Origin of the sequence: Sorangium sp. So ce448 (assembly GCF_051520915.1) — a bacterium.
GTDB lineage: Bacteria > Myxococcota_A > Polyangia > Polyangiales > Polyangiaceae > Sorangium > Sorangium cellulosum_B.
In genome coordinates, this window is sequence record NZ_CP150343.1 from 10,653,407 (window position 1) to 10,709,807 (window position 56,401).

Below are 56,401 nucleotides of genomic sequence, written 5' to 3' on the forward strand. Positions count from 1 at the left end.
GCGGGCTGACGATCGCGGCGGCTGGCGCCTGGGATGACATCAAGGGGATGCGAGCGCAGCACAAGCTGCTTGTGCAGATCCTCGCCGCTTCGGCCGCGTGGGGCTTCGGGCTCCGCGTCGAGAGCGTGACGCTACCGTACTTCGGGCATGTGTCCTTCCATCCTTATTCATTCCTGGTGACGATTCCGTGGTTTGTCGGGATCATCAACGCGGTCAACCTGATCGACGGGCTCGACGGGCTCGCGGCAGGCGTGGGCTTCTTCGCTTGCGTCGCCAACTTCATCATCGCATACCTCGGCGGGTACCCGGGGAACCTGGTCATCTGCCTGCTCGCCGCGACGCTCGCGGGCGCGATCGTCGGGTTCCTGTTCCACAACTTCCACCCCGCGACCATCTTCATGGGCGACACCGGGAGCATGTTCCTCGGCTTCATGCTCGCGGCGATCCCGCTCGTCGGCGTGGGCACGACCAAGGGCGGGACCGCGCTCGCGATCCTGGTGCCCCTGCTCGCCCTGGGCCTGCCGATCTTCGACATGATCTCGGCGATGGTGCGGCGATTTCTAGCCCGGCGGTCGATCTTCTCGGCGGACCGCTCGCACATCCATCACAAGCTGCTCGACAAGGGCCACTCGCACCGCGGCGCGGTGCTCATCCTGTATGGGTTGAGCCTCCTGTTCACCGTGGTCTCGCTCGTGGCCTACGTCGGCCGCTCGCACGAGATCGGCCTCGCGCTCGTGGGGAGCAGCGCGGTGCTCTTCATCGTGGTGCGCGCGGCGGGCTCCATGCCCATATTCGGCGCACGAGCGCGCGACGCGCAGTACCAGCGCGACGCCACCGTGGAGGCGCTGCGCCACGCCGTGCCGAGGGTGCTGGTCGAGCTGGAGACGACGAGCGGAACGGAGAAGCTCCGCGGGGTGCTCGAGCGCCTGGCGGTGGAGGCGCAGCTCATGTCGGTCGAGGCAAGCTCCACCGGCGCCAACGGGAGCGCGCGCGTGAAACCGTGGCGCTGGACGCAGGACACGGCCACCCCGCAGCAACTCCGCGAGGCAGTCGTCGCGACGTTCCTGATCGACCTGACCGGTGAGCTCGTCGAGCTTCGCTTCCGCTGGGACAGTGAGGATGGCACGGTCCACCCGCAGGCGGACATGCTGCTGCAGCTCGTCGCAGACGCCGCCGAGCGCCTGCTGCGCGGGCCGCATGCGCGCCCGCTGAAGCCGCGCGCGCAAGAGCACCTGTCGGTTGTGTGAGGGCCTTCGCCGCGCAGCAGACTTGCTGGCGCTGCGCAACGTGACCGAGGAGACATCGTGGAGATTGCCCGCAGGATCGTCGAATTCAACCTCAAGACGAACGAACTATTTTACCGCTTCACAGATCGCGAGCATTACTGGAAAGTCTACCAGGGCATGGTGGATGAGGCGGTAACGCCAGCGAAGGATATCATTCATCTTGGCTGCGGGCCGCTCTGGTTCGGCAAGGTGGCGACGGTGCCGCTGGACGGCAAGACGATCTATGCCGTCGATCCGGACGAGCGAGCGCTCGCCCGCAACCCATCTCCGCACCGCATCTGCGCGTTCGGCGAGTCCATTCCGTTGCCAGACGGCTGCGTGGAGGTGATCGCCGCGGATCATCTGCTCGAGCATCTGGCGAATCCGGAGGCCGTGCTGCACGAGGCGCACCGCCTGCTACGTCCGGGCGGCCGGTTCTTGTTTACCGCGCCGAACCTGCTCTCCTACACGGGGCTGGCGACCCATCTGACGCCGTACTGGTTCCACACGTATTACCTGGGGCTGCTGCGCGCGACGAAGGGCCGCAGCGATATCCTGGCGTACCCGACCTATTTCCGCATGAACACGCTGTGGGCCGTGGAGCGCATCGCGAGGGCGACGGGCTTTCGTGTGGAGAAGCTCCACACCGGGGTGGATCACCCGACGTACACCGTGCTGTTCCCCGTGCTGCACCAGGCGGTGATCGCGCTTCACGTCTTGCTCGAGAAGGTCGAGTCGCTCGCCCCGTTCCGCATCACGCTCACTGGCTGCCTCGTCCGCGAGTAGGCGCGGCCTGGCGCGCGCCGCGCGCGGCCCGGCCAGCGAGCGCGGGCAGGGCACGGCGGCGGCTCGCGCGATGGTCCGGGCCGCGCGCGGCGGCCATCAGCTCGCGCCTGGCGCCACATACCCGTCGCCGCCCGTGGGGACCGGAGCTGCGAGGCGCCAGGACCGCGCGTTCAGATCCCCGCGCGCCGCCCGGCTCATAGCTCGTCGTACTTCAGCGTCCAGACGCGATGATCCTGAACGGGTTGCCCGCAACCACCGTGTTCGATGGAACATCCTTGTTCACGACGCTGTTGGCTCCGATGATCACGTTGTCGCCAACCGTGATGTCACCGATGACGACGCTCCCGGCCCGGATGTACACGTCATTTTGGCTTCGACGAACTTGCCCTGGCGTTGCTCGTAGAATCCTTCGGCGGTCGATTCGACGGACCCGCGCAGCCTGCCGACGCGAGAGCTCCCCCGAGGGACCTCGGCATCAGGTCCTCTCGGCAGCGCAGAAGATATAGGGGGATGTGACAGGGTTCGGGCGGAACGCCAAGCCGTGCGCGTCGAGCGCCCAGACCATGCCAGCCGCCGCAGAGGCCGCTCCCAACGCCGGCAGACGGAGCCAGCGCGACCCGATGCCGCCCACCCCGAAGAGGCTGACGTCGAGCGGAAGGATGTACTCGCTCCACAGGACATTGAGCCCTGCGTCGCGGTGGGCCTGGGTCAACGCCTCACGGTTGAGCGGGACATGCACGTCGTAGTTCGGCCTGTTGGTCACCTTGGCCACCCACCCGACGAGCCCGCACATGTTGGGAATCTCCGTGACCATGCGTCCGCCTGGGCGCAGGTAGCGCGCGCATGCGCGAAGGCATGCCGCTGTGTCCTCGAAGTGCTCGACCACGCCGAGCGATACGACCACGTCGAAGGCGCCCAGCAAGCGCTCCGGCGGGTCGAACAGGTCGGCGCACACGATCTCTCCCGGGATGCCGGCGCGCGCGAGGATGTCCCGCTCCTGCTTGCAGCCAATCTCGGTGTAATCGATCCCCGTGATATGAAACCCAAACTCGCGGGCGAAGTAAGGGAGCCAGGCGGAGCGACCGCAACCGACCTCCAGCAGGTGTTTTCCCCTCGTAGCCATGCCCTCGAACGCGCGAACGAACTCACGATGAAAAGCCTGGAGCACGTATTGCCTGAGCCCAGGCGCGCGCGGATTCACCGGCTCCGGAAGCGACCGGTTCGACCATATTTGATTCCAATGCGCTCGTCCTGCCTTGTCTCCGGCCGACATCGCCACGTCGTTCATCGCGTCCTCGCTAGGCAGGCCGCCGGCATCGACGGGTGCCTGGCGGAAGGAAACCACGATTTCCCACATCGATCCAGGGCAAAAACGCGCGGCGTTTCGGGCCCGCGCCGGCCGCGCGCCACGTCCGGCTCGGCGAGATCGAGCCTCGACAGCCGCGCAAGGCCATGCTGACGAGCAAGGTCGTGCGCTGCGGACGCTGCGGCAGCGACCTACATTACCCCCTGGAGGGCGGGATCGACTCCGCGAGATCCTGGCCCCCGTCGTGATGAGGCACGACTTCGCCGGCTGGGTCGTCCAGGCGTCACGCCGAGGCGGGTCGCTTTGCCAGGGCGCGACATTTCCGACTTTTTATTCGCTTCTCGTCTCGGGCTTCATAGCACTGCCGAATCACATTCTCCCGCAACCGCTTGGAATCGCTAAAGTTCTTATCGTATCACGGACTCTAAAACCCCAGTCATTTCGATCGCTTACGGAGCTGCGCGGCGCAGTGGTGCTAGCTTTCTCTCGTGCTAGCACCAAGCGCCCCCGAGCCCATCGGAGCGTTCACCGACGACTTTCCTCCTGCATGCGGAGATGGGCCTGACCGCGGCGCAAGTGGGCGCGGCGGTAGGCCGCACCGACCGGGCCATGCGCACCGTGCGCACGCTCACGGCGCAGCAGATGCTCGAGTCGATCTGGGCGGAGCTCGGGCGACAAGTTCTCTGAGACGGGGGGCGCGGGCGGGCGCGGGCGCAGCCGCAGGTGCGTCGCGCAGGGCGCGGCGGGCGCGCTTCATGCGCTCCTCCTGCTCGTCTGGGCAGCGGTGGTCTTCGCGCTCTGCCTCCGCTTCTACCGGCGCCGCGAGCGCTGGACGGCGGCGCGGCTCGCGATGACCCACGACCTCATCGAGCGGCTGGTTGGCCACCGCACCCGCCTCGCCCAGGAGGTCCCCGGGCGCGTTCATCGCGGAGAGGACGAGGCGCTCTCGCAATACCAGCTCCGGTCGCGCGAGCTCGACCACAGCCAGGTCGAGCTCGCCGCGATCGTGCCGCGCGGATGGCTCATGGCGGGCATCGTGGGCCTCTTGCCGCCGTTCCTGTCCGGCGGCGGATCCCCGGCCACGTACGCCGTCGCGCTCGGGGGCGTCCTGCTCGCGAGCCGCGCCCTGCAGGGGCTCGCGGCCGGCCGGGCGAGGCCCACGGTGAGCGACCTCTCGCTCCGGATCACGGCGGGCGAGCGCATCCTGCTCGAGGGGCGTCGAGCGGCAGGAAGTCGATGCTGAGCGCTGTCCTCTCGGGGCTGCGCGTGCCCGCGTGGCGCCGCCTCGTCGCGGCGGCGCCGCAGTTTCACGAGAATCACGTCCTCGCCGGGACGTTCGCCTACAATCTCCTGATGGGCCGGCGCTGGCCGCCGCGGCCCGGCGATCTCGAGGAGGCCGAGGCGCTCTGCCACGAGCTCGGTCTCGGCGATCTGCTCGCGAGGATGCCGTCGGGGCTCGATCAGGTGGTGGGCGAGACGGGCTGGCAGCTCTCGCACGGCGAGCGGAGCCGGCTCTACATCGCCCGCGCGCTCCTGCAGGGCGCCGAGATCGTGCTGCTCGACGAGAGCTTCGCGGCGCTCGACCCAGAGACGCTAGAACGAGCGCTCCGGTCTGTGCGCGGGCGGGCGCGGCCCCTCGTCGTCATCGCCCACCCGTGACATCCCGCGCGCCATGGTGAATGCTGCGGTCCGGTGCAGCAACGAAGCCTTTGGGAAAATGGAGGAACCATGCGTACCCACCGCACGCTTCTTGGGTTGGCGATCGGCGCTCTAATGGCCATGTCGGCCGTGACCGCACAGGCCGCGATATCCATCTCCGTCGTCGAAGCGACGGACGGACAGTTCGTCCAGGGAAACCTCTTGACCGTACACGTCATCCCAGAGGGGGACGCCACTCCCTCTCTCGTGACGGCAGAGTACGGAGGCATGGCGATCGAGCTCGCTCCGGCGGCCTCGGGCTCCTATGAAGGGACGTTCGACATCAGCGAGGTCGCCTACGGGCCTCACCCGCTGACGGTCAGCGTATTCGACCCGTCGGGGGGCGAGGAGACCGCGCAGACGATCGTGCACAAGTACGCGCCGCCGACGCCCTGGCTGTCGACGCCGAGGCCGAGCAGCGTCCTCGGACCCGCGCCGATCTTCGATGCGAGGTGCACGCCGACTCCGCCTTACGACTGCACCGACGTTTGCGTGACCCTCTCCGTGATGGGTGAAACCAAGGGGCAGCGCTGCTCCCACCGCGAGCCGGGCGAGTCGCCGGCGCCGCTGGCGCTCTATTGGTATTTCCCTTGGCGTCAGGATCCCACCACGCCGCTCCTCTCTGAGGGGGACGTGGTGACCGTCACCGTCTCCGCGCGCGCCGGGCTTCAAGGGAGCGCCAGCCCTGGCCCCGAGGTGAAAGAGGAGGTCGGGCCCATGTACGTCGAGACGAGCAGCAAGCTCACCGCTGCCCAGAGCGTTCCCGGCGCCATCCTCGATTTCGACGCCACACGCATCCTGTTCTTCCATCACCTCGGGCCGCTCGGCGTCATGAGCCGCGCCACGCAAGAGGTGACGTGGCTCTCGACGCTCCTGCGGGATCCGGCGGGGACCGTCACGACGTACGGCGCGCTCACGCCGTCCGGGGCCGTGATCCAGTCGTCGAGCGGCCGCATCTTCACGTGGGTCGACGGCCAGGGGACCAGGATAGTCCAGTCCGGGCGGCTCGACGCCGTGAACGGGGACAAGCTCGTCTGGACCTGGGAAGACGACGACAGGGGGTACGTGCACGTGCTGTCCACCGGCGTCAACACGCCGATCTGGAACCGGCCGGGCAGCACGTCGCCGCTCCAGACCGACATCACGCCGTCGGGGGAAGTCTATTACAGCTCCTACGAGGAGCCCTGGATTCGTCACCTCATGACCGCCCGCATCGGGAACCATCCCGGCCAATTGCAGCGGCCGATCTCCGACGGCGTGAACGTCGCCGGCGAGTGGTGGGACGGGACGACGAGCTCGAGTTATCTCTTCACGGCGACCGGAGAGGAGGTGTTCCTCGGCGACTCGATCTCCGGAGGCTCCGGCGGGCTCCTGCTGCACGCGGGCTACACCGGGTTCCTGATGAGCGACGGCGCCGTCAATCAGGTCTGGTTGCGGACCCCGGACGGCGAGCCGCACCAGATCAGCGACTTCGCGAGCTCGAGCTCCTTCGATCAGCAGAAGCTGCATGTCGGCCACGACGGCATCAGCGACAGCGGTGAAGTCGTGTTCCTCAACGGCAGGAAGCGTTATATCGGCGGCCCGGGCCTCGCGCCCGAGGCGGTCAGCTCGGACCTCGGGCACGCGCGCTGGATCGACGGGACCTTGCAGCTTTCCATCGGGAACACGCTGTTCCAGGTCGAGCGCGCGTCGGCCGCCAACGCCGGCGAGCCGCCGATCGCCGCGCTGCGCGCCGCTCCGGAAGGGCTCGATGCGCACGACCGGAGCGCCGGCGGGCCCCTCGACGCGGAGGCGCTGGGGGCGCTCGATCTCACGACGCGGCAGCTCGCCCTCCACGAGCCCATCGTGCCGAGCGAGCAGGACGGGGCGGACGACGCGGCCTTCGGCGCGCGGGGCGAACGCATCCCGGCGGGCCTGGGTTGCAGCACCGGCACGGCGGGATCGAGCGGGGGCGCCACGGCGCTGGTGATGGCGCTCGCGGGCCTCGCGCTCGGCCGGCGCGGCCGCCGGTGCTCGTAGCACGCCGCGCGGGAGCCGCGCGGGCTCGTCGAGAGCGCCGCGCGGTCCCGCCTCACGCATCCCTCAGCGCGCCGCGGCCCCCTCGCGGCGAGCAGGCCCGCAGAGCGCGCACCTGTGCCGCGAACCACCTCGGCTCGGCTCAAGGGACATCGGTCCAGCTCACGGGCGATAACCGGAATACGGATAGATCCCCAGCGAGTGGGGTCGCGCCAACCATCGCGACCACAGCCGCGCGTACCGGGCGCGGCGTCGCGAGGCCGATCGTGCCGCCGTGAGCGATGGCGGCGGCGCGGCTTCGCCACCGGCGTCGCCGTCGTGCAGCACGCGCCCTGCGGCTGCCAGGTGACTTCCGTGACCTGAGGCAGCTGACGTGGGAGTGGTCGCGATGACGATCGATCGACAGACCGAGGCCAAGATCCGCCGTCTCTTCTTCTGCGAGCACTGGAAGAAGGGGACGAGCGCGGAGCAGCTTTATTCCATAACGTGGAAGCGTCGTACATTCGCCTCCTTCGAACCTGTCATCAACCTCCGGGTCCGTTACGCAGACCTCCGTACAACCCGGTTGACAGCCTTGCGCGCAGACGAAGAGCGTCCGGACACGGCGCGATCGCGCGGAGCGCGCGCGGATTCGGAGGGCCAACGTCCTCATCGGAGGGCCGGCGTCATCGACGCCCGGACGCCGTCATCGACGCCGGCACCATCGAGGCGTCGAGCGAGCGGTCCAGGAAAAGCAGAGCTAGCTTGCCAGCCGGGCGATGCGAGCGCTGCGATGGCTGCGCGGCCCTGCGGCCCGGCTGCTGAGGCCGGCCCGACGCGGAACAATCGGCAGCCAGTGTAGGCCACCAGCCCGGATCAACGCGGCGCAGCAGGCGCTGCCGGACGCGCCCTCGCGTCCCCGAGCAGCCGCTGCGCGCACGCACTTCGCAGCGTGCAGCGTCCAAAGCGTGCTCCTCCAGCATATCAAGGACCGCCTGATTCCGCGTCCTTCCGCTGTGTCACGCGATCCCCCGTACGACCCGGTTGACAGTCTTGACGCGCCGGCCTACAAGGTCCCCAACCCTCACGCGTACGTAAGGGTCATGGTTTCAACCGAGCACGGCTCCGAGCGCGACGGGCCGTGACCACCCGATGACCACCCGCCACCACCTTCCGCTGGCCCACGAGCAAAGCATCGCGGGGCCCGTCACGTCCAGCACGTCCAGAACGGACGACCTGATGGGGGCTCTCGGGGACGCCGAGGACGAGGAGCGCCTCTTTCAGGTGGGGGACATCGCCAAGGCAACCGGGAAAACCGTGCGGGCGATCCACCACTACGAGGAGGTGGGGCTGCTCACGCCGCACGCCCGCTCCAAGGGGCGCTACCGGCTCTACGATCAGGCGGCCCTGACCCGCGTCCGGTGGATCGGCAAGCTGCACGACCTCGGCCTGTCGCTGAGCCAGATCCAGCAGATCGTCTCGACCTGGGAGTCGTCCCCCTCGGCCCCCGGCGCGATGGCGCAGATCCGCCACGTCTACCAGCAGAAGCTCGAAGAGGTGCGGGAGCAGGTCGCGCACCTCAAGACCCTCGAGCACGAGCTCGTGGCGAGCCTCGCCTACCTCGACACCTGCGAGGCGTGCGACCCGGCAGAGCTCGTCGCCGCCTGCACGAACTGTAACCTCCACGACAAGAGCACGGCTGAGCCCGAGCTCGTCGCCGGGATCCGCGGCAATGGGCATTGCCGCCACGGCTCGAATCACCGCTGAGCGAGAAACATCATGGCTATCCAGCTTCCGATCTACATGGACTACCACGCGACGACGCCCGTCGATCAGCGTGTCCTCGACGCGATGCTGCCGTATTTCAACGGCAAATTCGGCAACGCCGCGAGCCGGAGCCACGTCTTCGGCTGGACGGCCGAGGAGGCGGTCGGCCACGCTCGCGAGACGCTCGCCAGGTTCATCGGCGCCTCGAATCCGAAGGAGATCGTCTTCACCTCCGGCGCGACCGAGAGCGACAACATCGCCATCAAGGGGGTCGCCGAGTTCTACAAGGACAAGGGCAACCACATCATCACGAGCGTCATCGAGCACAAGGCGGTGCTCGACACCTGCAAGCGGCTCGAGAAGCAGGGCTACGAGGTCACCTACCTCAAGGTCGACAAGTACGGGATGGTCGACCCGGACGACGTCGCCCGGGCGATCACCGACAAGACGATCCTTGTCTCGATCATGCTGGCCAACAACGAGGTCGGCACGGTCCAGCCCATCGCCGAGATCGGAAAGATCACGAAATCGAAGGGGATCCTCCTCCACTCCGACGCGGTGCAGGGGGTCGGGAAGGTCCCGTTCAACGTCGAGCAGATGGGGGTCGACCTCGCGTCGGTGACGGCCCACAAGATCTACGGCCCGAAGGGCATCGGCTTCCTGTACGTGCGCAGGTCGAAGCCGCGCGTCCGCATCACCGCGCAGATGGACGGCGGCGGCCACGAGTTCGGCATGCGGTCCGGCACGCTCAACGTGCCCGGCATCGTCGGGTTCGCCCGGGCAGCCGAGATCCTCATGGAGGAGGGCGAGGCGGAGTCGGCGCGCATCCTGTCGCTGCGCGAGCGGCTGAGGAACCGGCTCTGGAAGGAGCTCGACGCCATCCAGCTGAACGGCTCGCCCGATCGGCGGCTGCCGGGCAACCTCAACGTGTCGTTCAGCTTCGTCGAGGGCGAGGCCATGATGATGGCGATCAAGGACGTGGCGGTCTCGAGCGGCTCGGCGTGCACGAGCGCCAGCCTGGAGCCCTCCTACGTCCTCCACGCGATGGGCATCGGCGACGACCTCGCCCACTCGTCCATCCGGTTCGGGCTCGGGCGCTTCACCACCGAGGAGGAGGTCGACTACGTGGCTGACCTCGTGATCCGGAAGGTGAACAAGCTGCGTGACATGTCGCCCCTCTACGAGATGCACAAAGAGGGGATCGACCTGAACACCGTGCAGTGGGCGGCGCACTGACGAGCGAGCACGAGCGGCGCGGGCGCCGCCGGCCCCACAGAGCAAGGTTTCGAGACGAAAGGAAACGGTCGAGGAGAGAGCCATGGCATACAGCGATAAGGTCATCGAGCACTACGAGAACCCCCACAACGTCGGCACGCTCGACAAGAATGACGAGCACGTCGGCACCGGGCTCGTCGGCGCTCCGGCCTGCGGCGACGTCATGCGCTTGCAGATCAAGGTCGGCGAGGGCGGCGTCATCGAGGACGCGAAGTTCAAGACGTTCGGCTGCGGGTCGGCCATCGCGTCGTCGTCGCTCGCCACCGAGTGGCTGAAGGGCAAGACGATCGACGAGGCCGAGACGATCAAGAACAGCATGATCGCCGAGGAGCTCCACCTGCCTCCGGTGAAGATCCATTGCTCGGTCCTCGCCGAGGACGCCATCAAGAGCGCCATCGCCGATTTCCGCGCCAAGCAGCAGGCGAAGAAGGAGCTCGCGGGCACGGCGTCTTCGGTCCCCGCCGCGACGGCGAGCGCGGAGTAACAGCGCCGGGGCTTCGGGGCGGAGGCGGCCCACAGCACCGGGACCGGAACCGGAACCGGAGAAGGAACGACGCATGCAGAGCAGTGAGCAGACCACGACCAAGCCGACGGACACCGGGCCGCACGCCGCGCCCACCACGACCGCGGACGGCGCGCCTGCGCGCAGCGACGGGGCCTCGGGCGAGGCGGAGGCAAAGCCGAAGCGGACGCTCTCGGTGAGCGACGCCGCGGTGCAGGCGGTCCGGGCGCAGCTCGCCAAGCGCGGCACGCCCGAAGGCGCCATCCGGGTCGGGATCCGCGGCGGCGGCTGCTCCGGGTTCTCCTACGTCATCGAGTTCGATGACAAGCCGCCCCGGTCCGGCGACCTCGTCCTCGAGTTCGCCGAGCCGGACAAGGCGACCGTGCGCGTCTTCTGCGACAAGAAGAGCATCCTCTACCTGGGCGGCTCGGTGCTCGACTGGGAGAAGACGCTCATGTACCAGGGCTTCAAGTTCAAGAACCCGCACGAGGCGACGCGCTGCGGCTGCGGGCACTCGTTCACGGTGGCCTGAGCCGCCGCAGGGAGCGCCCGCCCCGTCCCCAAGGCGCCTCCCCCAGAGCACGCCATGACCGATCCCTTCGATACCCTGGGCGTCGAGCCGCGGTTCGACCTCGACCTGCGCGCGCTGGAGCAGCGCCACCGCGATCTCTCCCGCGCGCTCCACCCCGATCGCTACGCGGGCGCCCCCGCGGCAGAGCGCCGGCTCGCGCTCGGCCGCGCGATCGAGGCGAACGACGCCCTGCGCGTCCTCAGGGATCCGATCCGCCGGGCCGAGGCGCTGCTCCAGCGCGCCGGGGTCGCGCGGGGCGAGGAGGGCGAGCAGAAGGCCTCCCCCGCCCTGCTCATGGAGATGATGGAGTCGCGCGAAGAGCTCGCCGAGGCGGCGAAGGGGCGCGATCCCGCGCGGATCGCGCGGCTCGGCGAGGCGATGCTCGCGCGCGAGCAGGCGACCCTCACGGCGATCCAGGGCGCCTTCGCCGCCGCAGGGAATGATCCGGAGAAGCTGCAGGGCGTGCTCGCCTTGCTCAGCGAGCTCCGCTACATCCGGCGGTTCCTCGAAGAAGTGAGCGCCATCGAAGAAGAGCTCGCAGATTTGAAATGACCCTCCTCGAAATTTTCGACCCCAAGGCAAGGCCCAGCCCGATCGGCATCGATCTCGGGACGACGAACTCGCTCGTCGCCCGCGTGCGCGACGGCCGCCCGGTGGTCATCGACGACTGCAATGGAGAGCGGCTTGTGCCGTCGGTCGTGCACTACGACGAGCGCGGCCGCGCGGTCGTGGGCGACAGCGCGCGGCGGCTCGCGCAGAGCCACCCCCGCGAGACCATCGTCAGCGTGAAGCGCTTCATGGGCCGCGGCGCGGACGATCCGGAGACGCGGCGGCTCGGGCCGTACGAGTTCGCGGAGCCGAAGGGCCCCGAGGACGCGAAGAGCGTGCGCTTCAAGGTGCGTGACGCGGTCGTGACGCCCGTCGAGGTGTCGGCGGAGATCTTGAGGGAGCTCCGCACCTCGGCGGAGCGCGAGCTCCGCTCCGTGGGCGGCGCGGTGATCACGGTGCCGGCGTACTTCGACGACGCCCAGCGGCAGGCGACCAAGGACGCCGGCCGGCTGGCCGGGCTGGAGGTGCTGCGCCTGCTCAACGAGCCGACCGCCGCGGCGCTCGCGTACGGGCTCGACAAGCAGCAGAACGGCCTGTTCGCCGTGTACGACCTCGGCGGCGGGACGTTCGACGTCACCGTCCTGCTGCTCGACAACGGGGTCTTCCAGGTGAAGTCCACGGGGGGCGACAGCTCGCTCGGCGGCGACGACATGGACAGGGCGCTCGCGGAGCGGCTGCTCGAGGAGATGGGCGCGACGCGGCGCACGCCCGAGGTGGTGCGGCTCGCGCTCGACACCGCCCGCAGCATCAAGCACGCGCTGACGGACGCGACGCAGATCGAGATCGAGCTGCCCGTGCAGGCGGCCGAGGCGACCGGCGGCCCGGCGTCGAAGCTGGTCACCGTGACCCGCGACGAGCTGAACGCGCTCATCACGCCGCTCCTGGAGCGCACGGGCGTCGCGTGCCGCCGCGCGCTCCGCGACGCGGGCGTCCAGGCCGCGGACCTCGACGGCGTGATCCTCGTGGGCGGCGCGACGCGCGTGCCCCACGTGCGCGACTACGTGGCGCGCCTCTTCGGCAAGGAGCCGCTCAAGGACATCGATCCGGAGGAGGTCGTCGCGCTGGGCGCGGCCATCCAGGCCGACATCCTGGCCGGCTCGATGGATCGCGCGGACGAGGTGCTCCTGCTCGACGTGCTGCCGCTGTCGCTCGGCATCGAGACGATGGGCGGCGTCGCCGAGAAGATCCTGCCGAGGAACACGACGATCCCGGCGGGGGCGCGGCAGACCTTCACGACGTACGCGGACAACCAGACGGGGTTCGATCTGCACATCGTGCAGGGCGAGCGGGAGCTCGCCGCCGACTGCCGTTCGCTCGCGCGCTTCGTGCTGAAGGGGATCCCGCCGATGCCGGCGGGCATGGCGCGGCTCGAGGTGACGTTCCGCGTGGACGCCGACGGCCTGCTCGGCGTGACCGCGCGCGAGCAGACGACGGGGGTCGAGCAGAAGGTCGAGGTCAAGCCGAGCTACGGGCTGACCGACGAGGAGGTCGAGGACATGCTCCTCGCGGCGCTGGACCACGGCGAGGAGGACCTGCTCAAGCGCCGGCTCGTCGAGGCGCGGGTCGAGGGCGAGCGCGTGGCGATGGCGACGCGCAAGGCGCTCTCCGCGGACGCCGATCTTCTCGAGCCCGGCGAGCGCGAGGCGATCGAGGGCGCGCTGAAGGGCCTCGACGCGGCGATCCGCGGCGACAAGCCGGGGCTGATCCTCGCGCGCACGGAGGCGCTCGACGAGGCGACGCACGGGTGGGCGGGGCGGCGGATGGACCGCGCCGTGGCCAGGGCGATCGCGGGCAAGCAGGTCGAGGACGTCGAGGCGAAGGTCGCCGCGGCGAAGGGCGTGGACGCGCACCTGGCCGAGCACGGCGGGGACGACGCGAGCCACGCGCAGGTCGAGGCGGGCGGCGCCAGCGCGGCGAAGGCCGGCGTCGAGGCGAGGAGGAGCTGATGGCCAAGGTCCGATTTCTTGCGCACGGACGCGCGTGGGAGGTCGAGGCCCCGGTGGGCTCGTCCGTCCTCCAGGCGTCGAAGTCCGTGGGCGCGCCCGAGGGCGACGCGTGCGGCGGCGTCTGCGCGTGCTCCACCTGCCACGTCTACGTCACGAAGGGGCGCGAGCTCCTCAGCGAGGCCGAGGAGGACGAGGAGGACATCCTCGACAAGGCCTTCGACGTCCGGTCGACGAGCCGCCTCGGCTGTCAGGCGAAGATCTTGAAAGACGGCGATATCGAGGCGGAGATCTCCCGCGAGAGCCTCGACGCTTTCTACAACGAGCACCCGAACGTGAAGGATCCGCGCAAGGGCTGAGCCCCCGGCGCGGGCCGATCAGCGCGAGCAGCGCGCGCCGCCCCGCGCGGGCCGACCAGCGCGAGCAGCACGCAACGACGGCAGGGACGGCTAGGGCGGCGGCCTGACCTTCGCGGTCGCCGGCTTCGGCTCGCGCTGCGCAGGCGGCGGGCGGCGGAGCTTGTCCAGCTCGGTGCTCGCCTCGGTGGCGATGCGCCGAGCGATGTGGGCGAAGGCCGAGGCGGCCTCCCTGGCCGGCGGCGTCGAGACGATCGCGACGAGGTGCTGCGCGGCCGTCTTCCTGCCGATGGGGACGAGGAAGAAGGTCAGGGCGGCGAGGAGGAAGACGACGCCGTTCGTGAGGCGCTTGAAGAACTCGCCGACCACAGGCGCCAACCGTAGATGGAGCGATCGGCCGGGGCCCAGTTCTCGGGAGCCTTTCGCCCTTCCAGCCGAAGGCGATCCCCTGCTCGCCCCTGCTCGCGACCACGAGGACGACGTCGAGGAGCTCGAGGAAGCCGCGGAGGAGGCGAAGGACGCCGACGTGAAGCGCTTCGCCGCCACGGGGCCGCCGCTGCTCCGGGAGCACCTCGCGACGGCGAGGCAGGTCTATGACAAGGTGAAGTAGACAGGGCGGCGCGAGCGCGCCCGCCCTGGGCGGCGTGGCCGGCGCACGGCGGCCGGCGCGCTCAGGCGACCACGCGCGCCGCGCGCTCGGGCCTCTCCGCTGGCGGCGGGGTCGTCCTCGACCTCGCCGCGCCGCGGACGGGCGCGAGCTTGCCCCGGAGCTTCTGATACGCGGCCGTGTCGACGGGCTCGCCCCGGACCCAGGTGCGGATGAACGGCGCCACCCCGGACTCCCAGGCGGCGCCGAGGCGGAGCGCGAGGAACTCGCTGTAGAGCGCGGTGAAGAGCGTCTCGAGCTCCTCGATGAGGTACATGCGCTCGTAGAACTGCTCGTCCGCGGCGTCCTTGACGACGCTCGGGATCTTCACGCCCGAGAGCGAGAACGCGTCGGCGTTGAACAGGAAGGCATACTCGAGCTCTCCGCGCGTGACGCGGACGCGCGCGTGCGACGGGAGCTTGCCCTGGCGCAGCGCCTCGTGGGCCTCGGGGGCGCTGCTCGGCGCGGCGCCCTTGAGCCGGCTCTGCTCCTTCTCCTGGACGAGCGTGATCTGCCCCTCGAGCCAGAGCTCGCAGACGCCGAGGGCGTCCAGGGAGAAGCGGCCCTCGAAGAGCTCGCTCTCGAACCAGAGCCAGACAAGGAATTCGCGGCCGACGAACCGGCGCTGCTCGATCAGCTCAGCGAGGCTCACAGGGCACCTCCAAGGGTCGATTCAGCGTGGAAGACCGTGGGCTTGAGCCGCTCGAAGGCGGCCTGCTGCTCTGCCGTCAAGCCGAGCTCACGGGCGGCCGTGTACGGGCTCTCCGGCACGAGATCGAGCTCGAAGGTCTCTTCGAAGAGCTCCGAGAGCCCCTCGTGCGCGCGCGGCGACTGGTTCCAGAACCGGACGACGCCGGCCTCCAGGTTCCAGGACAGATCCACGACCTTCATCACCGGCATGAGCTGCGCGCGGAGCTTCCTCGACACGACGGCCCGGAGCTCCTCCTTCTCGCGCCGCCCGAGCTTCTCGCGCCCGCGCTTCGCGAGGTGCTCCCGCTCCGCCTCGGCGAAATGCGCCTTGAAGAGCGCCGAGGGCACCTGCCAGCGATCGGTCCTGAGCCCGAGGTTGATGTACGAGTTGAAGAAGATCTTGCCGTGGTCGAGCTCGCAATCGAGCGGATTCTCGATGGAGCACCACCCGGCGCGCTGCTCCGCGTCCTCTTCGACCGTGAGCGGCCGGAACGCGCGGAGCTGGATTCGCTCGACGAACCTGTCGCGGAACCCCTCGGTGAGCTCCCCGCGGACATAGAACTTCGAGAATGAGATGGATCCTTTGAGTGCGCCCAAATGATCGTCCTTTCGTCTCGTGAAGGCGCAGGAGGTAGCCGAGCGGATCCAGGGGGTCAAAAAACCGGACGGGGCGGCGCGGCCATCGGGCGGAGAACGGCGACGAACAGCGATCGCCCCGGCCGCCAGGCGGGCTGGGCAGTGACGCGCGGTCAGAGCGGGTGGACCAGCGGCGGGCGCAGCCAGCGGCCCGAGAACGGGCCCGTGAGGTAGAAGCGATAGTGAAGGAAATACGGCTCTTCGTCGGAACCACAGAAGACGACGGTGGATCGCAGGAAGCGGCCGAAGACGTCGTCGCCGGGCTCCGCAGATGGCCTGTGGCCGATGGCCGGCGCGGGCACCGCTGGAAAGCGGGGCGGCGCGCCCTCCGAGAACCCGCGCGGCAAATCGCACGGCGCGGGCGGAAGAGGCACGCGCGGCGCGCCGCCGCCCCGGTCCGGGTCGCCCGCCTCCTCGGGCGGGACGTCGGTGGCAGCCGCGACGCAGCCCGCCGCGGCGCTCCCCCACGAGGAGAGGAGAACCAGCACACACCACGCGCCGACGCTCGCCCTGGGCACCGTCCTGCCTCCGTCCGAGAAGCGCGAGGTCCGCGGAGCGCCGGCGGTCGTGGCCGGCACACCGCGCCTGCGCGAACGCCGGAGGAGCAACAGCGGTGCCGCGCTGCCCGCGAAGCAGGGGCGCACCGGGCGCGCTCGGGGGGAGCGACGGCGGCGAGCGCGCTCGTGGGACGGACGGTCAGACGTTGAAGAGGAAGTGCGCGACGTCGGCGTCCTGGAAGACGTACGTCTTGCCCTCGACGCGCAGCTTGCCTGCGGCGCGGATGGCGGCCTCGGTCCTGTGCTCGACGAGGTCGTCCACCTTGTAGACCTCCGCCCGGATGAAGCCCTTCTCGAAATCGGTGTGGATGACCCCCGCGGCCTGCGGCGCCGTGCAGCCGATCGGGATCGTCCAGGCGCGGATCTCCTTGGGACCGGCGGTGAAGTAGCTCTGGAGGCCGAGCAGCCGGTAGGCCTCGCGCGCGAGCGTCGAGAGCGCCGGCTCCTTCATGCCGAGGCTCTCGAGCATCTCCTTGCGCTCGTCGGGCGCGAGCTCGTTCAGCTCCGCCTCGAGCTTGCTGCAGACAGGCACGACGCCGCTGCCCTCGGAGGCGGCGCGCTCGCGCACCTTCGCCGCGAGCGGGCCCGTGCCGGAGACGTCGGACTCGTCGACGTTCGCCACGTAGAGCACCTTCTTCGCCGTGATCAGGCCGAACGTCTTCACGACCTTCCGCTGCTCGTCGTCGAAGGAGAGCCCGCGGACGGGCTTGCCGGCCTGGAGCGCCTCGAGGCACTTTTCCATGAGCGCGATCTTGGGGAGGAGCTCCTTGTCGCCCTTGGCCTGCTTCCGCGTGCGCTCCAGCATCCCCTCGAGGGAGCCGAGGTCGGCCAGCATCAGCTCCGTCTCGATCGTGTCGATGTCGCGGAGCGGGTCGACCCCACCGTCGACGTGCACGACGTCCGCGAGCGTGAAGCAGCGGACGACGTGGAGGATGGCGTCTACCTCGCGGATATGGCTCAGGAATTTGTTCCCGAGCCCCTCGCCCGTGCTCGCGCCGCGCACGAGCCCGGCGATGTCGACCACCTGCACCATGGCGGGGATGATCTTCTCGGTCTTGATGAACTTCGCGAGCGTCGTGAGCCGGTCGTCAGGGACAGGGACGGCGCCGACGTTGGGCTCGATCGTGCAGAAGGGGTAATTCTGCGCCTCGGCCTTGGCGGCCGTCAGCGCGTTGAACAGGGTGCTCTTGCCCACGTTGGGCAGTCCGACGATGCCAACCTCGACGCTCATGGCGCGCACGTCTAGCACAGGCAGGGTCGCGCGGCCCGGCCCCGTGGGCAGCACCGTTCCAGCGAGATTCCCGGTTTGCCCGCGCCGCCGTCCGCCGTCAGCGCCGCGCGCGGCCGGGCGCGCGGAGGGCGCCGGCGAGGTGGTCGACGAACGCGCGCACCCGCGCGGGCAGGAAGCGCGACGGGAGGTACACCGCGACGACCTGGCGGCGCACCGGGAGCCACCCGGCGAGCACCTCGCGCAGCCTGCCCGCGGCGACGTCGGGCGCGGCGAGGTACGCGGGCAGCTCGGCCAGACCCAGGCCGGCGCGCGCCGCCTCGAGCACGGCGAGGACGCTGTCGCTCGAGAAGACCGCGGGCAAGCGCGCCGTCGCCGCGGCGCCGCCGGGCTCGACGAGGCGAAACGCGACGTGCGACGCGCCGCCCGCGCCGTAGCGGAGCCCGGCGTGAGATCCGAGCTCCGCCGCGCCGCGCGGCGCGCGGTGGCGGCGGAGGTAGCCCGGGCTCGCGTAGAGCCCGCGCCGGTCGTCCTCGAGCGGCCGCGCGACGAGCTCGGCCGGGAGCGCGGAGAGCATGCGCACCGCGACGTCGATGCGCTCCTCGACCAGATCGGCGAGCCGATCGCCGCAGCGGAGATCCACGGTGACGCCCGGGTGCTCGGCCTGGAAGCGCGCGCAGAGCGGGGCGACGCGGCACGCGCCATAGACCGCGGGCGCCGCGACGCGCAGCGGACCGCGCACCGCCTGGTCGCGCGCGGCGATGTCGCGCTCGAGCGACTCGACGTCGGCGAGGAGCTGCCGGCCGCGCGCGACGTACGCTTCGCCGAGATCGGTCAGCGAGACCCGGCGCGTCGTGCGCTGCACGAGCTGCACGCCGAGCCGAGCCTCGGCGCGGGAGACGGCCTTGCTCACCGCCGAGGGCGTGAGACCCAGCCGCGCGGCCGCCGCGGAGAACGAGCGCAGATCCGCGATCGCGACCAGGAGCCGCAGCGCGTGCGCGGCCTCGGACGGGTCGATTGATGAACCGAGCTCATGAATCCTCGTCTTCACGCGTCGATTGTACGCTCCGGGGCGCAGAGTCACCGCGCGCGAAGCTCCGCACGAAGGAGCCGCCGGATGAGGCGCGCGCTGGGCCATCGACCCGGGGCCCCGGCGAGGGGAGATCTCGCAGCCGAGGAGCCGGCGGCGCGCGTGCGATGCGGGGGTGTAATCAGCGGGCGAGCGCCCGGAGCCGCCGCGCCGCGATCGCCGCGATCGCAGGGTGGAGCACGAAATGCTGGCGCCCCGCGTCGGCGGCCTGCGGGGCAGGCGTCAAGGTCCCGTCGCGGAGGCCGCGCACCGCGCGACACATGAGCTCGAGCCCGACGCGCTCGACGCGCCTCATCACGGCCGGGTGGTCGTCTCCGGGCTCGAGCGCGAACCGCTCGACCAGCACGACGGGCCCGGTGTCGACGCCCGTGTCGATGAGGTGCACGGTGACCCCGAGCTCGGGCAGGCCGTCCTCGAGGAAGGGCCACAGCGCGACGTTCATGCCACGGTACCTGGGCAAGACGCCCGCATGGGCGTTGAGGACACCGATCCTGGGAATCGCCAGCAGCGGGGCGCGAAGCAGGCCGCCGCCCGCGAACACGATCAGGTCGGGCGCGACGGCCCGGAGCGCGGCGAGCGACCGGCCGTCGTTGTGGTTCTGGACCACGTGGAACCGCGCGCCGATCGCCGCAGCGACGTCTCGCAGGGACGCCCCCGGGAGCCCCTCCTCGGCGGCGATGTCCCGCACCGATCGCTCCCCCTCGCGAGGGGACGAGAGGCTGCCGACCAGGACCTTGCCGGTGACCTTGGCGAGCACGCGGCCGGGCGTGGTGAGGCGAAGCTCGTCGCGGAGCCGGTCGAGCTGGTAAGGCGCTCGCAGAAGGACGTCGGTCAGCTCGATGCCGTCGGTGCGACCGAGCCGCCACGCGAGCAGCCGCGCGTACATGCTTGTATGCACGGGCGCTAGGAGCGCGATGCGCATTGCGCCTCCAGCGCCGCAAGGGCGGATTCGACGTCACGGAGCGCCGCGGCCCAGTCCGCGGCGACCTCGGGTCCGACCCGCCGCGACATCCCCGGCGCGAACCGATCCACGAGCTTGAGGGCAGCGTTGAGCAGCCGCCAGTCACGGCGCGCCGGCGCCTGCCGCGCGAGCAGCGAGCAGACCGCGGCGCGCTCACGCGCGACGCCTGCGCGATCCTGCGGCGGCTCGATCTCCGCCAGGGCGTCGCCGCGACGCAGCTCGACATGACGAAGCAGCCGCTCGAGCACCTCGGCTCCCCGAGCGTCGCCCGCGGCGAGCGCCGCCTCGATGTCGGCGCACGCGCCGGCGCGCCACCGGCGCTGCTCCAGCGCCGGGCGGAGAGCGCCCTCGGCGCGCGCCGGCGCGGCGCGGGTCACCCCGGACGCCGCCCGTCGCAGCGCGGCCTCGAGGCGGCTCCGGCGCTCGCGGCCCCGGGCGGGATCATCGAGCCACACAGCGGCGGCGCGGACACCCGCCAGCACGCGATCGCGCAGGGTCACGGCAAGCCTCCGTCGATCGCGATACGCACGCTGCTCCCGTCAGGCCCACGAGCGCCTCTCCGCTCAACCAGAGATCGTCCTGACGCAGATGCCCAGACGGCAGCGTGAGGACACCGTTCTTGAACAACCAGTAGGGACTCCATCGATCCTCGCGGAAGCAGGCGAGCTCCCGCCAGGCGATCCCGTCGCGGCTCGCGAGGACGGCCGCCGTGTCGCGGTGAACCCCGGCGCCGCGCTCGACGACCGTGAGCGCGATGAACACCGGACCTGGGAGCTGGGCCCCGTACCACGCCGAGGCGGGGATCGCACAGCCCACCTCGAGGGCGAGCGTGCGTCGATCGGCGCGGCATGCATGGTTCTGCGTCACCTCGGAGTCGGTCAACCAGCACACGTGGTCCGCGGTGAAGAACAGCTGCACGGCGCGCCAGCGCTGCATGCCGTCCCCGAACCTCTCGATCGTGCGGAACCAGTCGCGCGTTCGCCACAGGTAGCACTCGCCGTCGAGATCACCGGTGGTCACCCACGCCGCGCCGACGTCGAACGGCTCGGCGAAGATGCCATGAACATGCCGCACCGACCCCGCTGAGAACTCGTGGGCTACATCGACGCGGTCGCCGTCCGGGGCGACCCGGTGAACGCGCACCGGGCCACGGCCCTCGTTCCTCGTGTACTCGCCGAGGTACGCGGCGCCGAGAGCGTCCTCCGCGATCCCGCGGTGCAGGACGCAGTCGCCATCGATCGCGCCCAGCGGCGCCGGATCGCGCCCTCCTCGAGCCGGTAGATCGTCCCCGCGCGAACCCCGATGACGACTCCGCGGGACGTGCGGTACACATTGCACTTGTCGGCGCGCGCCGCCCGGACGAGCAGGCGCTGGAACGCCACGGCGTCACGCGGCATCGCCGCGGGAAACCGGCAAAACGGCTCAAACGCGCCGACGCCGCGGGCGCGGCGCAGCACGACGCGCCCATGGTTCGCCCAGACCGTGCCGTCGGCGTCCATGTGGTGCACGGTCGAGACCGCCGGAGCCCGCTCCCGTACCGAGACTCCCAGCGCGAGGTGATCGCTGGAAGGCGTCGGGGTGATGGCGCGAGCCGGCAACATCGTCAGCGCGGCGCACGCTAGCACCCGCTCGCGCGAGCCGGCAAGCCGGAGCCCGGCGCCATGGCGCACGCGCGCCGCGCTCGACGCGAGGTGCAGCCGAGGTGCCTTGACGCCGCTGCGCCGAGGCGCCCGGCTCAACCGAAGAACGAGGAGATAGCGGCCGCCACGCGGGCGACCTCGTCGCCTGTGAGCTCGGGAAAGATGGGGAGCGCGAGCGTGTCGCGCGCCGCCGCCTCAGCGACCGGAAGTGAGCCCTCCGGCGGGCCAAGGCGCGCGAAGCACGGCTGGAGGTGGAGCGGCGCGGGATAATAGATCTCGGTGCCGATGCCCTGCTCCGCGAGCGAGCGCCGCAGCGGATCGCGCAGAGAGGCATCCTTCAGGCGAATCACATACTGATTGAACGTGTGCCCTGCAGCGCCGGCGTCGGGCAGCGCGAGGGGCAGATCTCGCCCGCCGAGCAGCGCGGCATACCGCGCGGCGTGCTCGCGCCGCCGCTCGAGGAGCGCGCCGAGCCGCGGGAGCTTGCGCCGGAGGAGCGCCGCCTGGAGCGCGTCGAGCCGGAAGTTGCCGCCGACGCAGGTGTGATGGTGCTTCTTCCGAGCGCCCTGCGCCCTGAGCGTCCGGAGGCGCTCCGCGAGCTCGTCGTGATCGGTGGTCACGAGCCCGCCATCGCCGAAACCGCCGAGGTTCTTCGTCGGGAAGAACGAGAAGCACCCCATGAGCCCGAGCGCCCCCGCGCGGCGGCCGCCGCGCTCGGCGCCGAACGCCTGGGCCGCGTCCTCGATGACCGGCAGGCCGCGGCCGCCCGCGATCGCGAGGAGCTCGTCCATGGGCGCGCAGCCGCCGAAGAGGTGGACGGCGAGGATCGCCCGGGTGCGCTCCGTCAGGGCGCGCGCCGTGGAGGCGGGGTCGAGGTTCAACGAGCCGGGGAGCACGTCCGCGAAGACCGGCGTGGCGCCGGTGCGATGGATGGCGCCCGCGGTCGCGAAGAACGTGTAGGCGGGGCACACGACCTCGTCGCCCACGCCCACGCCGAGCGCCATCAGCGCGACGAGCAGCGCGTCGGTGCCGGAAGAGACGCCGATCGCGTGCCGGACGCCGAGGTACGCGGCGCACTCCGACTCGAAGGCCTCGACCTCCGGACCGAGGATGTAGTGGCCGCTCCGGAGGACCGACTGGAACACGGCGGAGAGCTCGTCCTGCATGGCGAGATCGCCGCGGGCTCGATCGAAGAAGGGAACAGGCGCGGTCATCCGTCGGTGTCCTCCGGGGAGAGGGGATCGCGGTAATGGCGCGTGGCCGCGGCGCGGGGCCGGGCGAGCGGCGCGTCCTCGTCGAGGTCGAGGCAACAGACGATGTCGCCGTGACGCTCGTAGCGAAAGCCGCTCTCGGGGCAGCGCAGGAGGCCGTCGCGCGAGGCGACGAGCTTGTGACCGTGGCGGCTCATCCAGCCGGTACGCCGGGCCGGCACGCCGGTGACGAGCGCATAGTCGGGCACGTCGCGCGTGACGACCGCGCCGGCGCCGACGAACGCATGGCGCCCTATCGTGACGCCGCAGACGATGGTGGCATTGGCGCCCACGGTGGCGCCGCGACGGATGCGCGTCGTGTCGAGGAACGCGCGTCGGTCGATCGGGGCGCGCGGGTTGACGACGTTGGTGAGCACCGCGGACGGGCCGAGGAACACGTCGTCCTCGACCAGCGTGCCGTCATAAAGAGACACGTTGTTCTGGATCCGGACGCCATCGCCGATGACGGCGGTGCCGGCGACGAAGACGTTCTGGCCGAGGACGCAGGCGCGGCCGATCCGCGCCCCGGCCGAGACATGGCAGAAGTGCCACACCTTCGTCCCCTCGCCGATGTCGCAGGGCTCGTCGATGCACGCAGACGGGTGCGCGAAGAAGGGCTTTGCGGGCTCGCTCATGGCGCCCTGTCCGCGGGGTGCGCAGGGCCCCTGGAGCCACCCTCCGGCAAGGCCCCCAGCGCGCCGCCTGCCGGAGGCACCGGCCAGATCCCCCAGGCGCCGCGCGTCGCGAGCGGCGGTCCGGCGAAATCGATGACGGGCGGCCTGACGCGCCCGATGAGGTAAGCGGCGCCCAGGCCGGCGGCGCGGCGCGCGAGCGAGGCGGGGTCCTCGAAGCTCGAGCGGACAGGCGGATCACGGGGATCGATCGAGCGATCGGGGTACACCCCCTCGGGACGCCCCAGGGCGGCGAGCGCCGCGAGGTGGCCATAGTCGGCGACCTCGAGGAGGAGCGGCGCGGAAGGAGGCGTGAGCTCCGCGGCGACGCGGCCGATGGCGACCTCGTCCCTCCGCGGATTGAAGTGCTCGCGGCGCAGGTGCGGGCGGAAGAAGGCGCCGAGGGCGAGCACCGCCAGCAGCGCGCCGCCGAGGGCGCGCCGCACGCCGGCCGATGCGCCCAGGAAGGCGCGCGCCGAGAGATCTCCGACGGCGAGGGCGAGCAAGAGCAGCGCGAGGAGGGTCGCTCGCTCGGGGTGGTGGGTGGGCGCGCCGTCGCGCACGAGGGCGAGCGAGAGCGCCGCGAGCTGGAAGGCGGCGACGGCGCCGGGGAGCGCGTACGGACGGGCCGCGCGAAGGAGCGGTGGAAGCGGCCGGGCCGCCCCCGGCGCAGCGCCGCGGCGGGCGCGCCATGCGACGAGGGCGATGGCGACGGGCCACACGAAGAGCTCCGGCTCCTCGCGGACCATCGCGGCAGGGTACGCGAAGAGCCGCAGCAGCGAGCCGTCGCCGCCCGGGCCGATCGCGTTGCGGTAGGAGGCGACGCGGGCCAGGAAATACAGCGCGTCGCCGTGAGCGACGCGGTTCCACGCGATCCACGCGGCGGGCCCGGCGAGCGCGACGAGCGCGGCGAGCGCGAGCTTCGCCTGCGCGCCGCGGCCCTGGCCGAGGCGGGCGGCGGCGAGCAGCGCCATCGCCGCGAAGGCGACGGCGACGGACCAGGGTTCGTAGCGGGAGAGCGTCGCGAGCACGAGCGCGACCGCGCCAAAGAGGGCGCGCCCGGCCGGAGGCGCAGGCCCGACCGGCGGCGTGACGAGCGACGCCACCGCGAACAGCGAGAGGGCGGCGGTCGGCAGCTCGGGGACCGTCGCCACGCCGAGGCACGCGCTCCAGGGGAAGGCGCCGGCGAGCAGCGCGCCGGCGAGCGCGGCGCGGCGATCACCCGTGATCCAGCGGGCGGAGAGGTGGACGAGCGCGGCCGAAGCGAGGCCGAGGGCGAAGGCGATGGCGCGGGCGACCTCGAGGGTCGGCGCGAAGACGCGCCCAAGAACGCAGAAGAGCGCGCCGTTGAGCCAGAAAGGGACGGGCAGCCAGCTCGTCCCCGTCGGGTCGAGCCGGGGCGCGTGGGCCCACGCCTGCGCGAGGACCACGCGCGCGAAGTCGTCATCGCTCACCGCCCGGAAGCCGAGCGCGAGGACCAGGGCGGAGACGATCGCCTTGGCGAGGGCGACGAGGGCAAGGTCGCGCGCGAAAGGGACGGAGACGGCCGATGCCGCCTCCACGGACGGCCTCGCGTCGAGCGCCCTACCCGCTTCCCTCCCCGGCGCGGGGGCGGGCCCTAGCACGCGAGCCTACTTTTCCTGGGATTTCTCGAACTCGCGCAGCTCGCGGTCGCCTGCCGACGAGAGGTAGGCGAGCGACACGCTCGTCGCCATGAAGACGGCGGCGCAGACGGCCGTGAGGCGGGTCATGAAGTTGCCAGCGCCGCGGCCGCCGAACACCTGCGCCGTCGCGCCGCCCATGGCCGAGCCCATCCCGCCCCCGCGGCCCTGCTGGAGGAGCACGACGAGGATCAGGAACAGACAGACGAACACGTGCACGATGTTGAGGAACGTGTGAAGCATCGGCGTCTTTCAGCTGGGTGAGTCTGGACCGCGCGAGGGGCCCAAGGGGCAAGTGGGCCAGGGGGCAGGCCGGCGCTCCCGTGGCGAGACGGGAGCGGCCTGCGATCTACCCCTGTTCCGCGCGCTCCGCCAGTCGGTGAGCAGCGTCGACGATCTTGGCGAAGCCAGCGGCGTCGAGCGAAGCCCCTCCCACCAGCGCGCCGTCGATATCGTCCTGGGCGAGCAGCGCCTCGGCGTTGTCGGCCTTGACGCTGCCGCCGTAGAGGATGCGCGTGACGCCCGCGAGGTCCTCCGAGGCCTTCGCGAGCAGGCCACGGATGAACGCGTGCACCTCCTGGGCGTCCTCGGCGCGCGCGACCTTGCCCGTCCCGATCGCCCAGACCGGCTCGTAGGCGATGACGCCGAAGCCGGGCTGCTTCGCGAGCTCGTCGAGGACGGCGCGGACCTGCCGCTCGACCACGGCGAGCGTCTCACCCGCCTCGCGCTGCTCGAGCGTCTCGCCGACGCAGACGATGGGGCGCAGCTCGGCGGCCATCGCCGAGGCGACCTTCCGGGCGACCGACTCGTCGGTCTCGGCGAACAGCTGCCGCCGCTCGCTGTGCCCGAGGATCACCCAGGTCGCGCCCGCGTCCTTGAGCATGCCCGAGGAGACCTCGCCGGTGAACGCCCCGGAGACCTCGGCGCTCATGTTCTGCGCGGCGATGCCGACCTCGCTCTTCGCCTCCGCGAGCTCGTGGGCCACGGCGGCGATCGCCGTGAACGGCGGAGCGACCACCACCTCGGCCCGCGTGAGCTCGCGCGTCGCCTTGGCGACGGCCGCCGAGAGAGGACATGCGTCCTGGCCCCCGGCGTTCATCTTCCAGTTGCCGGCGATGAGCGGACGACGCGAGGCCGCCCGCGAGGCGGCGCCCGCCTCCGCGGACGTGCCCCCATCGTTCACGGGCTTCACTCGCTCACCTCGGCCGACCGGAGCGCCTCGACGCCCGGGAGACGCTTGCCCTCGATGAGCTCGAGCGAAGCGCCGCCGCCGGTCGAGATGTGATCGAAGCCCTTGGCGATGTGCTCGCCGGCCTGCTTGACCGCCGCCGCGCTGTCGCCGCCGCCGACCACCGTGAAGCCGGAGGCGCCGCTCATGATGCGCGCGACGTCGAACGTGCCCTTGGAGAAGGCCGGCGTCTCGAAGAGGCCCATCGGGCCGTTCCAGAACACCGTCTTCGCCCGCTCGATCGCCTGGCCGAACTGCTCGATCGAGCGGGGGCCGATGTCGAGCGCCATCGTGCCCTCGGGGATCGCGTCGACGGACGCGGGCGAGCCCTGCGTCGCGTCGATGCTCGAGGCGACGACGGCGTCGACGGGCAGGAGGAGCTGGATGCCCCGATCGCGCGCCTTGCTCATGATCGTGCGCGCCAGCGGGAGCTTGTCCTCCTCGATCCGGCTCTTCTGCAGGTTCTTGCCCTGCGCGGCGAGGAAGGTGTTCGCCATCGCGCCGCCGATGCACAGGGTGTCGACCACGTTGAGGAGCGCCTCGACGACGTCGATCTTGTCAGAGACCTTGGCGCCGCCGAGGACGGCGACGTAAGGCTTCTCCGGGCGATCGACGAGCCGGGTCAGCGCCTTGAGCTCCTTCTGGAGGAGGAGGCCGGCGGCGCGCTCGCGCATGAGGCGCGGCAGCGCGTGCACCGACGCGTGGGCGCGGTGCACGGCGCCGAAGGCGTCGTCGACGTAGACGTCGCAGAGCTCGGCGAGCTGGCGCGCGAACCCCTCGTCGTCCTTCTCCTCCTCCTCGTGGAAGCGGAGGTTCTCGAGGAGGCAGATCTGGCCCGCCCGGAGGTCGTAGATGACCTTCTTGGGCGAGTCGCCGACACAGTCGTCCGGCAGGTGGACCTCGTAGCCCGTGAGCTCACTGAGCCGCCCCCCGCACGGCTCCAGCGAGAGCCCCTCGGTCTTGCCCGGCTTCGGGCGGCCGAGGTGCGACGCGAGGATCACCTTCGCGCCCGCCTCCATGACGAGCTTGATCGTCGGGATCGCCTCGCGGATGCGCGAGTCGTCCGTGATCTTGCCCGTCTTCTTGTCGAGCGGGACGTTGAAGTCGACGCGGATGAAGACGCGCTTGCCGCTGAGGCCGGCGGCGTCCCCTGCGGCGGCGAGGTCTTCGACGGAGCGGATTCCGGTGAGCTTCACGGAGCTAGACGCCCTTCCTCGCCACGAGCTGCGCGAGGTCGATCATGCGGTTCGAGAAGCCCCACTCGTTGTCGTACCAGGAGAAGATCTTCGCGAAGCGATCGCCGAGGACCGACGTCATGGTCGAGTCGAAGGTGCTGGACGCGGGCGAGCCGATGAAGTCGCCCGAGACGAGCTCCCGATCGGTGTAGTTGAGGACGTCCTTCATCGGCCCCTGCTCGGCGGCCTGCTTCATCGCGGCGTGGATGCTCTCCTTCGTGATCGGCTTCTCGGTCTCGAGGGTGAGGTCCACGAGCGAGACGTCGACCGTGGGGACGCGGATCGCGAGCCCGTCGAACTTGCCCTTGAGCGCCGGGATGACCTCGGACAGCGCCTTCGCGGCGCCGGTGCTCGAGGGGATCATGTTGACCGCGGCGGCGCGCGCGCGGCGCAGGTCGCCCTTGCGGTGCGGGATGTCGAGCAGGTGCTGGTCGTTCGTGTACGAGTGGACCGTCGTCATCAGGCCGCGGACGATGCCGAAGTTGTCGAGCATCACCTTGGCGATGGGGGCGAGGCAGTTCGTCGTGCAGGAGCCGCACGAGATGACCGTGTGCTTCTGCGCGTCGTAGAGCTCGTCGTTCACGCCCATCACGACCGTGAGGTCGTGGCCCTTGGCCGGCGCGCTGATGATCACGCGCTTGGCGCCCGCGTTGATGTGGCCGGCGGCCTTCGCCTTGTCGGTGAAGAGGCCCGTGCACTCGAGGACGATGTCGACGCCGAGGCTCTTCCACGGCAGCTCGGCCGGATCCTTCAGCGCGAGGACCTCGATCTTCCGATCGCCGATGCTGATGTGCTTGTCGCCGTGACCGACCTTCGCCGCCTTGAACTCGCGGTGGATCGAGTCGTACTGGAAGAGGTGGGCGAGCGTCGCCGGATCCGTCAGGTCGTTGATGGCGACCAGCTCGATATCCTTCACGCCGCGCTCATAAAGCGCGCGGACAATGCAGCGTCCGATGCGCCCAAAACCGTTAATTGCGATCTTCGTCGCCATCGCGAACTCCTGGGAAAGTGGCCGGCGCGAGTCGTAGTCACCTCGCGCGCGACGGTCAAGCAAAGCCTCAGCCGCGGGGCGCCGGCGACGTGGAGCGCCGGCGGCGGCGGGGCCGCGGCCGGCTGGCCGGAGCGGCGCCTCGCCGGGAGGGCTTTCGGTCGGTATTTGGGGTGTTTTCGGTCTGTGGGAAGGGGAGCGCCGGCGCGCTCGGGCGCTGTCGCGCCGGGCGCTGTCACGCCGGCGTCACGCGCGGCCGCGGATCAGACGCCGAGCTCCTTGAGGAGCTTCTCCTTGCTCGCGACGCCGGTGTACGAGCCCGCCTTCTCGCCGCCCCGGAACAGGATGCACGTCGGAACGGCGCGGACGTTGTATTTCTGGGCGAGCTTGGGCGCCGCGTCGATGTCCAGCTTGCCGACCTTCAGCGTTCCCTGGGACTCCGCGGCGATCGTGGCGACGATCGGCGCGAGCTGCTTGCAGGGCCCGCACCAGGTGGCCGTGAAGTCCACGAGCACCGGGATCGGGGAGTTGATGACCTCGGACTCGAAATTCTCGTTGGTGAGGGTGACGACGTGCTCGCCTGCCATGATTGTCTCCGTCGGTGCCGCGCTGTTCATGTTCGGGGCCGCGCCTGGGGTGCGCGGGGCGCGCCCCGTGAGTTGACCGAGGCCGCGCCGGCCTATCGGCCCGATGCAGAGCGGACCGCCCTGTCGGGAAAGGAAAGTACCCGGCGCGCAGGCCTCCGGCAACCCACAAGGCGCTCGCGGCGCCCCCCGCGGAACCTTCCGCCTGCGCCGTCGTTTTGGTAGATCGCCGGGCGCCGGAGCGCCCGTGCTGGCCGACGCAGCGGAGGCCTGAGCGCGAGCGGACGCCCGCGGACCCGGCGCGCGGCGCTGCACGGCGCGCACGACCCCGCGTGCGAGCGCCCGCTCGCGCGGCGCCGAGCCAGGATGGCCCCCCGAACCCTCATCATCACGCCGACGTACAACGAGCGAGACAACCTCGCCGAGTTCGTGAGCTCCGTCTTCGCGACGGCCCCGGAGGCGCACGTGCTCGTCGTCGACGACGCGTCGCCCGACGGGACAGGCGCCCTCGGCGACGATCTCGCCGCGCGCGACGGGCGCGTCCGCGTGCTCCACCGGGCGGCGAAGCGCGGGCTCGGCACGGCCTACCTGGAGGGCTTCCAGCGCGCGCTGGACGACGGCTACGACGTCGCGCTCGAGATGGACGCCGACCTCTCGCACGACCCGCGCCACCTGCCGGCGTTCCTCGACGCGATCGCGCGGGGCGCCGACGTCGTCCTCGGCTCGCGCAACATGCCGGGTGGCGGCGTCGAGGGCTGGGGCCTCGGGCGGCATGTGCTCTCGAAGGGCGGCTCCCTCTACGCGCGGACCATCCTGGGCGTCGGCATCCGCGACCTGACGACCGGCTACAAGGCGTTCACGCGGCGCGCGCTCCTCTCGCTCGATCTCGGCAGCGTGCGCTCGAACGGCTACGCCTTCCAGATCGAGACGACCTACCGCGCGCTGCGCAAAGGGCTGCGCGTGGTCGAGGTGCCGATCGTGTTCGTCGACCGCCGCGCAGGCCGCTCGAAGATGAGCCGCCGGATCTTCGCCGAGGCGATCGTCGAGGTCTTCCGCCTGAAGCTCGACGCCGCGCGCGGTCGCATCTGATCGCGCCGCCCCGCCGGAGCGCGAGCGCGCGCCGCGCTCAGCGCTCCCCAGCGCGAGGCGGCCGCGAGGCGGCGCGCGTGCGGCCCGGCTCGTCGAGCTCCTCGTCGAGCTCCTCGTCCAGCGCGACGTCGCCGTCGTGGATGCGCGATCGACCGGGGGCCTCCTGCTCCTCGAAGCGCACGCGCGCCGCCGCGGCCTGACCGCGCTGGGCCGTGTCCTCTGGCGCCGGGTGCCCGCGGACGACGCGTGTGGCGCGGCGCAGCGCGAGATCGGCGACCCGCCCGGCCCTGCGCACGTTCGGCGCGGCCTTCTCGCGCAGCACGCGGCCGAACACCAGGGACAGCAGCGTCAGCACCGTCGGGACGATCACCCCGAGCGCGAGGCCGACGGCGATGCGCGCGACGGTGAGGCCGAACAGCGCGGCGACGAGCGGCAGGCCCACAAGGCCGCGATCGAGCGACGGGCGCCCCTCGTGCCGGCGCGCGCGCCGCTCCTCCTTGCGCGCGCGCTTCTCTTCCTTGCGCTCGTCCTTGCGCGTACGCCGCCCTTCCTTGCGCGTGCGCCGCTCCTCCTTGCGCGCCCCGCGCTCCGCGGAGCCCTCCGCGGGCTCGCCAGCGCGCGCCGCCTCGGGGCGCGCGCCGCCCGCTTCGAGCCCCGAAAGGAGCGGAGCGATGCGCGCGGCGCGGCGGTCCGGGTCAGGCTCCAGCATCGCGGAGAGCGCCCGGACGAGCCGAGGATCGGCGCGATCGCCGAGGGCAGCGGGCACGTCGATCGCGAGCCCTCGGTGCGGCAGGTTCTCCGGCTCCTCGCCGGTGAGCAGGCAGAGCGCGGTCGCGCCGACCGCATAGACGTCCGACGCGGGCAGCGCGCGGCCCTGGAACTGCTCCGGCGCCATGTACCCGAACGTGCCGACCACGGTGCTCCCGCCCTCGGGACGCATGCGATCGCGGACCGCGCCGAAGTCGACGATCGCGAAGGAGCCGTCGGGCCGGCGGATCACGTTGTTCGGCTTGATGTCGCGGTGGATGACCGGCGGCGCGCGGCCGTGCAGGTAGTCGAGCACACCCGAGGCGTCCCGCAGGAAGCGGAGGATGTCGTCCCGCCCGAGCACCGCGCGGCGACGGCGCATCGCGCCCAGGCTCTCGCCCTCGATCTTCTCCATCACCAGGAAGAGCGCTCCGTCCTCCTCGAAATGATCGAGATAGCCTGGCAGGCTCGGGTGCGAGAGCGACGCGAGCACCCGGGCCTCCCGCTCGGCGAGCTCCACGCTCTTCCAGCTCGATGCGCCGCGGATCTGGAACCGCTTGATCGCGACGAGCTTGCCGAGCCGCTTGTCGACCGCCTCGAGCGTGTGTCCCTGAGCCCCTTCGCCGAGGGCGCGCGTGATCACGTAGCGCCCGTCGCGCAACGCCTGGCTCGGCTCGGCACCCATCGAGGGAGCGAGAGTACACCGCCCGGGCAACGACACCAGGTCGAAGCCGCGCCTGGGCGCCCGCGAGCGCGCGCGAACTTCCGAGCGCCCGCGCCGCTCGCGCGGCCCGCGCCATGCGCTCTGCTAGAGTCGCGAGCGATGTCCCTGATCCTCGCCGTGCTCGGGCTGTTCGCCGCGCTGTACCTGCTGTCGGGGCTGCGGCAGATCAACCAGTGGGAGGCCGCGCTGCGCTTCACGCTCGGCAAGCTGACCGGCCGCGTATCGCCCGGGGTGACGCTCTTCCTCCCGGGGATCCAGGAGCTGCGGCGCATCGACACGCGGATGAAGAACCGCGATCTCCTCCAGCAGATGGTGATCACCCGCGACAACGTGACCACGATGGTCGACGCGGTCGTCTATTACCGCGTCGTCGATCCGGAGAAGGCCACGCTGGCCGTCGAGAACTACGAGAACGCGATGAAGGATCGCGCGAAGGTCGTGCTGCGCGACGTGGTGGGCGAGACGCGGCTCGACGAGCTGCTCGCGCACCGCGAGGAGGTCGCCGCCAAGGTGCGCGCGCAGGTCGAGGCCGTGGCGGCCGCGTGGGGCCTGCACGTGGAGATGATCGGCCTCCAGGACATCGCGCTGCCGCCCCAGATGCAGGAGGTGCTCGCGAAGGGCGCGATCGCCGAGCGCGATCGGCGCTACGTGGTCATCAAGAGCGAGGCCGACGTGGAGAGCGCGAAGAACTTCGCGGAGGCGGCGGGCATCCTCGCGCGCTCGCCCGGGGCGATGGAGCTGCGCCGCTTCGAGGCGCTGGCGAACCTGAGCCAGGGCAACACCAAGGTGATCTTCGACCTCGCGAAGCCGTACGACGACGTGCGGCACGCGGCGGTCGCGATGGCCGAGGCGGCGGCCACCGAGGCGAAGCCCGTGCGCGTCCAGCAGGGGCAACGCCCGGTCGACGCCGAGGCGCAGCGTGAGGCCGAGGCGGCCCTCGAAGAGGAGGCGGCGCTCGAGGAGCAGCGGACGGCGCGGCGCGGGCGCATGGGCGGGGCGTGATCCCGGCGCTGACCGCGCTCAAGGCCGCGGTCGCGGCGCTGCTCGAGGCGCGCGGCGAGCGCGGGCTCTCCACCCTCGTCGCCGGCGGGGAGCTCGCGCTCGCCGCCCCGCCCCAGCGGTGGACGCTGGGGTCGCGCGAGGTGAGCGCGTCGCGCCTCTCGCTGGCCGTCGACGCGCCCGAGTTCGCGGCGCTCACCGCGGATCCGAGCCGCCTCGCGGCGGTGAAGGAGGCGTTCGCGAGCGCGGTCCGCACGCCGGAGACGGAGCTCGCCGATCTGTCGCTGGTGCTGCGCCTGCCCGGCGTCGGGCGCGGGTGGAGCCAGATCTACCGGGAGGCCGCCCTCCCGGCGGCGCCGGAGCGGCCGTCTCCGGACGCGGTGCTCGGCGGCGCGGCGGCCCTGCTCGAGGCGTCGGGCGACGCGCGGGGCGCGGCGATGCTCCGCCGCGCGCGGCTCGAGGAAGCGCAGGTCGCGGGCGGCGCGGGCAGCGCGGGCGCCGCGCTGGTGCGCTGCGTGGTGCGGCTCGAGCCAGCGGATCGCGCGGCGCTCGACCGCGACGTCGAGCGCGCGGAGCGGCTGCGGCGGGCGGTGCGCGACGCGGGGACGCGCGCCTCCGAGGCGATCGCGTCCGTGGAGCTCGCCACGGCGCTCTACCCGCTCGGCGGAGCGGCGGCGCCGGAGGCCCGGCTCGCGCGGGCGCTCGCGGCGCGCGGCGCGGTGGCGGTGACCCTCCGCCGCGGTGACGGGCCGGAGGGCGAGGGCGTGGAGCTCGCGGTCGTGGCGTCCGGCGAGCTCATGCGCGTCCGGATCACGGCGGCCCCGGTGCGCGAGCACGGCGGCTGGAGAGCCGAGGGGATCCGCGCGATCACCGTCACAGCCGGGGACCTCGCGACGCCGGAGCGGACGGAGGAGCTCGCCGCGCTGCTCTGCGGCGGCGGCGAGCTCCCGTGACGCGCAGCGGTCAGCCCCGCGCCAGACGCTCTCGGAGGAAGCCAGTCGGCCACATCGGCTCATGGCGACGGGGAACGTACGACGACATCCACAACGACGTTTGAGAGAGGACGTCGATACACGCAGCGCAGGCGACTGCGGGCGTGAGAACACCCACGCTTTCCTGGATGATGGTCGCTTGTTCGTCGCTGATTGCGACGTCGAGCGCAGGGATCAGCAGGCTGCTTCGGCGACGAGACCCTGCGCTCACCGCTCCGCCGGGCGCTCGGCGAGCCACGCCGGATATCCCTTCGACTCAGCGGACGTGAGGCCGAGGTCGGGCACCTCCACGAACACCGCGCGGCCCACGGCGTAGAGCGCTTCGAGCAGGATCGCTGGCGGACCGAACGCTTCGAGGCCCAGCGACCACGCCGCCGGAGCAGCCGCGCCCTCGCCTTCCGCCACGGCGACGCGCGTCAGCTCGACAGCACACCCGGCTCCGGGGTACGCGCCGTCCATCACCTCGACGGCGCCTCCGCCCATAAGCCCGAACATCCTCACACGGCGCTCCTTCGTGAGGGTCGTCCACCCGCTTTCATCGGCGTCCGTCGACGGGAGGGTGAGCTTCGTCCACCGCTCCAGCTCACCCAGCACCGTGGGAGAGAGATGGATGGATCCAAAGGCGCAGACCCGAAACTTGACCTCCAGGCCCTCCGGCCGCCCGCCGCGCTTCTTGATCCCGAGATCGGCGCGCCGGAGACAGCGGTAGCGGTCATGCCGGGGCGCCTCGGAGAACGCACGCGAGAACCACGACACGAGCCGCGCCGCCCGAGCGTCATCCGCAGGCAGAAACCAGCGGACTTCGATGCTCTCCCGGATGTCCATGGCGTCCTCCCGGCCGCACGCTGGCGGCGCGTCCGCACCACCGCCGCCATGATGGCAGAAACGGGGGCACGTGCCGCCGGCGCGGCGAAGGTAGGATCTCAGGTCGGGCGGCCTTCCGCCGGAGCACGCACGGCTGCAGGCGGGCGAGCGCCTCCGCGCGCACCGCAGCGCGTCTCCGGCTCAGGCCTTCGACGACGCCCGGAACGAGTCGGACACGACCTTCTTTGCAAAGTCGATGATCGGCTCCCTGGGGACGTTCTGGATCGCGTACTTGACCGCGTAGCCGCCGGCGAGGACGGTGAGCTGGCGCAGGATCTTCGAGCTGGCGAGCACGCCAATCGCAAACGCCGCTCCGCCGATCGCGATCGGGACGATGTACGGGACGTCCTTGACCTTGGTCTGGATGTCCTTGGCGAATTTCAGCAGCATATCGAGGCTCACGGCGCCCTCGACGCCCTGCGTCTGCGGCGCGCCAGGCTCGTGAGAGCCGGACTCCTGCGAGCCGCCCTCGTAAATCCCGTTCTTGTACCCGCCCGAAGTGTACTGGTCGTTACTGATGCTCATAGCGCTCTACCTCGTCCTGAGATGATGAGCCACGGAAGTGGCGATAGCTCCCCAGCGCCATGCGAAGCACATACCAGCAGGAAGCGCCGGGCGGCCGACGCGCAGCCACGCGTGAGCCCACGCGGCTCGCGCGGCAGCGGGCGAGCCGCGTGCTCCAGCGGCGAGCGCGCTCGCAGGCGAGGGTGCCCGCCTGCGATGAGGCAACTTGGCCGGGCGTGGCAAATGATCCCACCTCGATCGGCTCACACTCCGACCGACGCGCGCGCGACGGAGCTTGCTCCCGGCACACGCCTTGCGTGAGTTGCATTACCCATGTCGCTCATGGCGGTGCTGTTCGGCCGGCGGCTGGCCTCGGACGAAGAGGAGAAGGAACAGATCGGCCCGCTCTCCGGCATCCCGGTCCTGGGCCTCGACGCGCTCGCTTCCGCGTCGTACGGCCCCGAGGCCGCGCTCACCGTGCTCCTCCCCCTCGGCGCGCTCGGCGTCCACTACATCGTGCCGCTCAGCGCCTTGGTCATCGGGCTGCTCGCGATCGTCTACGTCTCGTACCGCCAGACGATCACGGCGTACCCGAGCGGCGGCGGCTCGTACATCGTCGCGAAGGAGAACCTCGGCACGCGCGCTGGCCTCGTCGCGGCGGCGGCGCTGCTCTTCGACTACGTGCTCAACGTCGCGGTCGCCATCTCCGCGGGGGTGGGCGCGCTGGTCTCCGTGGTGCCCGCGCTCCTGCCGCACACCCTGGGCCTCTGCCTCGCTGTCCTCACCTTCCTCACCGCGGCCAACTCAACGCGACCGGCGCCACGGCCACGGCCGCCACGCTCGTCGTCATCATCATCTCGAAGTTCACCGAGGGGGCGTGGATCTCGACCCTGCTCGTGCTCGGGGCCTTTCTCATCTACCTGCTGCACAACCACACGGCATCGTGTCCTCAAATGGCTCCTTCTCTTCCGGGGCGGGAAGGGCATCGTGATCGTCAACACGCCTTTTTATCTGCCCGATGCACAGGAGGCCGCCTGATCGTCGTGCGCGGCCACGCCGGCCCGAGACCGCCCGGCCGACGCGGCAGCGCCGCGTCCCGGAAGCGCGCCGCGGGTGGCCGTCGAGCGTAGGGCCAGGCGCAGCGGAGCCGGCCCGGGGCCTCACCACCACGAGCGCTGGCGGGCGAGCGAGACGATCGCGGCAGAGAGCTTGTGCGGGTCGTGGCGAATCAGCTTGCCGCCGAACAGCAGGTCGGCAGGGACGAGGAGGTCGGAGGCGAGCGGTTTGTCCGGCGAGGTCACGACCGGCTCAGAGCCGGCGGAGGCGTAGTCCTCTAGGCCTTCGGAGGGCCAGATATCGTTGACCAGCACCGCGTCGAGCCGGGCCTCGCCGAGGTACATGGCGATGGTCCCCACGAAGTCCTCGACCGTGTAGCCGGGGGTCTCGTTGGGCTTCGTCATGAGGTTGCACACGAACATCGCGCGGGCGCGGCTCGCCGCGATGGCCTCGCGCACGCCCTTGACCAGGAGGTTCGGCACGAGGCTCGTGTAAAGATCTCCCGGCCCGAGGATGATGAGATCGGCTTCCGCGATCGCGTCGAGCGCCGCTGGATACGCCTGGGCCTCGGGATCCAGATAGACCGAGAGCACCGGCGCATCGAGCATGTCGGCGAGGTTGTCAATCGACGCTTCGCCCCGGATGGTCCGGTCGTTCTCGAGGTGCATCACGAGATCGACGTGATCCATCGTGACCGGGAGGACGCGGTTCTTGACGGAGAAGATCTCGTGCAGGCGCTCGACCGTGAGGGGGAGCGAGCCGGTGATCTCCTGCACCGCGGTGAATATCAGGTTGCGCAGGGTGTGCCCGCCGAGGCTCCCCGAGCGGAAGCGGTGGCCGAGCAGCTCCTTCAGCGCTTCCGGGTGCTCGGACAGGGCGACGAGGCAACGCGTGAAGTCGCCCGGCGGCAGGAGGCCGTACTCGTCCCGGAGCCTCCCGGAGCTCCCGCCCGAGTCCATCATGGTCACGATCGCGGTGATGCGGACGCTCAGGTCACGCAGGCCGGTGAGGAGCGTGTAATGGCCCGTCCCCCCTCCCACGGTCACGATCTTCGGCGTCGCCATGGGGGAGCAGGCTACCATGCGGACGAGCGGGGCCGATACCGACCGTCAGGCCGCCGAGATCGCGACGCGCGGCTGCGGCGCGCACTTCGCGAGGCGGCGCGACGCGACGGCGTGGTACGTGGGCGCGATCTCGGCGCTGTAGCAGCGCCTCCCTGCGGTGAAGGCCGCCACCGCGACCGAGCAGAGCCCCCCGAATGGCTCCCAGACGACATCGCCTGGATCGGACGATGCGCGGATGATGCGATCGAGCAGCTTGAGGGGCTTCTGGTTGCCGTGGACCGACCGGGTGTCCTCCTTGAAGCGTTCGGGGCCGCGGACCGCCGGCTCGTTCCAGACGTTGGTCACGCCGACCTCGCAATGGAATTTGGCTCTCAGGGTGGCCCACTCCTCGCCCGTCAACGGCCGCTTGCCATCGACCGAGAAGTAGGGTCGCCCCTCGGGGCGGCCGTGCGCGTTCGCGAAGGCGGCGATCTGCTCGAACGCCGAGGCCGGGGGGTAATACCAGAGATGGCAGCGGGTGAAGTATTTCCTCGTGGCCGCGTTCTTCACGCCGCACGCCTCGTTCGTCTGGCGCAGGGGGAGGCCTGAGCGCTCCCATTCATGCCGCAGCCAGGTCTTGAGGGGCAGCCGCACGCCGGCGCTCTCCAGGAGCACCTTGCGCACGTACTGCACGCACACCTCACTCACCACGGGGAACTTGCGCAGCGTCCGGGTGTTCGCGTTGCCCGCGATGTGGGCGATTCCCTTGTCCCAGACGTGGCAGGTCCGGTACTCCCAACCGTGCTGCTCGAGCAGCGGGTGCACCGTCGCCCACCCGATCTCCGTCGCCCAGAACCAGAGGGTGGCGGACGGCAAGGCGCGCTCCGACCAGACGGCGACGTGCGGCGCGTACCACGCGGCGAGCCCGTCGTGCGTCGGGGGATCGCCGGGAAAACCGGAGACGCCATAAGCACCGTCGGAGACAATCACGGTGGGTCTCGGCCAGGAGGCGTAGTGCTCCAGCGCGTCGCCGAGCGTCAGGGTGGGGTGGAGGGTGGTCGATGCGCGCTTCACGGGGGACACGTGGCCATCCAATCGAACTGCACGGATCTGTCAACAAAACGGCAGAGCTCGGCCCCGGCGAGCCGTCTGGACCCGCGCGCCACGCGGCGCGGACGGGGCGCGCTTCGCCAGCGCCTCGGGCCCTCGCCGAGCGCGAGCCCCGAGCGTCCGGGATCGGCCGATCCGTACGACATCGCCGCCCTCTCGTCGGCGTCGCGCGCAACGTCGGTCGGTGTCGGGCGCAACGTCGGTCGGCGTCGGGCGGGTCGGCGTCGGGCGCGGCGTCGGGCGCGACGGCCGCGCCCTCTCCGTACCGGCCGTGAGCCCTGCGCCAGCGCCGCGCCGCCCATGCGGTGGGCATCGGCGCGCGGATCTACGAAAACGTGCACGGAGGTCGCCCCGAGGAGACAGCCTGTGGAAATGAGGGGAACACCATCCGCGCAGGATCGCGCACGGCCCGTGTGCCGCCTTCGTGCCGGCGATTGAAGAGCTCGTTCGTTCGGCGTATGTTCGGTGGCTTGGTGCGCAACTTCGCTTTGCCGGCGCTCCGCGGCGATGCCCGCGATGAGGCCGACACCGGTGTGACCAGCCTACGCGGGGCCATCGATTCCACACGGGAGGAAATCATGAATGCATTGAAGCGCATGAGCTCGAGAGCCGCTGTTCGCGCGCTCCCGGCCGTCGTTCTGGCCGGGGTGAGCCTGCTCGCGCCGCGCCCGGCAGAGGGCCAGACGGCCGGAGAACCGGGCCATCTCTACTGGGCCGACACACTCGTGACCCACATCGCACCGTTAAACAACGAATATGGAAGCGGAACGACCTATGTTTATTGGGCGGGCGTCGGAGGAGCCACGGATTACCGGAGCCGCAGCCTGTGCGCGTCGTTCGTCACGAACATCCTCAAGCAGGCCTATCAGCTGTCCGTCTACGACATCAACACATGGTTCGGCAGCACGAGCCCGAACGCCGCGCTGTACCACGACAGGATCATCGAGGAGGTCGGCTTCGAGCAGATCGTGACGGTGAGCGAGATCGAGGCCGGCGATATCGTCGCGATCGAGTATCCGGCGGGGAGCACGGCGAGCGGGCACGTCGCCATCGCGGCAGGCGCTGCGGTGCCACGCGTGGCGACCTATCCGTTCGTCACGGGGACAATACAGTACTCGCTCCTCGTCGTCGACTCGAGCACCACGGGCCACGGGACAACCGACACCCGGCGCAACGCGGACGGCTCCTGGCACGCGGGTGTTGGCAGGGGTGTCATGCGCCTCTATGCCAACAGCAACGGGACGATCGTGGGACACGCCTGGAGCACGCAATCGGGATCGACCTACTATGGGACGCAGTTGCGCGATATCGTCGTCGGCCGGATCACGGAGCCGTATATCGAGCTTCCCCTACCGTTGTAGCGACGCGCACGGACCGCCCACGCTTCCTCGACCACCAGGCCGGCTCACGCAATCCCGGCGCCCTTGACGTGTAGTTTCACACGAAAACCAGGTACGCGATCATGCACGCGAACGGAGGGCGTCTGCCGCTTACTCGCCCTCATCGCGCAGCCCAGGCGGCGTGTCGGCATTTCGTTCGTTCCTTTTACGACACGAGCGGATCATCGTTCACGGCCACGCCGTGGAATACGCGCATCCACCACGTTTCTACCGGAAACACGACGCTGCGCAGCCCTGCACGCCATCGTTGAAGCGCCTCGCGGTACGCTGCGCGAAATGCCCGGACAGCGGCAACCGCGGTCCTTCGTGCGTCTGCATGTCCTCTCCCCACCGCAAACGTTGGATTGAGGCCGCGGGGCGCCTCGAAGCTCGTCGCGCGAGCGTCGGGCGACACCGCGCATGCGCGCTCGGGGCCGAGGAAACCACGGCCAGTTCGACGAATCGCGGCGTGCGCCTCGGCTTCCTTCCGCTCCAGCTCCGCCGCCACCTCGCGCCGGAAGGCGTCCGCGTCATCATCCGCCACAGATGGCGGAAGCGAGATCGCAATGGCGGCGTCGTCGGGCCATGCGGGATTGCTCGGAGCAAAGTAGACGTCAGGACGCCTCGCCCGCAGCTCGCCGCGGCCGATTTCGTTGACGAGCACCTTCGCTCCCGGCCATTCCTTCGCACGTCGCACCAACCCCGCCTCCACCGGGTTCGCCAGTGAATATGAAATCTTTTCGACCACGGCCGTCCGCGTCAAGAGGCGAACAACGCTGGTCGCTTCGTGGCCCCAGACCGGCCCCTCCCAGGTTCGGAGCACCTTGGTCCCCAGCGCCACGAGGCGATGAAACAGCTGCAGGAATCGCGGAAGCACGCCTTCGACGTCAGTGACGACGATGTGCAGGTGCGTGGACATGGCACACAACGCATGCAGGCGAACGCCGTAGCGCCCGGCCGAGACCGCGAGTGCATAGGTGATCAGCTGAGCGTGGATTTCGCGCCCACGGGGCACCAGTGGTGCCGACGGCGACGCGCGAGCGGCGTTCCGCCGACGAATGCGACGCCAATTACAACTGCGCGTTCCCAACGCGTCGCGAAGGCACACGCCCCCCTTACCCCCCGCAATGACTTTGGCTGGTTCCAAGCTCAATTGAGCTGGCGAGCGAGCTGCGAGCGCTCTGGCACGTGCAGGGTCGTGCCCCGACCCGACCGGGCCAACCTTCCCGGGACGAGGATCAGCGCGCGGCGCAGCCACGGCGTTCGCCAGCTCGCGAGGTGCGGAACATGGTCGAGCACATACCGGCGCATCAGGTTGGCGGTCAGGAGCTTCAGCAGCAGCGCGGCATGATTGGCGTTGAAGCTGTGGCTCGGCACGCGGCCGCAGCCCCACCCATGCTTGAGATCGCCGATGAGCGGCTCGATGCCCGCGCGCAGGTCATACCGCGCCGCGACGTCTTCCGGCGCTTCGACCGGCTCGTTGGTCAGGAAGACCTGCACCGTGTAGTCGAGGTCCTCCCAGAGGTAGATCTGCTTGCCATTGTACCGATCGCGTGTTCGTACGGCGATCACGCGGACGCCATCCGGCCAACCGCTGCGCCGGAAGGGGACCTCGGCGACCTGTCGTCGAGGACGACCATCGGCATCCCAGTCGATGGTACGCCATCCGGTGGCGTAGGCGACCATGCCCACCAGATCGGGGCTCATCCGCGCCTTGGTCAGGAAAAAGCATCCCTTCGCGGCGACGGCGTGCATCAAGGCGCTGCAATCCCCCGCTCCGTCGATCCGCACGTAGATGGCCGCGCTCGGCGCTGCGGCGCGCGCCCGGTCGATGCACTGCTCGACGAAAGGCACATCGGCTTCGCCGAAGCTCGTGTCACCCGGTCGCAGCTTGGCTCCGACGACGGCGTCGGCCTCGGCGATGCGCGCCAGGATCGGATGATAGCTCGGCCGGCCGTGGTATCGCGGGTTCGGGCCTGGAAGCGCCCCCTCCTGCATCCCGAAGAGCGGCTCCACGGTCGTGTCGACGTCGAGGTGCACGAATCGGTGCTTTCGCCGCGCAATGAGGGCGAGCCCGTGGTCGACGACCATGCCGTGCAGCGCTTCAACCGCCTCCTCATCGAAGCGGCACAGGTCCCGGTAGACGGTGTCGATGCTCGGGACGACCCCGCCGGCGAGGCGTACGAAGAGCGGATCGACGGCGAGCGCCTCGATGCCGAAGACGCGCTCCTCGCCGGCGAGCGCGCTGTCCATGAGCAGGCGCATCTGCGCGGCCATCGGGTAGATCACCGAGCGGCCCGTCTTCAGCCGGGAGAACCTGCGCCTCAAGGCCGCGTCGACGCCGAGCTGCCGGATGAAAGCGCCGAACGGGGCAAGCCCTGCGACGCCGGTCAGGTTCTTCTCCGTCGGTTCGACGTGGATTCTGCATGGGTCTGGCCGCCGGATTCGCTCCTGGTGCCGCCCGTCGCCTTTCCTCTTGAACCCGAGTTCGCGCCGGCGCACCTTGCAGGTGCTCGGCGTGTGCCTTCGTTTGGTCATAGCAACCCGGACGGGTCGCCACGCCGAGCCTTTCTTTCAAGGCGTTCCGTTTACGGCGTCGAATTTCTCACGCCTCGGACCGGCATCGTAGGCGCGAAATCCACGCTGAGTAATCGCGGCGTCCGGTCGGAAGAGGAGGTGTCGCCGCAACGCACGTCGCGTGAGGAGATAGGTGGCGCCTGCAACGATAGCGCGAGGCTGGCTCATGGCTGTCAACTATGCCAAACGCGTGCCGGGGCTTGTAGCCAATGATTTCGCACACTTGAATCTTCGAGATCCTGGCGGCTCCTGTTTTCCGCTGGCGCCCGCCATGGCCTATGCCTGGGACCGCCTCGTAGACAACACGTATCGGGTCTCACCACCAAGGCAACGTCGGTCAGACAGGCGGGCCGGCAGACCGGCAACGTCGGTCAGGTCGATAGTCAACGGCAACGTCGGTCAGCCCCGCAGTCAGCCCGGCACGGGCCCAACAGGGGCCTCCGTTTCCGGTGGCACGGGCCCAACAGGGGCCTCCGTTTCCGGTTGACATCTGGCACGGCGCATGGATCAAACACATTGCGCGCGTTCATGGTTGTCGACCTCGTGCGATGCTCTCGCCCGCCATGCTGCTGGAGAACTCCCATGCACCGACCCCTCCTCGCCCAAGGCCTCGTGCTGTCGCTCTCGCCGTTCGGGTGCTCTACTAGCCCGGAAATTCCTGAAGCGTACGGCATGGCGGTCATGACCGTGAACGGGGAGAGCTTGGTGCTTGACACGGGGGATAGCGGCAAGCTGCCTGTCGCCGGATTCGACGACAGCTGGGACGTTGACTGCTCCCGCCTCAATGGCGAAACCAATCTGGAGCTGGTGGATCACTCGAAGGACAGGAGGGGCTTCTACTACCTCGATCTCCATCTGCTCGGCAGCGAGCGCAAGGGCGGCGACGCTGCTGTCGTGAACATGCGAATGTACGTCGACGATGCGCTTTTCTATGGCTCTTGCCGCGCGACGCTCCGGACATCGTCCGAGGACTCGCACGAATGCAAGTTCTCTTTCGCTGACTGTGGCCTGAACTTGCTCGGCGCTGCCCAGGACGTTGTCCCAGCGCGCCTCGAGTTCGCGTCATTCCACTTGAAATGGTGCTTCGTCCCGTGAGCGGGCGGAGCGCGATATGTCCAAGGACGGCTCCTCCGCGGCGCGTCGTGGCGCGGAGGACCGACGCCGCTCCACAGGGCGTCCCGACAGCGCGCGAGGCGCTCGCGCCGGGCACGGCGTGCCGCAATGGGGCTTGAAGGAGCGCCCCGAAGCAGCGCTGGCCGGCGCGTCGGCCCGCAGGTACACCTCGATCCATGGTCGATGCGTCTCCCCGGCGGAGGTTCAGCGCCGCGTTCGTTCGGTGGTCTCGCCGCGTCCGGAGGCGGCTCGCGCTCGATCTGGTCCTCACCGGCGCCGCCGCTGGGATGATGCTCGGCGCGGTAGGCGCGGCGGTCGCCTGGCACATGCGGCAAGGCGCGCTGCGCCCCTGGATGGCCGCGGGCGGCCTGCTCGGCGCCGTGGCTGGCGCAGCGGTGGCGCGCCGGCGCCGGTGGAATGACCCGAACGTCGCGTTGTTTCTCGACGGCAAGCTCGGCTCCGCCGAGTCGGTCTCCACGGCCGTTGAGCTCGCAGCAGCGGAGGACGCGGTGGACGGCGCGCCCGGTGCCAGCGCATCCGCGGCCCGTGAGGTGGTGTTCGCCCATGCGACCGCGGCCCTCGATGCCGCAACCGCCCGGCAGGTCCGCACGCCCCTGTGGCGACGCTGGCATGCCGGAGCGCCCCTCGCGGCAGCGGCCATTGGCTATCTCAGCTGGCTTCCCCTGCCACCAGCGCCCGCGGCAGCAGCCCCCCCACCCGGGGCCGAGCAGGTACGCCTCGCCGAGATCACCGGCCTCGGGCGGGTGGTCCAGCTTTCCGAGATCGACGCTCGGGACGCAGAGCAACACGATCGGCTGAAAAAGCTATCGGACGACGCGAAGAGGCTCCGCGAAAAGCTGAAGAGCGGCGTCGAGCGCCGCGAAGCGCAGGCCGAGCTCGGCAGACTCCGCGACGCGATCACGGCCGAGCGGCTATCGCTCGGCGAGGGCGAGCAGCGTCATGGGATGGAGTCAGCGCTCGGCAAGCTCGGAGAAGACCCTCAGCTGAAGCGGGCTGCGAAGGCGCTCGGCGATCGCGACCTCGTGGCGTTCGACGAGGAGATGGCGCGGCTCGCGAACAAGCTCGAACGGGACGATCGCGAACGGGCCAGAAAGGTGCTCGAGGAGGCCGCCGAGGCCGCCAAGAGGGCCGGCGCCCCCGGCGTGGCGAAGGCGCTCGAGGAACAGCGCGAGCTGCTGGATCAGCGCGGCAAGCAGGCCGACGCGTTGAGGGAGCTGGCGGAGGCGCTCGGCGACGGGCTCGACGACGAGGGGCGCGACGCGCTCCGCGAGCTCGCCCGGACCGGCAGCGATCGCGACGCGCGGCGGCTTGCTGGCAGCCTCGAGAAGGCGCTTGAAAACTTGAGCCCCGAGGAGCGCAAGCGGCTCGCCGACCGCTTGAAGCAGCGGATGGCGCAGTCCCCCGAGAGCGCGCTCGGAGAGCCCATGTCAAAGGAGCAGATGCGCGAGCTCGCACGGCAGCTCGAGACGCTGGACGGACAGCAGCAGCTCGAGGAACAGCTGCGCCAGATGGCCCAGGAGGGGAGCCCGAGCAGCGAGGAGTCGAAGCGCCAACGAGCGCTCGACGATGCGCAGCGCGGGGCGGGCGAGGCCGAGGGGCAGCTCGGGGGGACGCCGCTCCCGATGCCGATCGCAGGTGGGTCAGGCCAACCCGGGTCAGGCCAACCCGGGACAGGCCAACCCGGGTTGGGCAGCCAGGAGCGCGGACAGCAGGGCTCGTCAGGGGGCGGGGCCGGCAAGCAGGGGTCGGCGCAGCCAGTTCACTCGGAGGGTGGCGGCTCGGGCAGCCACGAAGGGCAGACCGGCGCGATCGCCGGGGGTGAGCTGCGCTCACGCGCCAGCGCGAGGCTCAACCCGGGTAGGCCGATGCCGGGGATCGTGACGGGCCGAGCAGCCGGGCGCGCCGGAGACACCGCCAACGTTCGCGGCGAGAGCGCGCTCGGTGTCGTGGGTCCCCAGGAGGTCGGCGGTGTCGAGCGCAGCGATGTCCCCGAGGAGTACCGCGAGCAGGTAGGCCGTTACTTCCAGCCGCGCTGAGCCCGGGGACGAGACGTGGAGCGCGCAGCGCCCACCGGCCTAGAAGCTCGCGCCCAGCAGCAGGCCGTTCGCCTCCGCGCTCACGAAGGGCGCGGCATACACCCGGGGGAGCCCGGCCTTCGTGACCGGCGTGCGGCTCGACGTGGAGAACGCGTACAAGGCCGTCCCCGCGAGCACCACGCCGCCGCCGAGGAAGCTCCAGAACGAGACGTTGGCGAGCGTGGTCTGGGCGTCGCGCAGGTCGGTGCGCCTCGCGCTGCCGAACGGCTCCGTCGCTGCGGATTCGCCCTTTGCCGTGGAGAGGATCGCGAAGGTCACGCCCGACGCGAGCCCGAGCAGCCCGACGGCCCCGCCCGCCACCACCAGCGGAATGTTCGGGCCCGAATCGAGGCTGAGGGCGATGCTCTGGTCCGAGCCCCTCGCCACGAGCAGCGACGTCGATGTCCTGGCGCCAGCGCGGCGTGCCTCGATCCTGCGCTTGCCGGGATCGACGAACACCTGGGCGTCGAGGGGCGAATGCCCGACGACCTTGCCGTCGACGAGCACCTCGGCATCGTCGACGTTCACGCTGATGCGAAGCGCGCCGACCTGCGACCTGGCGACGGCGAGGCGCTTCTGCAGGAAGCTCTTCTTCTCGGCCTTCTCGCCGAGCGGAAAGGTATTGAGCGCGTACAGGAGGTGCTCGGCCGCCTCGCGGGGCTGGTTCACCTCCAGCTCGACGTTCCCGAGGTTGCCGGCCACGTCAAAGCTCTGCTGGAGATCCCACGCCGCCTGATAACGCGCCTCGGCCTCGGCGAATCGCGCTTCATCGTAGAACCTGTTCCCCTCCCGGTAGAGCTGCGCGGCGCGCTCACCCGCGCGCGACGTCGCAGGCGGGGCGTCGGTCGGTGAGTTCGGCATCAGCCGAGCCTCGCCGGTCGCGCTCGCGACGCTCGGCCCCAGAAGAACCGCCGCGCACGGGAGGAGTAGAGACAGGTATTTCAAGAATGGCTTTCGCATGATGGCTGGCGGGAGGAATGCAATCCGGAGAAGCGACGCCTCAGGGGAATGGACGCGGGGGAGCGGTCGTCCCCGGGGGCGTTGTGGGCGACGCGGAGGGCGCGGACGGCGGGACCGAGGGTGGGATCGGAGGGCTCACAGCGGAGTCGTAGAAGTCGTCCGCCGCCGTCGAAGGCTTGACCGGGCGCCTCACCTGCACAGCAGGGCGCGGTGATGACGGACGGGCGGCGACCGTGGCCGCGGAGTGAGCGGGCGGCGAGCTCGGCTCCGCCGTGGGCGACGCCGTCGGAACCTCGGGTGCGGCGGGAACGGGTCGCTCTGCGGTGGGCGGCGGCTCGATCGCCACCGGGGGCGGAGGTTCGGGCTGCGCGCTCGGGGTGGGCGTCGCGAGGCCAGCGGGATCCGGCGTGGGAGCGCGGCGGCCCTCGGCCAGCGCCGGATCCTGCTCGCTCGTCGGATTGGCGGCGCGCCACAGCACCCAGAAGCCTGCGACCGTCGCGCTCCCCAGAAACACGAGCAACGCGAAGAGCGCCAGCGGGGCCCGGCGGCGACGCGCCGCGAGCACCGCCGCGGCGGCCGCTGCGGTCACCGCGGTGTCATCGGACCGCGCCGCGGTCGGCTGCAGCCCCGCTCGAGGCGCGCCGGCCGCTGGCGAGGGAGCGGCCGCTGCGATCGGCCGCTGCTTCCGGGACGACTGCCCGCGCGAGCCGGACGACTCGTCTTCAGGCGGCGGCCAGACGCCGCTGCCCACACCGACGCGGGCCGTGCGGACGCCACCGGGACGCGCGCCGCCCTGCCCATCGGGAGCACCGGTCGGGGGGCCCGGCAACCCCTGCACAGGGATCCTGCGCATCGTCGGCCGGTTCCGTTCGTCGACGCCCTTCAACAGCGACGGCGCTACCTGGATCTTCTGCTGATCGATCGCCTGGTGCTCTCGGTTCGGGGGCAGCGTGACCGGAGGAACATACACCTGCTTGTCGCTCGGTCCCGCCTCGCGATCCTGGCGGCGCCGCGGCCTGGGCTCGCCCCACTGCACCATCCGCTCCGCGGGCGGCGCTGCGGGGCCGGTGTTGCCTTCTTCAGGTCTGCGGCGCGGCTCCTGCGTAAGCGCTCGCTGTTGCGCCGGTGAGGGGTGCTCTTGCGATGCAAAATTCGGCGTGTCGTACCCGCGCGGCGGCTGCTGCGGCAGCGTCGGTTGCTGCGGCGCAGCGTCGCCCGCAGCGCCCTGAGCCGCCGGCTGCCCTGGCGAGCTCTTGTTCGCGTTCCTGTTGGTCATGCCTGCCCCTCTCGCCACGCGCAAAAGGCGCGCTGCTGCCCCACGTGAGCAGCAGCGCATCGAGCCCCCGGTACAAGACGCCGCGCTGTCATGGGCGCGCTCCCGAGGTGATCTGCCTCGACCGCTGCACCGCAGACGGCGTGGCGGGTGCCGCGGCAGCGCTCCGACGAGCCCGGGGGCAGCGGAGGCCAGCGTCGAACATGCGCTGGTCCGCGCACGGTACCTCGGAGCTCGCTCGGGGACAGGGCCACGGCATGGACCCGAAGATACTCCACCCGGCCGCCACCACCACGCACCCAAGCGTCACCACCCCTCCCGGAGCGATGCCAAGGTCGCTCCATGGCAGGGCGCGGGCATCGGGAGCCGCCGTGGTCACGTCCGTGACGGCGGCGGCTCCCGATGCTCGAAGGCGCCGGTATCGCGGACCATGAGGTCGCGCGAGGCGCTGCTCCGCGGGTCGACGGCGCGCAAAGTTGACCCTGGCCACCTTTTTGCCTCCTCAGCGAACCACACGCGTGTTGTCCAGTACTGCGCTGCCATACTTCCCGCGTGCCACGACATCGATTTTTTGCACCCATCCAGCATCCACGGTCCGCACCCAGGTTGAGCTCCCGAGCTGCCTTCTGGCCCACACCCAGGTTGAGCTGCCTTGCCTTGCCTTGCCTTGCCTCGGGCTCGCACCCAGGTTGAGCTGCCTTGCCTCGTGGCCCGCACCCAGGTTGACCTCCACCGCGCCTAGGTTGACCCTTCCGGAGGTTGACCCCTCCGACCCAGGTTGCCCTCTCAGCGCCGGAGCTCCCATTCCGCAGCCCGCATCGTAGCGGGTTCGTCACACCGGGTGACGTTCCTGGCATCCGCGGCGACGACGCCGTACCCGCCGTCAGCCCACGACGCTCACCAGCAGCGCCAGGGTAAAGCCGAAGAGCACCACGCTCACCACCAGCAATCCCATGGCCGCCCAGCTGGCCTGAGCGCGCGCGGGCCGTCGCGCGCGCCGCGATCTGCTTCTGTGCGCCTCCGAGGCCCGCTGCAGCCCAGACCCTGGGGCGGGCCGCGCTGCCATGTACGGCGCCGTGAGGCCGAACGCCTTCACGGTCGCGCTCAACGTCGGTGGGAGCACCGGCGCCCGGACCGGCGGCAACGTCAGCGGCGCCGTGCGCTGCCAGTACGACCCGGACGGCATGACCGACCCACCATCCACCCCTCCCGAAAGCCCCGCGGCGATGCGCGACAGCTCCGCCGCGAACGCCACTGCGTCCGGAAAACGGAGCTCCGGGCTCTTCTCCAGCGCCCTCATGATCGCGCGGTCGAGCTCCGGCGGCACCGGTCGTGGCGCGTGGCTCGACGGCGGCGCGGGGATCTCGCTCGCATGGGCGCGCACGAGCTCGTGGACGCGCCTCACATGCTCGAACGGATCGCGACCGGCGACCAGCGTGTAGAGCACCACGCCGGCCGCATACACGTCGGTGCGCGCATCGACGGCGAGCCCGCACGCCTGCTCGGGCGAGAGATAGCGCGGCGTACCGACGAGAACCCCCTCCTCCGTCTGATAGAGCGACGGCGCCGGCGCGCTCCCATCGCCGCGCGGAGCGACCACCTTGGCGATCCCGAAGTCGAGCACCTTCACCACGCGCCGCCCCTGCGCATCCGCGTCGCACACGAAGAGGTTCTCGAGCTTCACGTCGCGGTGAACGATGCCCGCGCCGTGCGCCGCGGCGAGGCCCGCCAGCGTCTGCGTCACGAGATCGAGCGCCTCCATCGCCGGCAGCGCGCCGCGCGCCGCGAGCTCCTCGCGCATCGTCCGGCCGTAGAGCCGCTCCATGACGAGGAACGTCCTCCCCTCGGCGGTCCGCCCGAAATCGCTGACGGTCACCAGGTTCGGGTGGGCGAGCCGCGCCAGGGACTGCGCCTCGACGCGCATCCGCTCCACGAGCCGCGGCTCGCGGTTCAGGTCGCGGTGCAAGAGCTTCACCACCACCGGCTTGTCGAGGCCCACGTGCGCCGCCTCGATCACCTCGCCCATTCCCCCTCGCCCGAGCCGGCGTACGGGCCGGTACGGCGTTCCATCCAGCAAGGTATCGCTCAGCTCAGGCGCCGCGCATCGGCAGTCTTCGTGCGAAGGCAAGGCCATCCTCTGCGGGCCGAGGTGGTGCCGCCGTCGTCACACGACGCGAGGAATCGAGATCCCCTCTCGCTCCCGGACCTCGAGCGCGCGAGCGCTCTTCTCACACGCTCGCCACGGGACGCCCAAGATTTCGACAGATCCGCGCGCAGCGCATCCTGTTGCATTCCCCGGACGCGCTCCAAATTTCCACGCAAAGAGACGTGCACGTACGATTTCGGAGCGCGCCGCGATCACGCCCCGTGATCAGGCGGCGGTGCCCGCGGCGCTCCCTGGCTCCGCGTGCTCCGGCGTGGCCGCGTGCAGCGGCGCTGCCTGCTCCGCCGCGAGCGCCGCCTCGTCTTCCCGGGCGAGGAGCGCGTCCGTCTCGGCGAAGGCCGCCTCGCGTTGCGCGACCACGGCAGCGCAGCGGGCGCGGGCCGCGGAGAGCAGGCCGAGCCCGACGGCGACCCAGCCAGCTGCGGCCGTGTACCCGGCGGCGATGACAGACCCCGCGTCGCCCTGATCGGCCTTGGAGAGCATCACGAACGCATAGAACGGCGACGGGGCCGCGACGAGGAGAGCGCTCTCGCTCGTGTCGAGCTCCGCGACGAGGCCGGCGATGGCGGCGACGATCCACGGGCCGACCGCGATCGTGAAGAGCAGCGTCAGGAGCAGCGCCCGCGTGACCAGGGGCGAGGCGATCCGCGCGCGAAGGAACGCGCCGAGCCCGACGAGGAACACGTAGACGGCGAGCGCGTAGACGGCGACGTGCTGCACCTGCTGCGCCTGGATCTCCGGCGTCGCGACGGGCGCGCCGAGGCTCAGCCGGTGCCCGGCGACCCAGAGCGCGACGATGGCGGGGACCCCTACCGCGAGCAGGAGGTACGCCGAGCGCATCACGCCGGGGCCGAAGAAGCGACGCAGCCGGCTGGCGCGGCTCCGAGCCCAGTGAACCTCGATGCGGCGCGATGGGCCGATCGGCTCTCCGGCAAAGAGGAACACGCAGAAGATCAGAAACGAGAGCGCCGCGCACACGCCCGCGACGATCGCGGGCAGGCGATCGGAGGGGTCCACCGAGAACGCCGGCACCGCGACGGCGGCGGTCGTCACGGGCGCGCAGACCGCGAACCACGTCTTCAGCCCGGAGGAGCGATCGTCGCTCTCGCTCGTGAGGTTCGCGACGGTCACCTGGTACAGGAACCACGCGGGCATGCCGACCGCCGCGATCGGAAGGAGGATCAGGAAGAGCACGTAATCGAGCCCGAGCGGCGCGCGCTGGTAGGCGATCGGGAGCCAGATGGGCGGCCCCTCGGGGACCTCCGGCCAGGCCAGGTGGGCCGCGTACGAGAGCCCCGAGCCGCCCGCCGAGAACAGGCCGATCGACAGCGGGAACGCGAGCAGCAGCGTGACGAGGATCGCCGCGCGCAGGCTCCCCATCTTCGAGCTGATCGCCAGGCCGAAGGCCACGCTGAGCAGCGCGATCAAGAAGAGGAACAGGAAGGCGATCACCACCTCCATCGCGGTGATCCCGCCGAACAGGAACGGCAGCGCCCCGACCGGCGCGAGCATCACCACGTACATCGAGATCGCCGTGTACGCGGCGAGGAACTTGCCTCGCGCGATCTCGCCGGGCGGGATGCCCGTCAGGAGCACCGCCTCCCAGGTGCGCCCCTCGCGCTCCGAAGCGATGCTGTTCGCGGCGACCGCCGGCCCGACCAGCGCCACCACGAAGTACGCGAGCGAGAAGAAGACCTGGAACAGGATCACGCCCGTCTTCGCAGGCGCGATTTCCTTCGCCGCGATGCCGCCGATGGTCGCCACGAGCAGCGCCATCAGCACGGCCAGCACCAGCAGGATGATCGGCGTGCGGGCGAGGCGCGCCGCCTGCTTGAGCTCGCGGATCCAGATCGGGTTCGGCTCGCGCAGGAGGTGTCCCACGCGCCCCACGCGATGCCGCGCCCGATCGACGAGCCGCTGCGACGCCGGACCGGCGGGCGGCAATGTGCCAGTCTGCACGCTCACTGCACCTCTCCTTGCGTGACCTCCAGGAAGATCCTCTCGAGCTCATTGCGCTCCGGCTCGACGCCGACCACGCCGACGCCGCTGCGCACGAGGTGCTGCACGATCTCGGCGATCTTCACGTCGGTGCCCACGTAACCGACGTGCACGGCTCCGGCGACGATGTCGACGTCGGTGATCCCCGGCCCGCCCCTGACCAGGAAGGCCGCTGCCTCGGGATCGCCGAGGACCCGCACCTTGACCTTGCGCCGGGAGATCTGCGAGAGCGCCGGATAGGCCGCCTGCCCCGCGCTCGCCGGCGCAGCGGCGTGCGGCGGGTGCGGGCCGTATCCGGGCGGCGGACCGCCGGCCTGCGCGCGATCGACGGCGGCCGGATCCACCGGCGCGCCGTCGGCCGTGGCCGCCTCGGGTCCGTGCCGCGGCGGCGCGTGCCCGTGCGCCTGCGCCCCGTACGCGCCCGGCGCGGCGCCATGGCGCGGCGGCGCGTGCCCGTGCGCCTGCGCCGCGCGCACCGCCTCGAGGCGCGCGGCGATCTCCCCGATCGGCCCGGCGACGACGAGGCGGCCCTTCTCGAGGATGCCGATCGACGTGCACACGTCGGAGAGCTCCGTGAGGATGTGCGACGAGAGGAAGATCGTCTTCCCCAGGCTCCGCAGCTCGAGCAAGAGATCGCGGATCTCGATGCGCGCGCGCGGATCGAGATCGCTCGCCGGCTCATCCAGGATAAGGACCTTCGGATCGTGCAGCAGGATCCTCCCGAGCTGGAGGCGCTGCTTCATCCCCTTCGACATCGTGGCGACGATCCGGTCCTGGATCTTGCCGAGGTCGGTCAGCTCCAGGACGGCGTCGACCACGTCGAGCGACGGAACCCGGAAGGCGTCCGCGAAGAACTCGAGGTACTCGCGCACCGTGATCCTGTCGTAGACGCCGGCGTGATCCGGCATGTACCCGATGCTGCGGCGGACAGCCGCGGGGTCGATCGTCACGTCGACGCCGTCGATCTCGACCCGCCCTGCCATGGGCTCGAGCAAGGTCGCCATGACCCGGATCGTCGTCGTCTTGCCCGCGCCGTTCGGCCCGATGAAGCCGAAGATCTCGCCGGGGCCCACGTCGAAGGTGACGTCCTTCAGCACGTCGAGCGCGCCGAAGCGGTGCGAGAGGTGCCGGACGCGGATCGTCGGCCGAGGCCGCTCGATCTGCGCCGCGGCCGTGGAGGGCGGAGCGCCGCCGAACGCCGCGCTCACGGCCGGCCTCCGTAGCCCACGACCCGCACGAGCACGCGGTCGCTGTCGATCCGCAACCCGGAGTCGCTCGCGCGCCCCTCGCCGCCGTCGAGCTGGCCGAACAGCACGGGCACGCCGGCCGGGAACCAGTCGACCGATCCACCGGCCGCCTCCTCGATGGCCAGCCACGCGGCGCCGAGCCCCGGGGCGTCCGGCTCGAGGAGCGGAGTCAGCAACCTCCCGCCGAGGTCGTGGACGTCCATGCCGCCGACCCGTCGCCCGAAGCCCGCGTGCGAGAGCCAGCCCTGCCCCTCGCTCCGCGCCGCGAGATCGACCCCCGCGCGCGACGAGACCCTCTCCCCGTCGCCGATGCGGGCGAAGTAGCGGGCCGCGCCCTCCGGTAGCCACAGGACGCCGGCCCGGAGGTCGCGGCCGCTCCGGTTGCTCACGACGACGTCGCCGCTCGGATCGGCGACGATCGCGATGCCGTCGCCGAGCGACGCGGCCCCGTCCTCACGCACGATCACCGTCTGCCAGGGGAGCGCCGCGACCTTCGTCAGCCGGGCCCCGTCGCGATCCACGAGCAACCGGTCGCGCCGCTCCGAGAGCTCGGCGACAACCGCCGTGCTGATCACGCCGCTCGCGTCGGTCGTGCGGACCGTGAGCTCCTCCGCGCTGGCGACGAAGAAGCCCCGGAACCGGCGCACCGCCCCCTTCGTCATGCCGGCCCCCGCCTCGATGAGCGTGAGGTGGCGCGCCCGGCCGCGCACCCCCTTCGCGAGCAGGCCCACGCCGACGATCACCGCGAACGTGACCGCCGCAGCCACCGGCAGGTACCAGAGCGCGCGGAGCGGCCTCCCCTGCCGCGCGGCGCGCGAGAAATTGATCGGACCGGCGAGCACCGCGTAAATGCAGAGCAGCAGCGCGGAGACCCCGATCGCCCAGCGGGAGCTCTCGTTCGGATCGAGCTCCCGCCGCACCGGATCGAGGTCGACGCCCATCGCATCCTCCCCCGGGCGGAAGGCCACGGTGGAGCGACGGTCGTAGGCTCGGCGAGCGAGATCGGCCACCCGGATCTTCACCCACGGGTCGCTGGCCGCGGGCGCGCGCGTGGGGTCGAACGCGAGCAGGTGCACCTCGCCGAGGCCGTAGAACGCCGAGCTGCCATACGCGCTCCCGCGCAGGTTGCCGCCCGACCAGCCGCAGAGCGACTCGGCCACCGCGGGGGCCGCGCTCGGCGCGGGCAGGAGCACGTTGCCCTGCTTGCCAAAGCCGCCGGAGCCGCCGGGCGGCGCGATCTCCGCGAGGGTGGGCGGCGCGATGGCCGCCCTCGCGACCTCACCGCCGACGAACGCCGCGAGCGTCGGGTGCCGCAGATCCTCGGGGCGGGCGACGGACAGCGCCAGCGTGCCGCCGGAGAGGACGAAGCCCGCGAGCGCCTCGAGCTCGGAGCCGCTCAGCCTGGACAGCGTGTCGGTGCGCATGAGCACGGCGTCCGCCGCGTTGTAAAGGGCCGCCCGGTCGGGCAGCAGCGGGTCGCCGGTCGCGCTGTCGAAGCGAGGCTGCCCGACCCAGAGGACAGGGCTCGGCGTCCCCCCGGGCGCGCGGCTGGTCGATATGTACAGCGGCGCGATCGGCGCGTCGTGGAGGCCCCCGCGGAGCAGCGACCTCTCGCTGACGTCGAAGAGCACCACCGCGTGTTGCGAGGTCGACGAGAGCCCCTGCGACGACACCTGCGCTCCGCCCTCATCGAGCGCCCGCACCTGCACGTCGCCGAAAGGGGATACATGCACCGGAACGCGCACGTCGACGGACGCGCCCGCCCCGACGGCGTAGGGCGCCGACGCGACGAAGACGCGGTCATCGGAGTAGCGCTTCGACTCGACCTCGACCTCGCCCCTGGCCGCCCGGCCGCCGTTGTTCTGGATGCGCACGACGACCTGGTTCCAGCCCCAGGGCACCCCGCCGCTCGTCCCGAGCACGGGCGCCACGTCGACGGCGAGCGCCGTCGCGGTCGACAGCGGCGGCGCCTGCCCGGACGCGGGCCCCGCCGAGAAGAGCGCCGCGAGCGACGCCGCCCCCGCAAGGCCCTTCGCGCCTCTCCTCGGCGACCCGCCCCGGATCGCCTGCCCCCGCGGCTCCTCCACGCGCCTCATCGGCGGATCGCCTGCGCCACGGGCTCGGGCCGCGCCTCGATCGCGGAGAGGAGCGCCGTGATCACCTGATCCGTCGTGATCCCCTCCGCCTCGCCCTCGAAGGACCGGATCATCCGGTGGCGGAGCACCGGCTTCGCGACCCGCTGCACGTCGGCGAAGGCGACGTGCGCCCTCCCCTGGAGCAGCGCCACGGCCTTCGCGGCCAGCACCAGCGACTGCGCGCCGCGCACGCCGGCGCCGAACCGGAGCGACCTCCGCACGATCTCGGGCGCCCCCTCGGCGGCCGGATCGCTCGCGCGGGTGAGCCGCGACGCGTACCGCATGACGGGCTCGGCGACCGCGATGTCGCGGCAGAGCGACCGCAGCGAGAGCACGTCGTCGCGGGTGAGCACCCGCGGCGGCGGCCCGCGATCGTGGCCCGTGGTCCGGGCGATGATCTCGGTCATTTCATCCTCGGTCGGGCTCGGCACGAGCACCTTGAGCAGGAACCGATCGAGCTGCGCCTCCGGCAGCGGGTAAGTCCCTTCCATCTCGATCGGGTTCTCGGTGGCCAGCACGAAGAACGGCTCCTCCATCGCGTACCGCGTGCCCGCGATGGTGCACGCGTGCTCCTGCATGGCCTCGAGCAGCGCGCTCTGCGTCTTCGGCGTCGCCCGGTTGATCTCGTCCGCCAGGATCACCTGCCCGAAGATCGGCCCCTTGTGCAGCGAGAAGTGGCGCGAGCCGTCCGCCGCCGCGACGAGCACGTTCGTGCCGGTCACGTCGCTCGGCATGAGATCCGGGGTGAACTGGATGCGCGAGAACGCGAGATCGAGGCAGCCGGCGATGGTCCTGACGAGGAGCGTCTTGCCCAGCCCGGGCGCCCCCTCGAGGAGGACGTGCCCTCCCGCGAGGATCCCCCAGAGCGTCTGCTCGATGACGTCGTCCTGCCCGACCACGGCCTGCCCGATCGCCTCTCGCAGCCGCGCGCTCGTTCGCTGGGCGAGCTCGATCCTCGCCTCGAAGGACGCAGGGGCCGTGCCCTGCCCGCCGTCAATACTTGCGCCTGATTCCGCCGCCATCTGGTCGCCCTCGGCCGACGACGATAGCCGGCCGCGCCCCGCGCGTCGATCGGAGCTCGCCATGCTATGTCTTGCGAATGAGGATGCTTATGTTGACCTGTCGCCGTGGGCTCGCCTCGCTCTGCCTTGCCGCGCGCAGCGGCGCTGCGCTCACCGTGGCGCTGTCGCTCG

Annotated in this window: 55 protein-coding genes and 1 pseudogene (2 of these 56 cut by a window edge); 22 read left to right on the top strand and 34 right to left on the bottom strand. The window is 71.0% G+C overall.

Annotated elements, in window-relative coordinates; translation table 11 throughout:
* Together WMF45_RS40145 and WMF45_RS40150 are read left to right on the top strand one after the other, a co-directional pair.
* A protein-coding gene (locus WMF45_RS40145) for a glycosyltransferase family 4 protein (protein WP_437711311.1) crosses the window boundary here: on the top strand, positions 1–1,247 show its 3' portion. The gene continues 262 nt to the left of window position 1, outside the view; the window shows 1,247 of its 1,509 coding nt (coding positions 263–1,509); the start codon falls outside the window, past its left edge; the stop codon is at positions 1,245–1,247.
* Positions 1,248–1,304: 57 nt separating this feature from the next.
* A complete protein-coding gene (locus WMF45_RS40150; protein ID WP_437711313.1) occupies positions 1,305–2,051 on the top strand; it encodes a class I SAM-dependent methyltransferase in 747 nt (248 codons plus the stop codon).
* Positions 2,052–2,262: 211 nt separating this feature from the next.
* Here the strand turns inward: WMF45_RS40150 and WMF45_RS40155 are convergent, their stop codons facing one another.
* Both WMF45_RS40155 and WMF45_RS40160 read right to left on the bottom strand, forming a co-directional pair.
* On the bottom strand, positions 2,263–2,412 hold the full coding sequence (locus WMF45_RS40155) for a hypothetical protein (protein WP_437711315.1): 150 nt from the start codon (positions 2,410–2,412) through the stop codon (positions 2,263–2,265).
* A 114-nt stretch (positions 2,413–2,526) separates the two neighbouring features.
* The gene (locus tag WMF45_RS40160; RefSeq protein ID WP_437711317.1) at positions 2,527–3,408 is read right to left on the bottom strand and encodes a class I SAM-dependent methyltransferase; all 882 of its coding nucleotides are present in this window, start codon (positions 3,406–3,408) and stop codon (positions 2,527–2,529) included.
* Between the two features lie 504 nt (positions 3,409–3,912).
* Here WMF45_RS40160 and WMF45_RS40165 point away from each other — a divergent pair.
* The 11 genes from WMF45_RS40165 (at position 3,913) to WMF45_RS40215 (ending at position 14,076) form a co-directional block, all read left to right on the top strand.
* Entirely contained in the window at positions 3,913–4,044 is a 132-nt protein-coding gene (locus WMF45_RS40165) for a hypothetical protein (protein ID WP_437711319.1), read from the top strand.
* Positions 4,045–4,141: 97 nt separating this feature from the next.
* Positions 4,142–4,600: a hypothetical protein gene (locus WMF45_RS40170; protein WP_437711321.1), complete on the top strand. Its 459-nt coding sequence runs from the start codon at positions 4,142–4,144 to the stop codon at positions 4,598–4,600.
* A complete protein-coding gene (locus tag WMF45_RS40175; protein WP_437711323.1) occupies positions 4,594–5,016 on the top strand; it encodes an ATP-binding cassette domain-containing protein in 423 nt (140 codons plus the stop codon). Before WMF45_RS40170 ends, WMF45_RS40175 begins: the two co-directional genes overlap by 7 nt.
* A gap of 120 nt (positions 5,017–5,136) precedes the next feature.
* On the top strand, positions 5,137–7,074 hold the full coding sequence (locus WMF45_RS40180; RefSeq protein ID WP_437711325.1) for a hypothetical protein: 1,938 nt from the start codon (positions 5,137–5,139) through the stop codon (positions 7,072–7,074).
* Positions 7,075–8,202: 1,128 nt separating this feature from the next.
* Positions 8,203–8,817, top strand: a complete 615-nt coding sequence (locus tag WMF45_RS40185) for a MerR family transcriptional regulator (RefSeq protein ID WP_437711327.1) — start codon at positions 8,203–8,205, stop codon at positions 8,815–8,817.
* An 18-nt stretch (positions 8,818–8,835) separates the two neighbouring features.
* A complete protein-coding gene (locus tag WMF45_RS40190) occupies positions 8,836–10,053 on the top strand; it encodes an IscS subfamily cysteine desulfurase (RefSeq protein WP_437719628.1) in 1,218 nt (405 codons plus the stop codon).
* A gap of 82 nt (positions 10,054–10,135) precedes the next feature.
* Positions 10,136–10,576, top strand: a complete 441-nt coding sequence (iscU, locus tag WMF45_RS40195; protein WP_437711329.1) for a Fe-S cluster assembly scaffold IscU — start codon at positions 10,136–10,138, stop codon at positions 10,574–10,576.
* Positions 10,577–10,649: 73 nt separating this feature from the next.
* Positions 10,650–11,126: a HesB/IscA family protein gene (locus WMF45_RS40200; protein ID WP_437711331.1), complete on the top strand. Its 477-nt coding sequence runs from the start codon at positions 10,650–10,652 to the stop codon at positions 11,124–11,126.
* Between the two features lie 54 nt (positions 11,127–11,180).
* Positions 11,181–11,717, top strand: coding sequence for a Fe-S protein assembly co-chaperone HscB (gene hscB, locus WMF45_RS40205; RefSeq protein WP_437711333.1), 537 nt, complete (start codon positions 11,181–11,183; stop codon positions 11,715–11,717).
* Positions 11,714–13,720: a Fe-S protein assembly chaperone HscA gene (gene hscA, locus WMF45_RS40210; RefSeq protein WP_437711335.1), complete on the top strand. Its 2,007-nt coding sequence runs from the start codon at positions 11,714–11,716 to the stop codon at positions 13,718–13,720. The genes hscB and hscA overlap by 4 nt, the downstream gene beginning before the upstream one ends.
* Entirely contained in the window at positions 13,720–14,076 is a 357-nt protein-coding gene (locus tag WMF45_RS40215) for a 2Fe-2S iron-sulfur cluster-binding protein (RefSeq protein ID WP_437295123.1), read from the top strand. Before hscA ends, WMF45_RS40215 begins: the two co-directional genes overlap by 1 nt.
* Before the next feature lie 90 nt (positions 14,077–14,166).
* On the opposite strand, the gene WMF45_RS40220 is transcribed toward WMF45_RS40215, so the two are convergent.
* Positions 14,167–14,442, bottom strand: coding sequence for a hypothetical protein (locus WMF45_RS40220; protein ID WP_437545253.1), 276 nt, complete (start codon positions 14,440–14,442; stop codon positions 14,167–14,169).
* On the opposite strand from WMF45_RS40220, the gene WMF45_RS40225 reads away from it, so the two are divergent.
* Complete coding sequence (locus WMF45_RS40225) at positions 14,423–14,683, top strand: DUF4142 domain-containing protein (protein ID WP_437711337.1); 261 nt, start codon at positions 14,423–14,425, stop codon at positions 14,681–14,683. The two genes, WMF45_RS40220 and WMF45_RS40225, sit on opposite strands and share 20 nt — an antisense overlap.
* 61 nt (positions 14,684–14,744) lie before the next feature.
* Here the strand turns inward: WMF45_RS40225 and WMF45_RS40230 are convergent, their stop codons facing one another.
* The 17 genes from WMF45_RS40230 to trxA all read right to left on the bottom strand — a co-directional run bounded on the left by WMF45_RS40230 (position 14,745) and on the right by trxA (position 29,141).
* Positions 14,745–15,371, bottom strand: coding sequence for a hypothetical protein (locus WMF45_RS40230; RefSeq protein WP_437711339.1), 627 nt, complete (start codon positions 15,369–15,371; stop codon positions 14,745–14,747).
* Positions 15,368–16,006 carry a hypothetical protein gene (locus WMF45_RS40235; RefSeq protein ID WP_437711341.1) on the bottom strand — a complete coding sequence of 213 codons (639 nt, stop codon included), beginning with the start codon at positions 16,004–16,006 and terminating at the stop codon, positions 15,368–15,370. The genes WMF45_RS40230 and WMF45_RS40235 overlap by 4 nt, the downstream gene beginning before the upstream one ends.
* Positions 16,007–16,158: 152 nt before the next feature.
* Positions 16,159–16,563 (bottom strand): hypothetical protein, encoded by a 405-nt coding sequence (locus WMF45_RS40240; protein WP_437711343.1) that lies wholly within the window; start codon positions 16,561–16,563, stop codon positions 16,159–16,161.
* A gap of 178 nt (positions 16,564–16,741) precedes the next feature.
* Complete coding sequence (gene ychF / locus WMF45_RS40245; protein WP_437711345.1) at positions 16,742–17,833, bottom strand: redox-regulated ATPase YchF; 1,092 nt, start codon at positions 17,831–17,833, stop codon at positions 16,742–16,744.
* Positions 17,834–17,930: 97 nt separating this feature from the next.
* Complete coding sequence (locus WMF45_RS40250) at positions 17,931–18,881, bottom strand: LysR family transcriptional regulator (RefSeq protein WP_437711347.1); 951 nt, start codon at positions 18,879–18,881, stop codon at positions 17,931–17,933.
* A gap of 160 nt (positions 18,882–19,041) precedes the next feature.
* Positions 19,042–19,818 (bottom strand): formyl transferase, encoded by a 777-nt coding sequence (locus tag WMF45_RS40255; protein ID WP_437711349.1) that lies wholly within the window; start codon positions 19,816–19,818, stop codon positions 19,042–19,044.
* A 5-nt stretch (positions 19,819–19,823) separates the two neighbouring features.
* On the bottom strand, positions 19,824–20,381 hold the full coding sequence (locus WMF45_RS40260; protein ID WP_437711351.1) for a hypothetical protein: 558 nt from the start codon (positions 20,379–20,381) through the stop codon (positions 19,824–19,826).
* Positions 20,323–21,024 carry a hypothetical protein gene (locus WMF45_RS40265; protein WP_437711353.1) on the bottom strand — a complete coding sequence of 234 codons (702 nt, stop codon included), beginning with the start codon at positions 21,022–21,024 and terminating at the stop codon, positions 20,323–20,325. Before WMF45_RS40265 ends, WMF45_RS40260 begins: the two co-directional genes overlap by 59 nt.
* Positions 20,979–21,620: a hypothetical protein gene (locus WMF45_RS40270; protein ID WP_437711355.1), complete on the bottom strand. Its 642-nt coding sequence runs from the start codon at positions 21,618–21,620 to the stop codon at positions 20,979–20,981. Before WMF45_RS40270 ends, WMF45_RS40265 begins: the two co-directional genes overlap by 46 nt.
* Positions 21,617–22,735 (bottom strand): DegT/DnrJ/EryC1/StrS family aminotransferase, encoded by a 1,119-nt coding sequence (locus WMF45_RS40275; protein WP_437711357.1) that lies wholly within the window; start codon positions 22,733–22,735, stop codon positions 21,617–21,619. The genes WMF45_RS40270 and WMF45_RS40275 overlap by 4 nt, the downstream gene beginning before the upstream one ends.
* The gene (locus WMF45_RS40280) at positions 22,732–23,406 is read right to left on the bottom strand and encodes an acyltransferase (protein ID WP_437711359.1); all 675 of its coding nucleotides are present in this window, start codon (positions 23,404–23,406) and stop codon (positions 22,732–22,734) included. The genes WMF45_RS40275 and WMF45_RS40280 overlap by 4 nt, the downstream gene beginning before the upstream one ends.
* Entirely contained in the window at positions 23,403–25,004 is a 1,602-nt protein-coding gene (locus tag WMF45_RS40285; protein WP_437711361.1) for a hypothetical protein, read from the bottom strand. Before WMF45_RS40285 ends, WMF45_RS40280 begins: the two co-directional genes overlap by 4 nt.
* 69 nt (positions 25,005–25,073) lie before the next feature.
* On the bottom strand, positions 25,074–25,346 hold the full coding sequence (gene secG, locus WMF45_RS40290; RefSeq protein ID WP_437711363.1) for a preprotein translocase subunit SecG: 273 nt from the start codon (positions 25,344–25,346) through the stop codon (positions 25,074–25,076).
* Positions 25,347–25,452: 106 nt separating this feature from the next.
* Entirely contained in the window at positions 25,453–26,286 is an 834-nt protein-coding gene (gene tpiA, locus WMF45_RS40295; RefSeq protein WP_437540035.1) for a triose-phosphate isomerase, read from the bottom strand.
* A gap of 5 nt (positions 26,287–26,291) precedes the next feature.
* Complete coding sequence (locus tag WMF45_RS40300; protein ID WP_437711365.1) at positions 26,292–27,527, bottom strand: phosphoglycerate kinase; 1,236 nt, start codon at positions 27,525–27,527, stop codon at positions 26,292–26,294.
* A 4-nt stretch (positions 27,528–27,531) separates the two neighbouring features.
* Positions 27,532–28,557: a type I glyceraldehyde-3-phosphate dehydrogenase gene (gap, locus tag WMF45_RS40305; protein WP_272102749.1), complete on the bottom strand. Its 1,026-nt coding sequence runs from the start codon at positions 28,555–28,557 to the stop codon at positions 27,532–27,534.
* A gap of 260 nt (positions 28,558–28,817) precedes the next feature.
* Positions 28,818–29,141, bottom strand: coding sequence for a thioredoxin (gene trxA / locus WMF45_RS40310; RefSeq protein WP_437711367.1), 324 nt, complete (start codon positions 29,139–29,141; stop codon positions 28,818–28,820).
* A 363-nt stretch (positions 29,142–29,504) separates the two neighbouring features.
* Between trxA and WMF45_RS40315 the strand changes: the two genes are divergently transcribed.
* The gene (locus WMF45_RS40315; protein WP_437711369.1) at positions 29,505–30,227 is read left to right on the top strand and encodes a polyprenol monophosphomannose synthase; all 723 of its coding nucleotides are present in this window, start codon (positions 29,505–29,507) and stop codon (positions 30,225–30,227) included.
* Between the two features lie 37 nt (positions 30,228–30,264).
* Here the strand turns inward: WMF45_RS40315 and WMF45_RS40320 are convergent, their stop codons facing one another.
* On the bottom strand, positions 30,265–31,659 hold the full coding sequence (locus tag WMF45_RS40320) for a serine/threonine protein kinase (protein WP_437711371.1): 1,395 nt from the start codon (positions 31,657–31,659) through the stop codon (positions 30,265–30,267).
* 138 nt (positions 31,660–31,797) lie between these two features.
* Here WMF45_RS40320 and WMF45_RS40325 point away from each other — a divergent pair, with 138 nt between their 5' ends.
* Both WMF45_RS40325 and WMF45_RS40330 read left to right on the top strand, forming a co-directional pair.
* Positions 31,798–32,700: an SPFH domain-containing protein gene (locus tag WMF45_RS40325; RefSeq protein WP_437711373.1), complete on the top strand. Its 903-nt coding sequence runs from the start codon at positions 31,798–31,800 to the stop codon at positions 32,698–32,700.
* The gene (locus tag WMF45_RS40330) at positions 32,697–33,650 is read left to right on the top strand and encodes a hypothetical protein (protein WP_437711375.1); all 954 of its coding nucleotides are present in this window, start codon (positions 32,697–32,699) and stop codon (positions 33,648–33,650) included. The genes WMF45_RS40325 and WMF45_RS40330 overlap by 4 nt, the downstream gene beginning before the upstream one ends.
* A 246-nt stretch (positions 33,651–33,896) precedes the next feature.
* Here the strand turns inward: WMF45_RS40330 and WMF45_RS40335 are convergent, their stop codons facing one another.
* Entirely contained in the window at positions 33,897–34,514 is a 618-nt protein-coding gene (locus tag WMF45_RS40335) for a hypothetical protein (RefSeq protein WP_437711377.1), read from the bottom strand.
* Positions 34,515–34,694: 180 nt separating this feature from the next.
* The gene (locus tag WMF45_RS40340; RefSeq protein WP_437711379.1) at positions 34,695–35,078 is read right to left on the bottom strand and encodes a hypothetical protein; all 384 of its coding nucleotides are present in this window, start codon (positions 35,076–35,078) and stop codon (positions 34,695–34,697) included.
* Positions 35,079–35,390: 312 nt separating this feature from the next.
* Here WMF45_RS40340 and WMF45_RS40345 point away from each other — a divergent pair.
* Positions 35,391–35,861, top strand: a pseudogene (locus WMF45_RS40345) (APC family permease); the annotation flags it as partial.
* Between the two features lie 356 nt (positions 35,862–36,217).
* On the opposite strand, the gene WMF45_RS40350 reads toward WMF45_RS40345, so the two are convergent.
* Positions 36,218–37,177, bottom strand: coding sequence for a gluconeogenesis factor YvcK family protein (locus WMF45_RS40350; protein ID WP_437711381.1), 960 nt, complete (start codon positions 37,175–37,177; stop codon positions 36,218–36,220).
* Between the two features lie 45 nt (positions 37,178–37,222).
* Entirely contained in the window at positions 37,223–37,981 is a 759-nt protein-coding gene (locus WMF45_RS40355) for a DNA methyltransferase (protein WP_437719629.1), read from the bottom strand.
* Positions 37,982–38,724: 743 nt separating this feature from the next.
* Between WMF45_RS40355 and WMF45_RS40360 the strand changes: the two genes are divergently transcribed.
* Positions 38,725–39,627 carry a hypothetical protein gene (locus tag WMF45_RS40360; protein ID WP_437711383.1) on the top strand — a complete coding sequence of 301 codons (903 nt, stop codon included), beginning with the start codon at positions 38,725–38,727 and terminating at the stop codon, positions 39,625–39,627.
* A 184-nt stretch (positions 39,628–39,811) separates the two neighbouring features.
* Here WMF45_RS40360 and WMF45_RS40365 read toward each other — a convergent pair whose 3' ends face one another.
* Complete coding sequence (locus tag WMF45_RS40365; protein ID WP_437711385.1) at positions 39,812–40,564, bottom strand: transposase; 753 nt, start codon at positions 40,562–40,564, stop codon at positions 39,812–39,814.
* A 230-nt stretch (positions 40,565–40,794) separates the two neighbouring features.
* A complete protein-coding gene (locus WMF45_RS40370) occupies positions 40,795–42,183 on the bottom strand; it encodes an IS1380 family transposase (protein WP_437711387.1) in 1,389 nt (462 codons plus the stop codon).
* 621 nt (positions 42,184–42,804) lie between these two features.
* Here WMF45_RS40370 and WMF45_RS40375 point away from each other — a divergent pair.
* Together WMF45_RS40375 and WMF45_RS40380 are read left to right on the top strand one after the other, a co-directional pair.
* On the top strand, positions 42,805–43,317 hold the full coding sequence (locus WMF45_RS40375; protein ID WP_437711389.1) for a hypothetical protein: 513 nt from the start codon (positions 42,805–42,807) through the stop codon (positions 43,315–43,317).
* A 194-nt stretch (positions 43,318–43,511) separates the two neighbouring features.
* Positions 43,512–45,392, top strand: a complete 1,881-nt coding sequence (locus tag WMF45_RS40380; RefSeq protein WP_437711391.1) for a hypothetical protein — start codon at positions 43,512–43,514, stop codon at positions 45,390–45,392.
* A gap of 39 nt (positions 45,393–45,431) precedes the next feature.
* Here the strand turns inward: WMF45_RS40380 and WMF45_RS40385 are convergent, their stop codons facing one another.
* The 7 genes from WMF45_RS40385 to WMF45_RS40415 all read right to left on the bottom strand — a co-directional run bounded on the left by WMF45_RS40385 (position 45,432) and on the right by WMF45_RS40415 (position 56,230).
* Positions 45,432–46,292 carry a hypothetical protein gene (locus tag WMF45_RS40385; protein ID WP_437711392.1) on the bottom strand — a complete coding sequence of 287 codons (861 nt, stop codon included), beginning with the start codon at positions 46,290–46,292 and terminating at the stop codon, positions 45,432–45,434.
* Positions 46,293–46,431: 139 nt separating this feature from the next.
* Positions 46,432–47,667: a hypothetical protein gene (locus WMF45_RS40390; RefSeq protein WP_437711394.1), complete on the bottom strand. Its 1,236-nt coding sequence runs from the start codon at positions 47,665–47,667 to the stop codon at positions 46,432–46,434.
* 880 nt (positions 47,668–48,547) lie between these two features.
* Complete coding sequence (locus WMF45_RS40395) at positions 48,548–49,741, bottom strand: serine/threonine-protein kinase (RefSeq protein ID WP_437711396.1); 1,194 nt, start codon at positions 49,739–49,741, stop codon at positions 48,548–48,550.
* Between the two features lie 294 nt (positions 49,742–50,035).
* Positions 50,036–51,793 (bottom strand): ABC transporter permease, encoded by a 1,758-nt coding sequence (locus WMF45_RS40400; protein WP_437711398.1) that lies wholly within the window; start codon positions 51,791–51,793, stop codon positions 50,036–50,038.
* Positions 51,790–53,034 (bottom strand): ABC transporter ATP-binding protein, encoded by a 1,245-nt coding sequence (locus WMF45_RS40405; RefSeq protein WP_437711399.1) that lies wholly within the window; start codon positions 53,032–53,034, stop codon positions 51,790–51,792. Before WMF45_RS40405 ends, WMF45_RS40400 begins: the two co-directional genes overlap by 4 nt.
* Positions 53,031–55,169 (bottom strand): hypothetical protein, encoded by a 2,139-nt coding sequence (locus tag WMF45_RS40410; RefSeq protein WP_437711401.1) that lies wholly within the window; start codon positions 55,167–55,169, stop codon positions 53,031–53,033. The genes WMF45_RS40405 and WMF45_RS40410 overlap by 4 nt, the downstream gene beginning before the upstream one ends.
* Entirely contained in the window at positions 55,166–56,230 is a 1,065-nt protein-coding gene (locus tag WMF45_RS40415) for an AAA family ATPase (protein WP_437711403.1), read from the bottom strand. The genes WMF45_RS40410 and WMF45_RS40415 overlap by 4 nt, the downstream gene beginning before the upstream one ends.
* An 89-nt stretch (positions 56,231–56,319) precedes the next feature.
* On the opposite strand from WMF45_RS40415, the gene WMF45_RS40420 reads away from it, so the two are divergent.
* Positions 56,320–56,401 carry the 5' end (the start) of a hypothetical protein gene (locus tag WMF45_RS40420; protein ID WP_437711405.1) on the top strand. 452 nt of this gene lie beyond the right edge of the window, so the window shows 82 of its 534 coding nt (coding positions 1–82); its start codon is at positions 56,320–56,322; its stop codon lies off the right edge, out of view.

Excerpts from the sequence above, each read along its gene's own strand:
- WMF45_RS40215 (WP_437295123.1), top strand. The coding sequence starts at position 13,720 with ATGGCCAAGGTCCGATTTCTTGCGCACGGACGCGCGTGGGAGGTCGAG.
- hscB (WP_437711333.1), top strand. The coding sequence starts at position 11,181 with ATGACCGATCCCTTCGATACCCTGGGCGTCGAGCCGCGGTTCGACCTC.
- WMF45_RS40325 (WP_437711373.1), top strand. The coding sequence starts at position 31,798 with ATGTCCCTGATCCTCGCCGTGCTCGGGCTGTTCGCCGCGCTGTACCTG.
- WMF45_RS40375 (WP_437711389.1), top strand. The coding sequence starts at position 42,805 with ATGCACCGACCCCTCCTCGCCCAAGGCCTCGTGCTGTCGCTCTCGCCG.
- WMF45_RS40280 (WP_437711359.1), bottom strand. The coding sequence starts at position 23,406 with ATGAGCGAGCCCGCAAAGCCCTTCTTCGCGCACCCGTCTGCGTGCATC.
- WMF45_RS40315 (WP_437711369.1), top strand. The coding sequence starts at position 29,505 with ATGGCCCCCCGAACCCTCATCATCACGCCGACGTACAACGAGCGAGAC.
- WMF45_RS40200 (WP_437711331.1), top strand. The coding sequence starts at position 10,650 with ATGCAGAGCAGTGAGCAGACCACGACCAAGCCGACGGACACCGGGCCG.
- WMF45_RS40175 (WP_437711323.1), top strand. The coding sequence starts at position 4,594 with ATGCTGAGCGCTGTCCTCTCGGGGCTGCGCGTGCCCGCGTGGCGCCGC.
- WMF45_RS40335 (WP_437711377.1), bottom strand. The coding sequence starts at position 34,514 with ATGGACATCCGGGAGAGCATCGAAGTCCGCTGGTTTCTGCCTGCGGAT.
- WMF45_RS40350 (WP_437711381.1), bottom strand. The coding sequence starts at position 37,177 with ATGGCGACGCCGAAGATCGTGACCGTGGGAGGGGGGACGGGCCATTAC.
- WMF45_RS40390 (WP_437711394.1), bottom strand. The coding sequence starts at position 47,667 with ATGACCAACAGGAACGCGAACAAGAGCTCGCCAGGGCAGCCGGCGGCT.
- WMF45_RS40160 (WP_437711317.1), bottom strand. The coding sequence starts at position 3,408 with ATGTGGGAAATCGTGGTTTCCTTCCGCCAGGCACCCGTCGATGCCGGC.
- WMF45_RS40410 (WP_437711401.1), bottom strand. The coding sequence starts at position 55,169 with ATGAGGCGCGTGGAGGAGCCGCGGGGGCAGGCGATCCGGGGCGGGTCG.
- WMF45_RS40320 (WP_437711371.1), bottom strand. The coding sequence starts at position 31,659 with ATGGGTGCCGAGCCGAGCCAGGCGTTGCGCGACGGGCGCTACGTGATC.
- gap (WP_272102749.1), bottom strand. The coding sequence starts at position 28,557 with ATGGCGACGAAGATCGCAATTAACGGTTTTGGGCGCATCGGACGCTGC.
- WMF45_RS40165 (WP_437711319.1), top strand. The coding sequence starts at position 3,913 with ATGGGCCTGACCGCGGCGCAAGTGGGCGCGGCGGTAGGCCGCACCGAC.
- WMF45_RS40385 (WP_437711392.1), bottom strand. The coding sequence starts at position 46,292 with ATGCCGAACTCACCGACCGACGCCCCGCCTGCGACGTCGCGCGCGGGT.
- WMF45_RS40415 (WP_437711403.1), bottom strand. The coding sequence starts at position 56,230 with ATGGCGGCGGAATCAGGCGCAAGTATTGACGGCGGGCAGGGCACGGCC.
- WMF45_RS40360 (WP_437711383.1), top strand. The coding sequence starts at position 38,725 with ATGTTCGGTGGCTTGGTGCGCAACTTCGCTTTGCCGGCGCTCCGCGGC.
- WMF45_RS40370 (WP_437711387.1), bottom strand. The coding sequence starts at position 42,183 with ATGACCAAACGAAGGCACACGCCGAGCACCTGCAAGGTGCGCCGGCGC.
- WMF45_RS40340 (WP_437711379.1), bottom strand. The coding sequence starts at position 35,078 with ATGAGCATCAGTAACGACCAGTACACTTCGGGCGGGTACAAGAACGGG.
- hscA (WP_437711335.1), top strand. The coding sequence starts at position 11,714 with ATGACCCTCCTCGAAATTTTCGACCCCAAGGCAAGGCCCAGCCCGATC.
- ychF (WP_437711345.1), bottom strand. The coding sequence starts at position 17,833 with ATGAGCGTCGAGGTTGGCATCGTCGGACTGCCCAACGTGGGCAAGAGC.
- WMF45_RS40185 (WP_437711327.1), top strand. The coding sequence starts at position 8,203 with ATGACCACCCGCCACCACCTTCCGCTGGCCCACGAGCAAAGCATCGCG.
- WMF45_RS40365 (WP_437711385.1), bottom strand. The coding sequence starts at position 40,564 with ATGTCCACGCACCTGCACATCGTCGTCACTGACGTCGAAGGCGTGCTT.
- secG (WP_437711363.1), bottom strand. The coding sequence starts at position 25,346 with ATGCTTCACACGTTCCTCAACATCGTGCACGTGTTCGTCTGTCTGTTC.
- trxA (WP_437711367.1), bottom strand. The coding sequence starts at position 29,141 with ATGGCAGGCGAGCACGTCGTCACCCTCACCAACGAGAATTTCGAGTCC.
- iscU (WP_437711329.1), top strand. The coding sequence starts at position 10,136 with ATGGCATACAGCGATAAGGTCATCGAGCACTACGAGAACCCCCACAAC.
- WMF45_RS40180 (WP_437711325.1), top strand. The coding sequence starts at position 5,137 with ATGTCGGCCGTGACCGCACAGGCCGCGATATCCATCTCCGTCGTCGAA.
- WMF45_RS40380 (WP_437711391.1), top strand. The coding sequence starts at position 43,512 with ATGGTCGATGCGTCTCCCCGGCGGAGGTTCAGCGCCGCGTTCGTTCGG.
- WMF45_RS40275 (WP_437711357.1), bottom strand. The coding sequence starts at position 22,735 with ATGACCGCGCCTGTTCCCTTCTTCGATCGAGCCCGCGGCGATCTCGCC.